Source organism: Mesorhizobium sp. M1338 (assembly GCF_040318045.1).
Lineage (GTDB): Bacteria > Pseudomonadota > Alphaproteobacteria > Rhizobiales > Rhizobiaceae > Mesorhizobium.
Genome location: NZ_JAMYLL010000009.1, coordinates 108,677 through 166,347 on the forward strand (window position 1 = coordinate 108,677; position 57,671 = coordinate 166,347).

Here is a 57,671-nt window from a genome sequence, read left to right on the forward strand (position 1 = left end):
ACAGCGCCAGCGCCACCGGCTCGGCCCAGACATGGGTCTTGCCGCCGAAGCCGCCGCCGATCTCCGAAGAGGTGACGCGCAGCTTGGAAGCTTCCATGCCAAGCAGCTGGGCGCAATGCTGGCGGTAGACGAAATGGCCCTGCGTGCAGACCCAAAGGTCGGCGGTGCCGTCGGAACTGACGCTCGCCACGCAGGCATGCGGCTCGATATAGCCCTGATGCGTTTGCCCGGTCTTGAACGAGCGCTCGACGATAAAGTCGGCATCGCCGAACCCCTGATGGACATCGCCATGGCCAAACTGGCTGCGCTTGGTGACGTTGGACGGCTTTACCGGCTTCTCCTCGAGGCCCTCGGTGAAGATGGCGTCGTTGATGAGGGGTGCGGAGTGCTGCATCGCCTCGTCGACATCGGTGACATGCGGCAGAATCTCGTAGTCGACCTCGATCAGCTTCAGCGCCTGCTTCGCCGTGCGGGCGTCCACGGCCGCGACCGCGGCCACCGCATGGCCGTCATAGAGCACCTTCTTGCGCGCCATGCAGTTGTCGAGGATGTCGTACATGGCGGCATCGCCATCGGTCAGGTCGGGCAGGTCGGCCGCGGTGATCACCGCCTTCACGCCGGGGAGTTTTTCCGCTCTCGACGTGTCGATCTTCTTGATCGTTGCGTGGGCATGCGGGCTCCTGAGGACGCGCCCGACCAGCTGGCCGGCCATGTTGAAGTCGGCGCCGTAGCGGGCGCGGCCCGTCACCTTGTCGACGCCGTCGGGACGGATCGGACGTGTGCCGACCGACGCGAAGTTGCGAGCCGAATAACGCGGATCGAAATTCATGGTCACGCTCCCTTCATCACGCTGGCGGCGTCCTGGACGGCGCGCACGATCTTGTCGTAGCCGGTGCAGCGGCAGAGGTTGCCGGCGAGGCCGAAGCGGATTTCCTCCTCGGACGGGTCGGGGTTCTTGGCCAGAAGGTCCTTCGCCGCAATCAGGAAGCCCGGCGTGCAGATCCCGCATTGCAGCGCCGCGTGCTCGAGGAACTTCTGCTGCAGCGGATGCAGTTTGTCGCCATGCGCCATCCCCTCGATGGTCTCGACCCGCCGTCCTTCAGCCTCCGCGCCGAGCACCAGGCATGAACACACCAGCCGATCGTCGAGGATGATGCTGCAAGCGCCGCAGTCGCCGGTGCCGCAGCCTTCCTTGGCGCCCGTCAGCCCCAGGCGATCGCGCAGGACGTCGAGCAGAGTCTCGTCCGGTTGGCAAAGGTACTCGACGCTGTCGCCGTTGATTGTCGTTGAAACCGCAACTCCAGCCATCATTTGCCTCCTGCACGTGCGTAGGCGGTCGTGGCGGCCCGCTTGGCCAGCACGCCCGCAACCTTCCGTCTGAATTCGATGGTGCCGCGCTTGTCGTCGATCGGACGGCAGGCCCCCGAGCAAACCTTGGCGAGCCGCTCCAGCGTCGCTTCGTCCAGCTTGGAGCCGATGAGGACCTCCGCGGCCTCTTCGACCAGAAGCACCGTCGCCGCCACGGCGCCCAGCGCAACGCGGGCCGATTTGACGACACCGTGCTCGTCAATCGTCAAATTCACGCCGGCACTGACTACCGCGATATCCATCTCCGTGCGTGGAATGAAACGCAGATAGGCATCGCCCGAACGCGGCGCGCGTTTGTCGAGCAGGATCGCTTCGATGATCTCGCCTTTGGCCAAGGAGGTCTTGCCCGGCCCGGTCGGCACGCTCTGCACGGGAATCGTGCGCCTGCCCGCCGGCCCGACGACCGATGCCCTGGCGCCCGCCGCAACCAGCGCCGGCACGCTGTCGGCAGCCGGCGAGGCGTTGCAGAGATTGCCGGTGATCGTGCAGCGTCCCTGTACCTGCTTCGAGCCGATCAGCTTGGCCGCTTCGACGACGCCGGGCCATGCCTTCTTCAGGGCCGCGCTCTCTCCCAGGACGGCGCAGGGGACCGCGGCACCTATGCTGAAGCCTTCAGCCGTTTCGCGGATCTCGCTTAAGGACTCGATCGCCTTGATGTCGACGATCAGGTCGGGTTCGACAAAACCGCCCTTCATCCTGACCAGGAGGTCGCTGCCTCCCGCGAGGATGGCGGCCGTGCCAGCCGAACCGGCCAATTGGCCAACGGCATCTTCGATTGAAAGCGGACGTATGTAGCGCATCGTCTCCCCTTGATTATCGCAATCTCGGCGACCGTTATAAACAGTCTCCTCATAATGGCTATCCGGTTCCTCATCCGCGGCGATTGGGCCAGAGGGCGCAAATAGACCGAACTGGCGTGCGCGCTGAGTGGCAGGAACCGGCTGGAAGAGGAACTTGGGGAAACTTCAGCCATGGATCAAGTGCGCTCATTCGCCTGGCTCCTTCATCAGCCGGTCGATGCGGAAGTGAAGACCGCCAGTTGAGCCTCGAAGGCACGCTTGAAGGCCGGCCGCGCTTCGCCACGGGCGACATGGGCGGAGCGGTTGGATAGTCGGCCAGCAAATCCGATCGGTTCGAGTCCCATCAGACGCTGAGTGCGTCCTTGAGATTCTAGCGCAGCAGCCCTTCCGCCTCGAACGTGTCCCAGCCTTCCAGCTTTGGCCGTGAAGCATCATCCTTTCCCGAATTTCCGGTGCCGCGGGCCTTGCCCTTCCGCTTTCCTGCTCGCGTCAGGGCGGCCTTACCGGCCCCGCGCCGTCTGTTTTCGGAGGCTTCCCGCGCATCTTCCTCCCTCCAGGCTGTCGCCAGGTCACGATCGAGAATGTCCTCGATGTGTCGTGGATCGAAGACATGGAAGGTTACGGCCTTGGATCGCCCGCGCATCTTCACGGTGCGCGTGCCGACGCTTTTCAGGCGGCCATCCCTAAGCCACTTGTGACGTTCGCGGGAGGAGATTGTGAGAATGTCTTCAGCCTCTCGCGGAAGCACGGGCAGTGCTTCGATCCCCTCCAGCGTCCTGGAGATGGCTGCCCCCGCGGCCTGGAACGCATCCGCGTCGGTTTGCGCCATACGCAATACAATGCGGCCCGTCTCAGCCTTGACAAACGTCCTCACCGCCCAGGGCAGACGGGCTCGAATTTCGCGTTCGATCCCCTTCAATCGTAGGGACGAGCCAAGCGTCGCCGATGGCGGTAGCGGCCACTCGGCAACCAATGACGACGGGCTTGTACTCACGCCTCGCTCGGATGTCCGATCAGGGGCGGTGAAAATCGCCGCTACGATGCCAGTCATCAACTTTCGAAAGGAACCGTTTTCGAAAGGAACCGTGTTGCTTGCCTGCAGAGTCCATGTCTCATCTTCGCTCACCAAGGGCCTCCGTGGAACGACAGTTCGCACAGAAAACAACCGAAATCATGCTCGGATAGTTCCCTTAGCTCGCGGAGGCGAAGGCCGGTGCGTTCAATCGGCAGATTCACCCGCTATTCAGGTTCGATCGCGAAGCGGCTTGGACAGCGTTGTCGAGAGTGCGCCATCGCTGACCCACGCCATCGGGTAGTGGCCATCACCCCGCGGCCAGCCATTTGCGAGACTGGGCGAAGGTCTTGAAGGCCTTGGCCTCCATCGGGCGGCCAAAAAAGTAGCCCTGCAGGATATCGCAGCCGAGCTCTTTCAGGATGCGCGCGTGCTCCATCGTCTCGACGCCTTCGGCAACCACTTCGATGCCGAGCGATTTGCCGATCTCGATGATCGACTCCACCAGGTGCCGCTGCGCCATCGAGCCGGTGATGGGCGTGATCAGCTGGCGGTCGATCTTGAGGCGGCGCGGCTGCAGCTTGAGCAGCGAGACGATCGAGGCATGGCCGGTGCCGAAATCGTCGATCTCGATATCGATGCCGAGATCCTTGATGTGTTCGATGTTCCAGTTGACCAGATCATCATTCTCGTCGAGGAAGATGGATTCCACCAGCTCGAACGATATGGTTCCCGGCTTGATGGCGAGCTTGCGCAGGCCCTCGATCAGGTCCTTGTCCTCCAGGCGCCTGGCCGAGACGTTGACCGACACGCGCGGGATATTGAGGTGGGCGCGCGACCAACGCTCGAAATTGTCCAGCGCGTGCTTGAGGACGATGCGGTCGATCAGCGTCACGACATTGAGCTCTTCGGCCACCTTCAGGTAGGCGTCGGGGGCCAGGATGCCGCGTCGCGGATGTTTCCAGCGCGACAACGCCTCGACGCCGACGATCTCGAGCGACTTGGCGTCGAACTGCGGCTGGTAGTAGGCGATGAATTCGTTCCGCTCCAGTCCGCTCAGGATCTCATCGGCGGTCTGCTTGGTCCGCACGATCTCGCTCTGCAGCTCCTCGTTGAAGAACTCGTAGCGGTTGCGCCCACGGCCTTTGGCCCGGTAAAGCGCGAGATCGGCGTTGACGAGCAACTGCTTCACGTCGACCCCGCTGTTGGCGGCAATGCCGATGCTGACCCCGAAGCGGCACGGATGGCCCCGATAATCGACAGGCTGGCGCATCTCCTCGATGATGCGGTCGGCGAGTGCCGAGAGCTCGTCGTCGTCACGCCCATGGGTCACCACGACGAACTCGTCGCCGCCGATGCGTGCAACGAAATCGGCGGAGCCGGCATTGGCCTTGATGACCTTCGAAGCCTGCACCAGCATGGCATCGCCGGCTGCGTGGCCGAGCGTGTCGTTGATTTGCTTGAAGCGGTCGAGGTCCAGATGCAACATCGCCGTGCGGCGGTCGGGTTCTTCGGTTTCGGCCAGCATCTCGTCGAGATAGCGGCGGTTGGGCAGGCCGGTGAGCGAATCGTGCAGCGCCACATGCTCGATGCGTGCCTTGGCCAGCTTCAGCTCGGCGTTCTTGGATTCCGACAACTGGCGCTCGCGAATGAGGTTCTCGTTGAGCAGCACGTCGCTGGTCACGTCCCATTCGGCGCCGATCAACTTGGGCGTGCCGCCAGTGCCCTGAACGAAGCTTGCGCGCGTGCGCACATGGCGTATGGCGCCATCGGGGCGCAAGAGCCGGTATTGTGAGGAATAGGGGCCTTTTTTCGCCGCGGCCGAATCGAAATCTTGTTTTGCACGCTCGATATCTTCGGGATGGATAGCCTGCGCCCAGTCGCCATAGCTGCGCGGCTTGCCGTCGGCGGACTTGCCGTAGATTTCGTTGACACGATCGTCCCACACCAATTCGTTGGTGGCGAGGTCGTGTTCCCATACGCCGATGCCCGAGGCATCCAGCGCCAGTTCCAGACGACCGGACAGGCGCCTCAGCTCGGCGTCGTTTTTCTGCCTTTCGCCGAACAGCCGCCCGGCAATGAGGATCGGCAGCACCACCAGCGCGCCGGCGAGCAACATCAGCGACCGCAACGTCCACTCGTTCTTCGGAGCCGCTGGCCAGCCACCCTTGGGGATGGCCGAAATTCGCCACGATCCTGAAGGCAGTTGCACATCGGCGGACACGGGGTTGCCGGCGACGACATTGTCGCCGCCGAAGAAACGTTCACCGCCGGCGCCCAGCGCATCCTTGCCGATGAGCGCGACATCGATGTCGAGATCGGGGTTGGTCAGCCCGCTCGCCGCATAGAGCCGGTCGACATCGACCACAGCCGAGACGATGCCCCAGAAGCGGGTGCCGCCGCTCGCGGTCGGCACAAAGACCGGGATGCGGCCGATGAAGCCGCGCCCGCCCTGCGCCAAGTTGACCGGGCCGGCGAGCACCAGCGCGCGCTGGTCGCGCGCCCGTAGCGCCGCCATGCGTTGCGCCTCGTTCTTGCGGTAATCGAGCCCGATCGCCTTCTCGTTGCCTTCCATCGGATACATCAGTGAGATGACGAGGTCGGGCGCGCCGGCGATGTTGTGCAACTGTGATTTCTGCCCGAACAGGTTGCGCGCAAGCGAGGCAAATCTCTGCTGGCCCATATAGGGCTCCGTAACGATGGTCGAGACAAGTCCCTGAACAAGCTGAAGATTGCCGTTTATGTTGCCTTCGAGCTTGGCGCGGATGATGCTGACCTTGGCCAGTACATCGGCACGTGCCAGTTGATCGGAGACCCTTTTGTTCTGCTGGTCGGCAACGAGGGCGCAGACCAGGAGCACGACAAAAGCGATCGCCGCCGGCAAATTGGCGGAAGAAAAAATGGCCCGTCTTACGCGGCCGAGACTGAATTCCGTTGTGGCCAATTCGACCCGAACACCTTCCTGAACAGCAGCCCCCACTCGATCCTAGTAGCAAACGCTTAAATTTGCCCTTCCAGGCTGACGGGAAGTTTCAGCATCAAACTCCGCGGGCATTTCAGCTCGCACGCTGAACCAGTGCTGATGCTGGTGCGCGATTACATGTCGCTGACCGGACTTTCCAAATTGGATTGATCGCGAAAGCCGCCGGCAACACTCAGTCCGATCTGGTCGGCGGCCAGCTGCAAAAGCTGCACACGCGAGGCGACCTCCAATTTGCGATAGATGTTGTTCATATGGATTTTCAGTGTGCCTTTGGAGATGCTGATATCGGACGCTATGCGTTCGTACGGCGTCTCCGTGGCTACCAGTCGGGTGATCTCCATCTCTCGCCTGGTCAGCCGCGACGACAGTTTCTGCCATTTTGTCCGGCGGGACGCCTCGTTGTGCATGGCCTTGCCGACAATCTCGGCCGGCAGCCAGCGGCCACCCGCGGCAACCTCGTGGAGGCATCTGAGCAGCGCCTCGACGGCGGTCTCCTTGAACACGATTCCGGCAACGCCGACCGCGACCGCGTCATAGAGCTGGGCTTGCGAGGCACCGACCGTCAAAATCACGCAAAGCGTTGCAAGGCCCTGCCTGCCGATTTCCGCGGCGATGTCGAGACCGCTCAGTCCCGGCATGCTGATGTCGAGCACGGCGACATCAGGCACGTCGCGCCGGATCATGGCCATGGCGACGGTGCCGTCCTGCGCCGAACCGACGACCCGGAAACCGGGATCGCGGGCAATCAGGTCGGTCAGGCCGTGCAACAGCAGTGGATGGTCGTCGGCGACGAAAACCGTAGTGACCATCTTCATCTCGCCAGCAGCCGGCCTTCGGTGCCACGGCTCCATGCCGAAAAAATGTTATCGATGGGCGGCGACCAGCGTTTGTGCCCGATCATGACGTCTTCTCCCCTCTGCGTGTGTCCACGACGCGCGTTCTTGCCGGAAGCGAAAATTGCAACCCAGCCCGCATCCCCGAAACGTGAGCCATCCTGACAGAAGCAGCGCGGCCACGCAAAACATTAGCAAATGCTTAGTTAATCTGGAAGCGGCCCCTCTAGCAAGACGCATTGAAAAAGACACCGGTCAAGAGCACTGATGCTAGTCTTCATCTTAAAAAAACTACCATCATATTCAGAAAAAGTTTTCAATTTGGCTCGTGAAGCTCAATCTCGGAAAATAATTGGGCCGGAGACACAATGTTATTCTCGCGTGGAAGAAGCACTTTTTCGAAATTAACGCTGCCTTGCTGTCTATAACCGAAGGTATATGGACGGCCGCATTGCAACCTGCGAAATATGGTTTGGGAAATATTAACGTCTGGGCGATCGTTGGGGATCGTGTAGGGGTTGGGGGCTTTGGGTGTGGGCGTTGCAGTCAGTCCGACGGCGGACCGGTTCCGTCATGCGGGAACAACTGTGTCCGGCGAATGGGAGGCAGTCTCTCCGCCGGTCTTTTTCTGTTCAAAGCTTTGTCACGAAACGATTGCTCGCCGGCCTGGCCGCGTTTTGCGGACAGCCGAATGCTTTGCGCTGCAACAGGTTTGGGTAGTCAGCCGCCTTGCGCGGCTAACAAGGGAACGCGCCTGCGGGCGTAGGAGGAGTTAGAAAATGGCCGATACCGTGATCGATCTGACCGATGGAACCACCTCGTGGACATTGACCGACGGCACCATTCTTACGGCCGAGCCGCAAGGTGAGGCCGGTACGGGCAACTACGACACGTTCCTTGTGCTTGGCGCGAAAGGCACGGAAAGTGGCTTCAACACCGACGGCAATCCGCTCCCGCTGGATGACAAGCAGCCGGCGCACACGAACGCACTTCTGCTGACCGACATGCAGGTGGTGACCGACGCAGATGGCCACGACTATTACGTCTTCAAACTCGACGCCAACGAGCCGAACAGCACAACTGGAGGGGTATTGTCCCTCACCTCGTTGCAGATCTATTCGGCCTCGGATCCGAATATCACCAGCCTCCCGACGCTTCAGGGCCAGCAACTGCTTTATAATATGGATGGGAACGTCACCGACGGCGACGTTACCGTTCAGTTGAATGCCGGCAGCAACGCGCCGGCCGGCAGTGGCCAAGGCGATCTGTTCGTTTACATCCCCACCAGCTTCTTCACCAGCGCAACCGGCGGTTATGTCTATCTGTATTCGACCTTCGGCAATACCAGCGACGCCAATGCGGGCGGTGGATTTGAGGAGTGGGGGGTTATCACCTCGGCCGGCGACAATCAGGCGCCAACAATTGCCGTTGAAAAGACGGCCAATCCGACATCGATCAACGAAGGTGTCGCCACCCAGGTCACCTACACCTATGCGGTGACGAACACGAGCCCGGCCGGTGCGGCCGACCCGCTGACGCTGACTTCGCTGGTCGACGACAATGCGACGCCGGGAAGTCCGGGCGACGACATCAACCTGCTCGACGGCTTCGTGGCCAACAGCACACACGGCACCCACTATGTGTCCGGCGATACCGACAATGACTACCTTGTCGACAGCAACGAGACCTGGACGTTCAACGCGACCGTCAACATCGCCGCGCACGATGCTGGAAGCAGCATCGTCAACACGGTGGTGGTGCATGCCCATGACGACGACAGCACCAATGATGTGTCCGCCAGCGACACGGCGACGGTGACAGTGACGGATGTCGCGCCGGCGATTGCTATCGAAAAGACTGTCGACACGACCGAGATCGACGAAGGCGAGGCGAAGACCGTCACCTACACCTACAAGGTGACGAACACGAGCGCCGCCGGTGCGTTCGATCCGCTGACGCTGACCTCGCTGATCGACGACAATGCGACGCCGAATGACACCAGCGACGACATCAACCTGCTGAACACGAGCCATACCGGTGACAGCAACAACGATGGGCTGCTCGACTTCGGCGAGACCTGGGTCTTCACGGCCGCCGTCAACATTGCAGCCCACAATGCCGGCTCCATCACCAACACGGTGGTGGTGAATGCCAATGACGACGAAGGCACCGGCGCGCCGCCCGCCAGCGACGACGCAACCGTGACGGTGAAGGATGTCGCGCCGTCGATTGCCATCGATAAAACCGTCGACACGACCGAGATCGACGAAGGCGAGGTGAAGACCGTCACCTACACCTACAAGGTGACGAACACGAGCGCCGCCGGTGCGTTCGATCCGCTGACGCTGACCTCGCTGATCGACGACAATGCGACGCCGAATGACACCAGCGACGACATCAACCTGCTGAACACGAGCCATACCGGTGACAGCAACAACGATGGGCTGCTCGACTTCGGCGAGACCTGGGTCTTCACGGCCGCCGTCAACATTGCAGCCCACAATGCCGGCTCCATCACCAACACGGTGGTGGTGAATGCCAATGACGACGAAGGCACCGGCGCGCCGCCCGCCAGCGACGACGCAACCGTGACGGTGAAGGATGTCGCGCCGTCGATTGCCATCGAAAAGACCGTCGATGCCAATCATGATGGCATCTTCAATTCTTCCGAAACCGTTCAGTCGGGGGCGCAGAACGCCACCTATCACTACGAGATAACCAACACGAGCCCGGCCGGGGCACTTGATCCGTTGACGCTGACCTCGCTCGTCGATGACAACGGCACGGCAAATACCGGCGACGACATCGACCTGCTCAATGGCTTCGTGGCCAACAGCTCGCACGGCACCCACTATGTATCCGGCGATACCAATGGCGACTACCTAGTCGACATCGGCGAGACCTGGCTCTTCACCGCGACCAGCGCCTTCAACCTGCTTCCAAATGCGGATTCCAGGACCAACACCGTCGAAGTCGCCGCTCATGACGATGACAGTCTGGACGAGGTCACGGCCCAGGATACCGCAACCGTATCGTCGTTCGCCGGCCCCGGGGTGCGCACGCCCGGGTTCTGGAGTAATCTCGGCAAGTCGTTCTGGGACGGGATTGACGGCGTCGGCAAAATTGGTCCGAACTTTGCATTGGCCGAACTGCGCTACGCCGTCGATTCGGATCACAGCGGCACAGTGGATTCAAAAGCCGGCCTTCTGATCGGTGATTACAACAAGGATGGACTGACTACCGGGAATGAAGACACATTCTTCATCTCCTATGCCGACGCCCTCAAGGTGATCGACGCATCCTCCAAGGACTTGCAGGATACGCGCTTTGTGCTTGCCCGCGATGCAGTAGCCACCTGGCTCAACTATCTGGCCGGGAATCCGATCGGTGACGCAACTGATCCCAACAGCCCGCACAAATATCTCGACCAGGCGATCGACTGGCTGCAGGTGACGAATGGTGGGAATTCTTCCGATCACTTCGAGGATTGGGGTGGCGGAAATGCGGTGAAGGCGAGCAGCGCGGCCTGGAACGTCGGACTGGATGCTGAGTCTCTCACCGCCGGATCCGAACTTGCCGGAAACCTCATCCACCAGGAGCTTGATTTCTACAACAACACCGGCATGACGTTCGAAGGGGCGATATTGCACATCTACGCTAATGATGGCGGCTGATCAGGAAGCGCTCGGCATGACACCGCTGGTCAGATTTCTCAGGCTCATCATCGGCGCCAGCGTGTTTACGCTTGTATTGGGCGGAGTCGAGCTGACAGCGCTGGAAAGCAGCACACGCTGGGCGGTTCTTGGGGGAACGCTCGGCGTGCTGCTTTTGCTCTATGTATGGAGCTCTCCTCGCCGCGGGACCGTTGACAATCCGCGCCCCGTTCGCATGGCCGACGGCAAGCCACAACCGGGAAGGGCAAAGCGGCCGGGGGCGCGGCCCGAACGCTCCGAGCTCGCGGCTGCATTGGCCGCGTGCCGTTCAGCCCTGGCTTCGGTCGCGCTTTTCAGCGGCGTGCTCAACGTGCTGATGCTCGCCGGCTCGCTCTACATGCTCGAAGTCTACGATCGCGTGCTGCCGAGCCGCAGCATGCCGACGCTCATCGGCCTCAGCGTGCTCGTCGCCATCCTTTATGCCGGGCAGGGCGTGCTCGATTTCATCCGAGGCCGCATCCTGGTGCGCATCGGCGGCGCCCTCGACGAGGCGCTCGGCGCCCGCATCTATTCCAGCGTCCTCAAGCTGCCGCTCAAGGTCGGGCGCAACGGCGACAGCATGCAGCCGGTCCGCGACCTCGACAGTGTGCGCAATTTCCTGTCGGGCACCGGTCCGACCGCGCTGTTCGATCTGCCATGGCTGCCGCTCTATCTGGCGATCATCTTCATGTTCCACGCGCTTCTCGGGCTGACAGCCCTGGTCGGGGCGATCGTGCTGGTCCTTTTGACGATCTATGCCGAGCGGCTGACCCGCAAGCCGGTCACCTCGGGCACCCAGGCCGGAATCGTGCGCAACGGCCTGACCACGGCCGGCAACCGCAACGCGGAAATCATCGCTGCACTCGGCATGGGCGGTCGGATGGCGAAGCGATGGGAGGAGGCCAATCGCGACTATCTCGCCGAGCAGCGTAGCGTCAGCGATATCGCCGGCGGCTTCGGCGCCGTGTCCAAGGTGCTGCGCATGCTGCTGCAATCGGCGATGCTCGGCGTCGGCGCCTGGCTGGTGATCGAGCAGCAGGCGACGGCCGGTATCATCATCACCGCGTCGATCCTCAGCGGTCGCGCGCTGGCGCCCGTCGATATGGTCATCGCCAACTGGAAAGGTTTCCTGACGGCGCGACAAGGCTGGCAGCGGCTGACCAGGATTCTCGCCGCCGTGCCGGCCGACGCCGAGCCGATGGCGATGCCGAAGCCGCACCGCCACGTCTTCATGCAGAGCGTCAGCGTCGCGGCGCCGGGCACGCAGCGGCTGCTGGTACAGGACGCCAGTTTTGCGCTGGAAGCGGGACACGCCGTCGGCATCATCGGCCAGAGCGGCTCGGGCAAGTCGACCCTGGTCAGGGCGCTTGTCGGTGCCTGGCCGCCCGCCGCCGGCAGAATCCGGCTCGATGGCGCCGACCTCGACCAGTGGTCGCCGGAGGATCGTGGCCGCTTTGTCGGCTATCTGCCGCAGGACGTCGAGCTGTTTGCCGGCTCGATCGCGGAGAACATCGCGCGTTTCGAGCCCGACGCCGATCCCGCCTTGATCATAGCCGCCGCCAAAGTGGCCGGCGCGCATGATCTCATCGTCGGTTTCCGAGACGGTTACGAGACGCAGCTCGGCGAACTCGGCGAGGCGGTTTCGGCGGGCCAACGCCAGCGCATCGCGCTGGCCCGCGCGCTCTATCGCGATCCTTTCCTGGTGGTGCTCGATGAACCCAATTCCAACCTCGACGCCGAAGGCGAGCAGGCGCTGTTCCAGGCGATTGTCTCTGTGCGGCAGCGCGGCGGCATCGTCGCGCTCGTGGCGCACCGGCCTAGCGCGCTCGTCACGGTCGACTTCGTCCTTGCCATGAACCAGGGCCGCGTCCAGGCGTTCGGCCTCAAGGAAGACGTCCTCAACAAGCTGTTTCCGCGGCCACAACCGACGGTGGCCGCCGTGCCGCACCTCAGGCTCGCCACCGAAGAGCCGGCGACGCGGCCTGGCGTGGCCGCGGCTGGTGAATGAGGCTCCACGATGCTTAGCCCCTCCCACCAATCCATTCGACGCTACATGCGTTTCGGCCTCATTGCTGTCGCGCTGCTGGTCGGCGGCGTCGGCGGCTGGGCCTCGCTGACCCGGATTTCGGGAGCGGTCATCGCGTCGGGGGTCCTCGTCGTCGATTCCCACGTCAAGGATGTGCAGCATTCGACCGGCGGCATCGTCGGCGAGATCGCGGCGCGTGACGGTGATCGCGTCAAGCGCGGTGCGCTGCTTGTGCGCCTCGACCCGACCATGCCGGCGGCCAATCTCGCCGTCGTCACCAAGGCCCTCGACCAGCTGTCGGCGCGTGAGGCGCGTCTGGAAGCCGAACGCCAGGGCGCCGACGCCATCGCCTTTCCGCAGGACCTTCTCGACCGACGCGGCGATCCGGCGATCGCCGAGATCATTGCCGGCGAGGAACAGGTTTTCGGGACGCGGCGGGCGGCTCGTTCCGGTCAGAAGAGCCAGTTGCAGGAGCGCATCCTCCAGCTGCAGAAGGAGATCGGCGGCGACACCGCCCAGGCTGATGCCAAGACGCAGGAAATCGCGCTTGTCGAGGAGGAACTGGCCAGCATTCGCGCGCTATGGAAAAAGCGGCTGATCTCCATCGACCGCCTGACCGCCATGGAGCGCGAGTCGGCGCGGCTCGACGGCGAGCGCGGCCAGTTGACGGCCGCCCTGGCGCAGGCCCAAGGCAGGATCGCCGAGATCAATTTGCAGATCATCCAGATCGACCTCGAGCTCAGCACCGACGTCAACAAGGATTTGCGCGAGATCGACGGCAAGGTCGGCGAACTGACGGAGCGCAAGATCGCCGCCGAGGACCAGCTCAGGCGTATCGACATTCGCGCGCCGCAGGACGGCGTCGTGCAGCAGTCCATCGCCCATACGATCGGCGGCGTCATCACGCCTGGCCAGACGATCATGCAGATCGTGCCCGACAGCGACAGCCTGACTGTCGAGGCCAAGATAGCGCCGAGCGATATCGACCAGCTCTGGATCGGCCAGCCGGCGGCGCTGCGCTTCTCGGCCTTCAACCAGCGCACCACGCCGCAAATCAACGGCACGGTCGAACGGACCTCGCCGGATACGACAACGGACCAGCGCACCGGCATCAGCTACTACACCGTCCGCATCGCGACCACGAGCTCCGAGGTGGCGCGCCTCGGCGAGGTCAAGCTGGTTCCAGGCATGCCGGTCGAATCCTTCATCAAGACCGCCGACCGGACCGTGATCTCCTACCTCGTCAAGCCGCTGCAGGACCAGATCAGCCGCGCCTTCAGGGAATGAGAAGACGCTCGGCAACGCCAACCCTTTGATCTTTACCCTAAAGATCCGCCTCGGCGAAGATCCGCGACGCCCAATCGAGGAAGACGCGCAGGCGTGGCGAGAGCTGTCTGTTTTGCGGGTAAAGCGCCGACAGCGGCGTGGGTGAGGGCGGGTAGTCGGCCAGCACCTCGACCAGCCTCCCATCGGCAAGGTCCTTCTCGAAGCGATAGCGCGGCGCCTGGATGAGGCCGAGCCCAAGCCGGGCCAGATCGGCGGCGGTGTCGGAATTGTTGGCCGTCACGCGGCCCGGCAGCCGGACCTCGCGGGTCTTGCCGCCGACGGTGAACTCGAACGGAAGGGTCTCGCCGGTGCGCGACGAGACGAAGCCCACCGCCTGGTGACCGTCGAGCGTATCGGGGGAGGCGGGCGTGCCGTGGCGCTCGAGATAGGCGGGGCTGGCGCAGGTGATCTCGCGGATGACAGCCAGGCGGCGCATGATCATGCCGCTGTCGGGCGGCTCGCCGACGCGTATCACGCAGTCCACCCCCTCGCGCACGAGATCGACCAGCCGGTCGCTCTGGCCGATCTGCAGGTCGATCCTGACATACCGGGCAAGGAATTCCGGCAGGCGCGGCAACAGGAACGTGCGGGTGAGCAACGTGCTGGCGTCGATGCGCAGCAGGCCAAAGGGCTCGGCGTTGCGGAAGGCGGCCTCGGCATCCTCGATCTCGGCCAGGATCGACAGGCAGCGCCGATAGTAGGCCTCGCCGTCCTGCGTCGCGTTCACCTGCCTGGTCGTGCGTTCCAGGAGGCGGGCGCCGAGATGCTCTTCCAGCCGCCGGATCGCTTCCGTCGCGGTTGAACGCGACAGGCCGAGATCGGCCGCGGCAGCGGTGAAGCTGCGCCGCTCCAGAACGCGGACGAAGAGCCGCATCGTGTCCAGCCGATCCATGGCCTTTGTTCGCAGTTTCCGAATAGTGATGTCAACAGGCGGCTGATTATCCGGAAAGTGGCTTGGCCTATATCCGTGTGATCAAGCGGAGACACTTCCATGACAAATGATCAAACCAGAACGGCGATCGTGACCGGCGCCTCCAAGGGCATCGGTGCCGCGATCGCGCAGCGGCTCGCCCGCGACGGCGTTGCCGTCGTCGTCAACTATGCACGGGGACGCGCGGAGGCCGAGGAGCTTGTGCGCGCCATCGAAGCCGGCGGCGGCAAGGCGATCGCCGTACAGGCCGATATCGCCGATCCGGCCGGCATAGCGGCGCTGTTCGACGCTGGCGAGAAGGCGTTCGGCGGCATCGACATCCTCGTCAACAATGCCGGCGTCATGAAGACGTCGCCGATCGCGCAGACCGATGACGCCTCGTTCGACACGCAGGTCGCGATCAATCTCGGCGGCGTGTTCCGTGGCATGCGGGAAGGCGCGCGCCGGCTTCGCGACGGCGGCCGCATCGTCAATTTTTCCAGCAGCGTCGTCGGTCTCTACCAGCCGGGCTACGGCGTCTACGCCGCCACCAAGGCAGGCGTCGAGGCAATGACCCACATCCTGGCCAAGGAGCTTGGCGCGCGCCGTGTCACCGTCAACGCGGTGGCGCCCGGACCGATCGAGACGGCACTGTTCACGGACGGCAAGAGCGAGGCGCAGATCGAGGCCATCGGCAAGATGATCCCGCTCGGCCGGCTCGGCCAGCCCGACGATATTGCCGGGTTGGTTTCATTCCTGGCCGGGCCGGACAGCGGCTGGGTCAACGGACAAATCATCCGCGCCAATGGCGGCGTGATCTGAGGAAAGACAATCTTGATCACCGGCGCTTCAGCGGCTTCGGCGAATTGCTCCATCCCAAAGCCTGAAACCCACCTCACACAGCAAGGAAACCACCATGCCATTCGCCAACATCAAGATACCGCAGGCCGCGCTTTCCAAGGCGCAGAAGGAAGACCTCATCCATCGCACGACCGCCATGTTCGTCGACTTTTTCGGCGAGGGCGTACGTCCTTACACGATGGTGCTGGTGGAGGAAGTCGCGGACGGCGGCTATGGCCGGGCCGACGAAGTGTTTGTCGTGCCGGAAGTTTTTCGCGCAAAGGAATAGCTGCGGATCAGACCTTGGAGAGGGGTCATTTCACAAACGACCCCTAGCTGCCTCAGCCGTCTTTCGTCGCCCCAATCCAATCGGTCCCCACTTCGGCGAACAGCCAGTCGCGGAACGCCCTGATCTTCTTCTGGCGCAGCGAGCCGTCGCGGTAGACGACGTAGTAGCGCGAGGCGGATTTCAGCGCGAGGTCGAAGGGACGCACCAGCCGCCCCGCCGCCAGATCGGCCGAGACCAGCGCGCTTCGGCCGAGCAGCACGCCTTCGCCATGCACCGCGGCCTCGACGGCGAAGGTGGCGGAATCGAAGCGCACGCCGCGCTTGGGGTCGACGTCGCCGACGCCGGCATGTTGCAGCCATGTCGCCCAGTCGATGCGAAAGGCGTCATGGATCAGTTTGTGATGCCTGAGATCCCCGGGCAGGCGCAACGGATGTTCGCCTTGCAGCAGCTCCGGGCTGCAGACAGGGAAGACCTCTTCAGGCGGCGCGGAAATCGATGTCGCCGGCCGGCAAGGGGTCGCCAAGAGCAAGGATGGTCGCAACCTCAGGGGTCCTCGACCTCGTCGAGCGCCGCATCTCCCCATGCGGCGCTGTCGTGTGGGAGCTTGCCCGAAATTGTGGCGGAGGTCGACAATTTGGCGATTAGTCCTGTCCTGCGTTGTCGAAGGACGGCGTGGCTCTAGGTGAAATCATTCTCATTTCCCCACGTCGGCGCTGCCTCTCACCTGCCTGCCGGCATCCTCTCCCCGTAAACGGGGCGAGGGACGCTCGCGCCTCGGCTTTCGCCAATCGTCAATGGTTGACCTCACCAGCCATCCGCCCGATAGGTCCGCTCCAAGCATACCACCCGAGAAACCCCGATGCCTTCAGACACCAACCTCCACGACGCGCCCGCCCCGGACACCACCTGGCAGGCCGAAATCCGCGCCGGCGTCCGCCATGTGCGCGATCTCGCCTCCCTGCCGCTGTCGCCCTCCGAGCGCGCGGCGGCCCAAGCCGCGGCGGCGAACCACAAGGTGCGCGTTCCCAAAGCCTATCTCGACCTGATCGACTGGAACGACCCGGCCGATCCGATCCGGGCGCAGGTCATCCCGTCGCCGGACGAACTTGTCGAACAGGAGGGTGAACTCGACGATCCGATCGCCGACCATGAATTCAGCCCGGTGCCGCGGCTGACGCATCGCCATGCCGACCGGGTGCTGTTGTTCCCAACCTATCAATGCGCGGTCTATTGCCGGTTCTGCTTTCGCAAGGAATCGCTGACCTCGATCGGCCGCGGCTATACGCGCGAGGCGCTGGAGCCGGCGTTGGCCTATATCGCCGATCACTCCGAAATCCGCGAGGTGATCCTGACCGGCGGCGATCCGCTGTCGCTGCCCGATAAGGCGCTGGCCGAAATCTTCGCGCGCATCGAGGCGATCCCGCATGTGCGGCTGCTGCGCCTCCACACGCGCGTGCCGGTGGCGCTGCCCTCGCGCATCACGCCGGGGCTGGTCGCGGCTTTGCAGGGCCGGCTCATGGTCACAATCGTCACCCATTTCAACCATCCTCGGGAGATCACGCCCGCGACCGAGACAGCTTGCCGGACGATGCGCCAGGCGGGCTTCGTGCTACTCAACCAGAGCGTTCTGCTCAAGGGCGTCAACGATACGGTCGAGGTGCTGGAGGAGCTCTGCCGCGAGCTGATGTATCGCCTCGGCGTCAAGCCCTACTATCTGCACCACGGCGACCTTGCGCGTGGCATGGCGCACCGGCGCACGACGATCGCGCAGGGCCAGGCGCTGGCCAGCGCGCTGCGGGCGCGGCTGTCGGGCATCTGCAACCCAGTCTATGTGCTCGACCTGCCGGAAGGTGGCGGCAAGGTGCCGATCGGGCCTTGCTATGTCGAGGGACGGGACGGGGAGGGCTGGCGGCTGCGCGGGCTGGATGGGGCGGTGAGGGAGTATACGGAGATCGTTGGCGCGCAGGAGGCTTCGAAGTTTCCGACTGCCGGCTCGTGACGCCAGGAAGCTTTCCACCGGATAATCCTACTGCGTCATAGCGACCGTTCATAATGGCCAGCGTCTGCGCTGCCCCTCACCTGCCTGCCGGCATCCTCTCCCCGTGTATAGTGACGGAGAGAGGGTACTGCTATCGGCGATTTTGCCAATCTCCAGCGTTGCGGGAAGAACGCCGGCGTTGCGGTCAGCCGCTGCGTGATCATGTCCGTGGGGCGCGGGCGTCGCCCTAGCGTTTTTCTGGAACCAGCCTTGAGGTCCCGCATTCTATAAGCAGCAGCTTAAGGAGTGTGTCGTGAGGGCGGTGTTGGGACTGGTCTGCGGCTTCGTGCTGACCCTTGCGATCTTCGCTAGCGGACTGGGATTCGCCGTCTGGCTGCTTGCCGCGAAGCCGCCGCGCCAGGCATCTGCCACCGTCAGCGTGGCGGAGCTGTGGACCAAAAAAGCGCGGCCGGTGAACAAGGCGGCGCAGAGCCTCGAGCGCTTGCCGGCCGAGCAGTCCGCGTCCCCCGATATCGCCGCCAAGCCCCGGGAAACGGCATCTGACCCCACCGTCACCGGCGCCATCGCGCCCGGCGCGGCGGAACTGCCGCCTCCGCATCTCGCCTGGTGCGCCAGCCGCTATCGTTCCTACCGGCCGGACGACAACAGCTACCTGTCCTATAGCGGGCAGCAGCGCCCCTGCATCTCGCCTTATCTCGACGTCGCCGACCGCGCCGCCCAGCCCGCCTCCGGCTATGGCGCCGGCGCCGGGTTGGGCGTCTACGCAGCCGACGACGGCGGCGCCGAGCTTTCCGCCGACCATGTCGACTATTGCTTCAGCCGCTACCGTTCCTACCGCCCGGAAGACAACAGCTACCAACCATACTCCGGCGGACCGAGACGGCAATGCCAATAGCGTGGCGAGCCCGCGCGCCGCAGAGCATGGCGCGATCCCGTCACGAATTTTTTGGATCGTTCGGGTTGGCGCGGCGTTTATCCCTGACCCAAGGAGGACCCTAGACATGGACGACGACCGGAACGACAGGATTCGTGAGCGCGCATACCAGATCTGGGAACGAGAAGGCAGGATGCATGGCGACCCCGAGCGGCACTGGCATCAGGCCGAGGCGGAGATCGACAGGGAGGCCGCGCTGCCGCTGAAGGCGGGCGATGCGCAAACCGGCGAGATCGCCAGCACCGACGTGCTGGAGGTCGAGGCGCTGGCGGTGCGCACCGGCATATCGGGCGACGAGGCGCAGGCGCTGATCGACCGGCTGGGCCACGACCGCGCCGCCGTCGAACAAGCCGCGCGCACCCTCAAGACCAAAAGGCGGCGGAGCCCTGATGAGGGACAAGCGAAATGATCCGAAAACTGAAAGACGGAAAATACCGCCTCTATTCACGCAAGAAGGACGAAAAGACCGGCAAGCGGCGGAACCTCGGCACGTTCGATACGCGGGAGGCTGCGGAGAAGCATGAGAAGGAGGTGCAGTATTTCAAGCGGCATTGAGGGGTGCCCATTCAATCATCCGCGCGAGATCTTCACGTACCGAACAGCCGCACCCAGCCCCGCGAGGTCCAACTCGCGGCGTGAGGCTGGAGCGCACGATGCACCGCTGACCAAATTGTCATGCCGCGCGGCGTCGGCATGACAATTTTCGCCACTTCGCTGGCCTCTTGCAGGTTTCCCCACTCTTTGGCTTCAGTGTTTCTCAAACGATCTTGACGCGCCGCGTCACCTGGCCATTGCTCTCCCAGTATGTGTGCTTCTTGGCAATCAAGGGATCGTCCATTGCCGGTTGAACCTGTCCCGTGGTGCTGACCGCGCGCGAGGTCACCGTGTGTTCTCCCGGCGACGGGTTTGCCCAAGGCAGGGACCAGATTTTCCAGGCGTGTTCGGCCTCCTCGCTGTGGTCGATGGTCGCTGGCTCCCAGGGCGCTTGATCGATTTGCACCTCGACCCGGTCGATCGGTGCCCCCCAGGCCGCGCCGATGATGGCGTAGTCCGAGCCTTTCCGGGTGACCTTCGCGGGTGCCGACTTTAGAAGCGCCCGGCCCACCGAGGTCTCGGCCCACACGGTCTCGCCATTGTGGTCTTCCTCGCGGATGGTGACATAGTCGCGGGCCATCAGAAGGTTCATGAACCTTGTGTCGCGAACCTCGATGCGCTTCAGCCATTTGACGTTGGCGATCCCGTACCAGCCCGGAGCAATGAGCCGCAGCGGGGAACCGTTGGGCGCCGGCAAGGCGGCGCCGTTCATTTCATAGCAGAGAAGATTGTCGGGGCTCATCGCGTCGGCGAGCGACATGCTGCGAGCGAAATTCTGCTTCATCTTCACGTCGCGTATCGGGATCTCGCTTTCGTCGGTACCGAAAAAGACGACCTCGATGCCCTTCTCCAGAACGCCGGCTTCCTCGAGGATCGGCGCCAGCGGCGTCCCTGCCCAGCGGGCATTGCCGATGCCGCCGGTGAAAAAGGGAAACCCGTGATTGCCCGAGCATTCCACCGTGAAAACCACCTCCTTGCGCGGCCGCGCCTTGATGTCGGCGAGCGACAGCTTCAGGGGCTTCTTGACCAGGCCCTCGATCTCCATGGACCATGTCTTCTCGTCGATCGTCGGTCGATTGAAATGCGAGATGCTGAAGAACTTGTCGTTTGGCGTTATCCAGCTATCCAGATCCTCCCAGACAAGCTGCGTCTTGATACCTTCCGGATTGGGGTTTTCGGTCGGCTGATCCAGCCACGGAACGACTTCCTCGCCCGCCTGTGCTGGAAAAGCGTAGGCGCGACGCGAAAGAGCAGCGATTGCGACAAGAGCCGCGCTTCCCCCGACAAGAAGTTCCCTGCGTTGAATGCCATGCATGTTGTTTACCTCCCAGTTGATCCGGAACAGGCTGCAACGTGCGATAGGCCGTAGCCTGATCACGGATAGGCGACACAATAAAAACCATGCCCAGCCGGAAGTATCCGGATAGGTCAGACAATCACCGACGCACCTCAAGCAGTGTTGGGCGAAACTCTAGCATGCGTTTCGCAACCCAAGAGTGCGCCTTTGAAAAGGACGTGTCCACAACTTGGACGGGACATGACAATTTTGTGGCAGACAGGTTTCCTGTCGTGCCATTGCTGCTCAAATCGCGACAGGCCGGCCCTTCGGTGGGGCGCGCGAGGGCGGAGGCGCTGAAGTTGCGCCGCCGGGATCGCCGGGTGGCGAGTTCCGACGTGCTGGAGGTCGAGGTGTTGGCGATGCGCACCGGCATATTGGGCGATGAGGCGCAGGCGCTGGTCGACAGGCTGGGCGGCGCGGACGTGGAGCAGGCCGCGCGCAGCCTCAAGGGCAAGCGGAAATCCCGATCGGGGAGAGCAAGATGATCCGGAAACTGAAAGGCGGATAATGCCGGCTGAATTCACGCCAGAAGGACGAGAAGACCGGGAAAAGGCGGAATTTGGGGACGTTTGATACGCGCGAGGCGGCCGAGAATCATGAGCGGGAGGTGCAGTATTTCAAGCGGCATTGAGGGACGTGCACTCAGCCTGCCGCATCAAGCTTACAGAATTGTATGTGCCTGAGGCTATGTCGCGGCAATTAGGTCAGGAAACCGACTTGGCCTTAAGCCGGGGTTTCGTGTAGTGCGAAAAAATGACCTCTCTTCCAGCGGGCCACGTATTCGTTAAACCGAGATCTACCAACCTCGCTCATAAGTCGAGCGAGTATTCCGTTCGAATCCTGATTGCGAAACCTGGTAAGATTTTCCAGCAGCAAGCCAGTTGCAGATGTCTCCGGCAGGTCGATTTTGGAACGACTCCAAATTGACTTAAGGAACTGTGCCGAAACACCAATGTGAGATTCAAAATCGGCATCTTTGGTTCCGAGATAAGCAGCTAGTTTTTCGTATAGCGTACCTGAAATAGTACCCGCCACCGGCAGCAAGGCTTCTAACGAAAACGGCTCAACCGATACAAATCCGTGCCGTCGCTCTGCCAATTTGGCAGAGAGTTCCGAATATCTACCCATATCAATCAATCCTCGTCGCTGGGCATACATGAAGACCGGCTGCAACCATGCTGTTGGAGTCTTGAAATACTCGTATGCCAATGTACGGTAAGCTAGGTCGTCCGACAAAAGGATCATCCCATTTTCAGCTGCAACCGCCGCGCTTCCAACAAGATCGATTCCTAGTTGCGCTAGGCGCTCTTCAATCGCCGCTGGCAAATTTGAAGGGAGGCGTACCGCTGCGACCCGCATTTCATTCCGGATTACAGTTTCGCGTTCTTCCAATAGGCTCCGCCGTTGTTCAATAGTCTCCGGCGTATTCTCAATTAGGTAGAATTCTCCCTTGTAGAAAGTCGCCGACCCAGTTTTTCGCCCAGTATCTGGTAAATAATCTTCTTTCAGTTCTCCTATGTCATCGACTGAGGTTCTTGCAATCACCAATTCCCCAAAGACAGATTTGAGAACGTCAATAGCGTTAATATCAACGGCGGTCCAAAAAGTGAGGGTGTCGAGCACTACGCCGCGGGACTCGCTTTCAGCAATCCAGCGAAGGGCGCTCTCCCGCTCCGGTGATGTACCTCTGCAACATTTAATCTCGCCGCCGGTTGCTCTTACCGTTTCCATGAATGCGATGACGCTCCCACCCCCCGCCTCAGCCATCAACTGTACGGGAAGCAACCCCTTTTTGTAGGCTTCGAGCGTTCGATCGCGATGCTCTCCGTGCTTGCGCGTCACGTCCAGAAATTGGGACACGTCACCGTCACGAGCCGTGATCGTCCAAAACCCAGGGTGATCCGGGAAACGCTCGTTGAATTGCGCGGTGATATCGTGAAACACATGAAGGTAGCGGCTTTTGATCTGGGAGACCCGCCATACTTGGTCTCCTGCGGGGTGACTAACGGTTATCTCGTCGCCGACAGCTTTCCCTAATGTCTGCTGCGCATAGCGATGAGAGAGCCCATAAATTCGCTCTATCGGTCGATCTGGGCCTTCTTCAATCAGAAATGAGTTAACTTGCTGGTCGGGACCGGTTATCTCCACCCAGTTACCATCACCTACCCTGTCCGGAGAGTTCAATACTTCAGCTGACTCTGCAATAAGAATTAAACCTGCGTAGTGAAGATTAGTCGACGGATCGTCGCGCCCTTCTTTTAACGCCCTGTATCCGAATTTTATCGCCTCGGTAGGTCTGCCCATCCTAAGTATTATCTGCGCAACGCGCATTTTGTCGAGGGGGGAGCCTTCAAGTGCTTCCGTTGATATAGATGCTATAAGGTCAGATAGTGAATGGTAGCTGCCTGTTTTCCGCCCAATAGTTTGTGCTAGCAGTATCAACGCGCGGCAATCCTTGGGTTTTAGATCCAAGAAGGAGCGAAAGCGTGTCTCTGCTTCATCCAAGTCTCCGCTGTGGTAGTGATATATTCCTTCAAGGCATAGGTGCCGCTTTCCATTCCTGAGTGAAGGTTCTAACGACTCGAAGAACTTGCCTCCGCTTGCACGCGACGGAATTGCATAGGCATGTGCGTTAGCCAACATCCAAAGTTCAGAGTTGTCTTGGCTTAAGTCGACGCGGCCGTCGAGCATTCTGATAACGATACCGTAGAGTTCCTTCCCCATGGCGTAGTGCGCAACCATCGCTCGAGAAGAGAAATCGGCGCTGTCGTTTGCCACACTGATGGCGTTCTGGAATGCTTGGTTTTCCAAGCCCTCTGCGTCGAGATCTCGTGCTAAGCCCGCGGCAACGATACTGGCTCTCGGATTGCTTTCCGTTTCCCTCACTAAGTCCGTAGCCATTGTCCTCGCGGCGGCACTATCGACGTTCTTTGCGTGCGCACACTTGATTAGCGCTGCTATGACATCCCTTTCGGTCTCAGGCAGAGTCTCGGTTTCGGCAGGCGTCACGCTGCGAAGGAAAGCCCAGTCGGATCTGCGTGCCGCAATCTGAGTTGCCAGCAGGAGCGAATTCCCGGATCGCTCTAGCTTTGGGAATGAGACATCGAGGAGATTGGTGTCATTTACCTCGAAGCCAATCTGCGCTCCCAAGGCCAGCAAGTTCTGATCGGCGGGCGCAATCCTTAGCGCCTCTAGAATGACCATTCTGGCCTTCTCCATGGCCCCCATTGTGTGCAAAGACACGAGATAGTTGGCTATGTACGCTAGGTGGTCCCGTCTTGCCGGAACATCATGTTGTCGAATGCTCTCATACTGCTCTTCGAGTACTTTGGACGCGGCAGTTGCCTCTGCGCGCTCATCGTCGCTCAGTCGAACCCAATCTCGGACTTTTCTAGTTAGTCTATCTACGGTGGCATCAGCTGAGTTAAGTCTTAATTGTCGACTTTCAGGAAAACGGGTCGAAGATGCATGAGCCACTTCCCACCATTCCGGCACGTCCTCACGGTACCTCAGATAGTCGATGTAGCTGATGGCAACTTGCTCGGTAGAGCGCAGTTCTTCCGGCAGCAGATCAAGTGGTGAGCCCTTCAATGACCGATCCCTGCAAGCTTGGATCAGGTAGGCTCCTATCAATTCAGAGGCAGGAAATTTGTTCAGCGACGAGCTTGCGAGTTCAAATGCCTCCGGAAATTGCCCTTTAAGCGACAGCGCGAGAATCTTGTTCGCAAGCGACTTTTCATTCTCAGGCCAGAAGTCAGCGGCAATCAAAAGATCATCTGCGCCCTTTTGTTCATCGCCCAGCTGGACATGGCAATGCCCTATATTGGCTTTGACTCGAAACCGAATTCGTCCGGCCGTTTGTTCTTCTAAGTCAACCCAGAGGCCTTCCAATAATTTCAATGCGCTACGCGGATTGCCTTCATCGATCATCTGTCGATATCGATCAATCTCGCGATCAAGCGGTGCTTCGAGTGCTGTATCTGTAGCAGAGGGATCAGCCGGCAGCCGGGCCAATACTGCATCGATGTGGATGCTTAGGTGTTCAAAGCCTTGACGCATTTCTCGATTGCCGGCTTCTACAGCATCCCTGGTCCCTTCCGCGAAGAGGCTCACAGTCGGGTCGAAAGCGCGCATACCACGGTCCGAGTTGGCGATGCGCTCTTCAAGCGTTCGCCATCCCCAAACGCGAATGATTAGGTTCCGGCCGAGTTTAGCCTGTTCCTGCGTGAGCGTGGTGGCAAGGCGGTCGAGTCGGCCATCATTCGGTCCGGTATGAGTGACAAAATACTCCGAAATGTCGAACCCGCTGCCCAACACTTTGCGGACTTCTGCACGCAGCGTTTTCTCGTCCAGCGGCCGATTTCGGTCGATGCACTTACACTGGATTCCGACTAGCCGCCCCGCGTCGCCGTTTCGATATCCTGTTAGGTCTAATCCATATTGCTTTTGGCCGCCTCGTCCGAACCTATGGATTCCCTCATCCTGTAGGATGTCAGACCAGAGGATTACTGAAGCGCGTTCGAATGCCTCCCAATCCGCTGGAGGCTGAATCTGCGTTTGAGATAGGGCCATTGATCTGTTCTTGCAGTAAATTTCAGTCGCTGTTCAAGCACAAATTCCGAATTCCCCTGTTTTATAAAAATACACCGCCGCAGCGAAATAGTTAGATCACTGCAGAGCACGCGAAAGTCGTGAAAAGGGCGCTGCTCGCGCAGCCATCCTACCCCCCTCATTAACCATTCGTTAACCATTCCCTCGCTAGCGTTTACCTCTCAGTAAGGATTCGCAGCCAGTGACCTTTGCCGCCCCCCTCGAGGCCAAATCCATTCGCTTTCGTGCCCGCTCGTTCGTCGCTTTCACATTGACTCCTGAAGATCCCTTGGCGGCCTGGCTGGAGGGGCTGGATCACTGGATCGGCAACTCGCCCGGCTATTTTTCCGGGCGGCCGGTGGTGCTTGATCTCAACGCCTTGAAGCCCGATGTCGACGCGATCGAATCGCTGGTCGACGTGCTTGGCCATCGCGGCATCCGCATCTACGCCATCGAGCTCGACGGCCACACCGCACTCGAGCCTAACCTGCCGCCGGTGCTGGTCGGCGCCAAGGAGGCGACGACGGATGGCCTGCTGCCCGGCCGCAAGGCGCGGGAGGATGTCTCCGGAGAGGGCAAGGCCGAAGGCAGGGCGTCTGAAGCCGGCCCGGACAAGGACAAGGTCGGCAAGGCTGGCGCAAGCAAGGTGGACGAAAGCGAGCCTCAGGTTGCGCAGGAGGTTTCGGGTACGCTGATGATCAAGGCGCCGATCCGCTCCGGCCAGGCGATCGTGCATCCGCATGGCGATGTCATCGTGCTGGGTTCGGTCGCGTCCGGGTCGGAGATCATCGCGGCGGGCTCGATCCATGTCTACGGCACGCTGCGCGGGCGCGCTTCGGCGGGCGCGCTAGGCAACAAGGGCGCGCGCATCTTCTGCCGCAAGAACGAGGCCGAGCTTCTGGCGGTCGACGGCTGGTACGTGACCGCCGAGGAGATGGAAGGGGTTTCGCGCGGCAAGCCGGTGCAGGCGTTTCTCGACGGCGAGAGCCTGCGGGTTTCGACGCTGAGCTGACATTCGATAATGGGGCGGCCCACGGCCGCCCGGCAAGAACAACAAATGAACAACAACGGAGGCTTTTCAATGGGCAAGGTAGTGGTGGTCACCTCGGGCAAGGGGGGCGTCGGCAAGACGACCTCGACGGCGGCCCTTGGTGCCGCGGTCGCCAAGACCGGCAAGAAGGTGGCGCTTGTCGATTTCGACGTCGGCCTGCGCAACCTCGACTTGATCATGGGCGCCGAGCGGCGCGTGGTGTTCGACCTCGTCAACGTCATCCAGGGCACGGCGAAGCTTTCGCAGGCGCTGATCCGCGACAAGCGGGTCGACACGCTGTTCCTGCTGCCGGCCTCGCAGACGCGCGACAAGGATGCGCTGACCGAGGAGGGCGTCGGCGAAGTCATCGACAAGCTGCGCTCGGTGTTCGACTACGTGTTCTGCGACAGCCCGGCCGGCATCGAGCGCGGCGCGCAGCTCGCCATGCGCTTCGCGGACGAGGCGGTCATCGTCACCAATCCGGAAGTGTCGTCGGTGCGCGATTCCGATCGCATCATCGGCCTGCTCGACGCCCGCACCATGAAGGCCGAGCAGGGCGAGCATATCGCCAAGCACGTGCTGGTCACGCGTTACGACGCCGCCCGCGCTGCGCGCGGCGAAATGCTGTCGATCGACGATGTGCTGGAAATCCTGTCGGTGCCGCTGCTCGGCATCATTCCCGAGAGCCAGGATGTGCTGCGCGCCTCCAACCTCGGTTCGCCGGTGACGCTTTCGGAACCGCTGAACACCGCTGCCCGCGCCTATCTCGACGCCGCAAGGCGGCTCGAGGGTGAGGAATTGCCTGTTATCGTGCCCTTCGAACGCAAGGGCTTCCTCGATCGTCTTTTGGGAAGGAGGGCGGCATGAACCTGCTCGACATCTTCAAGCGGCGCTCCAGCGCGCCGGTGGCGCGCGAGCGGCTGCAAGTGCTGCTCGCCTATGAGCGCCGCAACCGCAGCCAGCCCGATCTCGTTTCCATCCTGCGCGAGGAGATCATGGCCGTCATCGCCAGGCACGTGCAGATCGACCAGGACTACCTCCAGGTCTCGATGGACCGCGGCGAGACCATGTCGACGCTGGAAATCGACATCCAGATACCCAACAAGAGCGCCGTGCCGCTGGCGATGGCTGGGTGACTTTTTACCCTCCCCCTTGTGGGGGTCCGAAGGACGGGCGAGACCCGCGGCTCGCCCCGGCAAGTCGATCCGCAACGCGGATCGGGGTGGGGGCGGCGCCATCACCCCCACCCGGACCTTCGGTCCGACCTCCCCACAAGGGGGAGGTAGGGAGCCCAGTTTTTTGCGCAGTTCCATGCCGCATCTCCATAAGAGAGCGCTATCCGCCGGCGAGCAGGGCGCGTCTTCACCCTCCCCCTTGGGGGGAGGGTCGCTGCGAAGCAGCGGGGTGGGGGTTAGCGCGGCGCTGCAGGCTTTTCCGCGGCCGCGGCAGGGCTCCTGGCAGCATCCCCACCCCAAATGTCCCAAATTAACTTCGTGCCAACGGGGGGCTTCCCCTACGCAATCGGCGGATGTAAGGATATATTAGCAATTCGTTAAGTTTCCAGTCGAGGTGTGCGTAAGGGGAGTTCGGTCATGAACTTCAGAGGCCTGATCAAGCGTGCTGAAGAGGTAGATAAAGCAGTTCAGGACCTGCAGGTCGAATTGGCCGATCAGGACCTGCAGATCGAATTGGCGGACGCGCTGGATGCAAGTCTGGACGCCGAAGACCTGGCTTCGCCAAAGAGCGATGATGTCCCCGATCCCGCCGCGGGTACCGACGACCCGCCACCCGAGGCCAATGCGGCCAATGGGGATAGTGCGAAGAACGCGGACAGTGCGGATACGGACAGTTCCGAAAGCGCGCCACGACTGACGCCCCATACCCAGACCCGACTGGCCGCATTGAGTGCCTTTGAAGGGCTCTTCCATGACGCCAGGGATTATCTGGAGGAGATCAACGACAGACTGTCGGAGATCGGGACCTCACACCATCTGACGCGCGAATTCCTCAACATCCTCCACAACGACATTCTTCGCGCCAACGAGCTGGAGCTTACAAATGCCGGCCTGGCCGCTGAACAAAAAACGCTGGCGGAAAAGCTGCACGACGCGGTGAGAAAGCTGCGCGAGCGTGAAGGCGCTTTCGAAGTGCTGCAACAGCGCGAGACAAGCCTGGTTCAAGACAGGGAGGCGCTTCGCGCGGCGCTTGCCGCGACAAGGCTGGAACTTGTGGAGACAGCCAATGCGAACGCAAAACGCGAGGCGGAGTTCGGCGACATCGCCAAGCGGCTGACCGGCAGAACGGTCGAGGCCAACAGGCGCTTGCGCGAGAGCAAGATGCTGCGGGAAAAGCATGTCAACCTGTCGATCGAGCTCGACAAGGCGCTGAAGCGGGAATCCCAGGCGCGCCACAGGCTCGACGAGCTCTCGACGATCCATGCCAGCGAAGCAGCGCGGCTTGCGGAACTGCTGGCCGCGCTCGGCAAGAGCGAGAAGGAGGAAATGCGGCTCCAGAAGGCGCTTGAGGCCGCACAGGCGAAGCTGTCGGAAACAACCGAAGCGGCCCGCATGATGGAAGGCGACAGGGAAGCCGAGCTGGCTCGCGGTCAGGCGGAAATACGCGGGTTGGGTTCGGAGATCCAGAATTTGCAGTCGCGACTAGAGCAAGCCTCGAGCGAGAACAGCGAGGCCGCCAGCGAGATCGCCAGGCTCAAGAGTGAATTGAACGACACCCTTGCCGAAAAGAAAATCGCCGACGAAAGATTGTCCGCTCTCAGCCATGAGAACGAAAACGACAGGATGAATCTTTCGAAAGTGAACGCCAATCTTTCGCAGCTTGCGCTGCAACAGGCATCGGAACAGATACAGTTCGACGTCCAGAGGCAGGAGTGCGAGGACCTCAAAGCCGAAATCGTGTCACTCAATGCCCGGATCAAGGAGTTGCTGCCCTACGAGCGGCTCCACAAGGCCACCAGCGGTAGACAGCGCGAGGGCGGCGGCGTGGTCGAGATCGCCGGAGTGATGGCGGAGAAAGCACGTACAACGGGCAGGCGGCGCATCCGCAGGAACCTCCGCGCCACGACATAGCTCAATTCGTCATTCCAGCGTCTCCGCGACGTCGCTTCGCTCCCGCTCCGCCGGGCCGGCACCTCACCCGGAGAGTAAACCAATGGGGCGCCGGGCAATCGCGGCCCGGACCCTTGTCAGTCGAGCGGCTCGTGCTGGTAAAGCTCGTCCATTGTGAGCGATGCCAGGGCGCCGAAAGGCGCCTGCTTCTTCACCCGGCCGCCGCTGAGGATAACCACGTCGTCGCAGAACGAGATGGTGCTGTGATGGTGGCTGATGACGATGGTCGTGCGGCGGCCGGCTCTCGACTTCAGGGTCTCGACGATGGCCGCTTCCGACAGTCCGTCCACCGCATTGGTGGCTTCGTCCAGGATGAGGAGATCGGGATCGCGCACCAGGGCCCTGGCCAATGCGATCCGCTGCCTCTGTCCCGCCGACAAATTGACACCCCTGTAGCCAACCAGTGTCTCGTAACCCTGAGGCAGCCGTTCGATGAATTCATGCGCTTCGGCCAGTCTCGCGGCGCCCTCGGCGTCGCTGGCCGTGGCCGCATCCTGCCCGTAGGTTATGTTTTCAAAAATGGTGCCATCGACCAGTTCCAGCTCCTGGCTGGCCAGTGCGATGTGCCGGCGCCACTGGCTGGCATCGATCCGGTCGAGGGGTGATCCATCGATTAGGATCCTGCCGGTGTCCGGTTCCACGAAGCGGCACAACAGATTGACGATCGTCGTCTTGCCGGCGCCCGAGCGGCCGATCAGCGCCGTCGAGCGGCCGCTGCCGATTTCGAACGTCGCCGAATGCAGCACCACTTCACGCCGGTCCGTGCCGGAATAGGTGAACGTCACATCATCGAACTTGATGCCCTGGCGCAGACCGTGGAACGGCCCGTCGCCTCGCGGCGGTTGCGGCTTGCCTGTGGGATCCAGCATCCATGTCACCTCTTCGAGCGATCCGCTCAGGCCTTGCAACTGGCTCCACGACCCTTGCAGGGCCCGCATATGCGGCTGCAGCCTGTAGAGCAGTATGACGAACGCGATGATCAGCGGAAAACTCACTTGCGCCAGCCAGGCGCCGATCACCACCGCCAGGAACAGCATGGCGTGGAGAACCTCCGTCAGCGGCGGCAACGCTCCCTGGCGCACAAGCAGGGCGAAAGAGGCGCGGCGAACCGCATCGGACGCCGTATCGAATATCGCCTTCTCCCGGCTCTCCTGTCCGAAGATGCGGATCAGGCGTCCGGCATGAACCAGATGGAGCATCTGCGAGGCGAGGTGGCTGTTGCGCGAAGCGACGCTGCGGCTGGGCTCTTTGAGATTGGCCGAGAGGATGGCGTGCGCGATCTGGACGAGCGCCAGTCCGAGCGTGACCAAAAGCGTCATGCGCCAGGAAAGCAGCAGCAGGAAAGCCAGCAGGATGATGGCGGCCGATGCGCTGACGATGGCCGACAGCATGATCTGGATCGCATCGGACGCCCGCCAGGATTCGTTGGAGATGATGTTGAGCAGCCGTCCGGGACTCTGCCGCAGGAAGAACGGGTAGCCGACCCGCAAGAGCTGCTCCGACAAGGCGCCGCGGATCGAATGACTTGCCTTGCCTGAGATGAAGGTCGTCAGCAGCGTGTTGGCGAAGGCGAAAACGTTCTTCAGGACGATCGAGCCGAGGATGGCTATCGAAATGGCGACAAGCCGGTCGCGCTCGCTCAAGCCCGATCCGACGTGCTGGAGGACAGCGGAGAAACCGGCCATTCCCGCCGCATCCCCGTGTCCCATGATGATGCCCAGCAACGGGATGATCAGGCCGATGCCGAACCCTTCGAGGACGGCGCTGACCAGACCGAGAGCCACCACGGCCGGAAGCAGGCGCAGTTGCCGCTTTCCGAACGCCCGGAACAGCATCGGCAGGCTTGGCGGTAGCAATGGCATTATAGCGTTTCACCTCGCCTGGGCGTTGGCTTGCTGATCTTGCCGCAGCGGCTCGGCCCGCGGCCTTCTCGCCAGCAGGAGAATCGCGAATTTGGCCGCCCCGAGCAAATTCATGACGACGATCGGCCAGTGCGGCAGGTTGAGTTCATGATCGAACGCAGGCCCACCCGCCAATTCCCGGAAAGCCCCTCTTACGGCCCAGTAGAAATGGCGAAGCAGCCAGGGCGCATGGCGAACATGTTTCAGGCAGAGCCCGCCATTGCCCAGGCTGTAGTCGCGGTGAAGCTTTTCGATGGATCCGCGATCCCGTCGGCCGTGATGATGGAGCACCGTCATGTCCGGGACATACTCGACCGCGAAGCCAAGCAACACCGCCCGCACGAGGTAATCGGTGTCCTCGGCCGAGCGCAATGGTCCGCCGGCGCCGAAGCGTTCGTCGAAATAACCGATGCGGGCCGCGACATCGCGGTGCATCGTCATGTTGCAGCCCACCACAAAGCCGCCGGGATGAACATCTGGTGTCAGCCGCTCGCGCACCCGCGACCGCTTGATGGTGAACGGCAAATCCCTGGGATCGCCAAGCTCGACACGGCCTCCCCGGATGAGCCATCGTTCCCCGGACGCATAATGTCGCTCCAGATCGCGCAAATAGTCGCGATGGACCGTGCAATCATCATCGACGAAGACCAGCACATGGCCGCGCGCGCGCCTCAGCCCGGCGTTGCGGGCAGCCGCCAATCCCGGGCGCGGCTCGCAAATGGCCGTGAATGGAATGTCCGACAGTTCGGCGATGCTGGCCAGGCGTTCGGCCGTGCGGTCGCTGGATCCGTTGTCGACGACCACGAGTTCGGCCGCGAAGCCGGCATGTTCACGGCACGCGGCCTGCACCGACTTGATGCAGGCCTCCAGCACGGCGACACGGTTGCGCGTACAGATGATGAAGCTGACTTCCGGCGCCGAGCGTTCCGGGCGGGGCCCCGCCGGAGCAAGGCCAAGCGCCGTCGAACGATCGCGCTGCAGGGGTTCGTGGGCTTTGACGATCATCCCTCAGCCCGCCTGATAAGGTGCCAGAACCGCCGCGGCGGGTGCGGATTTGAAGAAGTATGCCATGGCGTCCGCTTGCCTGCTGGCCGACAGCGAGGCGAGGCTGAGCCATGGCGCCCAGGCGCCGGGCCGCAGCGCATATTGCTCGCGGCGCCGGATGACGTTCCACTTCGCGGTCCGCGTCAGCAATTCATGCGTCAGCGGCGGCTGCCTTTCATCGGCTACGAGCTGGTAGAGAAAATAGAACAGGTTGAGCGCGCCAGCCTCGAAGCTTGGCCGCGTCGCGGCGGGCAGGGAGCAAATCTCCTCCTCCAGCTGGACGATGAAGTTGGCCGCACGGGTCACCGTGTCGCGGGTGACGGCATCGCCAATGTCGCGCAGGTCCCGCGTGGCTTCCGCCAGGCCCTGGCGCTCGAGGTTCTCGGCCACGATCCGCAAATGCGTCCTGCGCATCTCGTTGATGTGCCGGCTGGTCACGCTTTCCTGATGGACGCGGTAGATGAGCAGGTTCTCGGGCATCATGGCCGCCGGGTAACGGCCGGCCAGCCGCCTGAAAAGATCGAAATCCTCGGCGTGCCTGTAGGTCTGGTCGTAGTGGAGAACGCCGTCGTTGACGATCTTCCTGTTGTAGACCACCGTCGGGTGCATGAAGATCGTGAAGAACATCGCCAATATAGGGATGCGGCCGAACCGGAACACCGGATCGGGCTTGCCCGTGGCGATGCGGCCGCGGATCAACATATCGACGCCGGCGCCGCAGAAGCCGAGTTCGGGCCGCCGCTCAAACAGCGCCACCTGGCGCGACAAGCGCCAGGGATAGGCGACGTCGTCGGCGTCCATCCGCGCGACCAACTCGCCCCGGGCGACCGCCAGCCCTTCGTTGAGCGTCGCGACGAGGCCACGGTTTTCGCGCGAGATGATCGAGATGCGGCTGTCGGCCTCCCGGTATCGCTCGAGGATCTCGAGCGAATTGTCGGTCGACCCGTCATCGATCGCGATGATTTCCAAGCGGCCATAATCCTGCCGCAGGATGCTTCCCAGTGCGGCAGCGAGATAGGGCCCCGCATTGTAGACCGGCAGCAGAACGGAGACGAGCGGCGCCGCGGTCATCGTGTCACATCCGTTCGCTGGAGGTCGAGCGATGGCGTGCGGCCATCGGGCGATCCGCTGGGCGCCCTCGCCAGCCAACCGCCATGGCCGGCCTGCGCGGCACGGGCCCGCGCGACATAGGGGAAGTGGCGCTTCAGGCTGTTGAGCGGCCTTTCGAAGACCACCCAGGAAATCGAGGCCACGACGATCGTGGCGGCGCTTGCAACCAGGAACCGCCCTGGCCCTTGCTCCGAGACATCGAGCGGAATCCAGGGCTGCGACTTGACGGCGAGCGACAGCAATATCGGATGATAGAGATAAACGCCGTAGCTGATGCGGCCAAGCGCAAGCAGCGGCGGCAGGTCAAGAAGCTTGCCGATTGCGCCGCCAAGGCCGCTCGAACAAGCGGCAACGATGGCCATCAGCGGCACCAGGGGCAGGACTTCCCGCAGCAGCCAGCGGGCCCATTCCAGCATCGGATCGGCGGGCGCCGGGACAAACCACTCGATCATCAGGAATGCGGCCGCGAAGGCAGGCCAGCCCAGCCGCACCCATTGCGGCAGGGCCGCGCCCCTGGACCGCCAGCAGGCAAGCAGTGCACCCGACGCCAGCGCATCCATGGATGCCGGCGGCAGCAGGTCGCGCGCCAGCGCCGGGGTGGCGGTGACCGGCCAATAGAAGCGATAGGCCAGCGACAGCGCGATGACGCCGATGCAGATCGCTTCGAAGCGGCGGCGTGGGGCCAAAAGGACGACCAGCGGCCAGGCAAGATAGAACTGCTCCTCGATGCTCAGGCTCCAGGAATGGCCCAGCACCCAAGGGTTCCAGTCATTGTGCAGCGCATACCAGAAATTCGACAGATAAAGCGCATGCCAGACCAGCGACCCCCTGGACTGGTCCAGGTCGACCAGCCAGACGAAACCCAGGACGGCAAAATAGGGCGGGAATATCCGCAGCGCCCGCCTGATGTAGAAGGATCGCAGCGCAGGGCCGGTCTCGAACTCGGCGGCCGAACGCGCTTCCAGGAGCAGGCGCGTGATCAGGAAGCCGCTCAGCACGAAGAACAGCCGCACGCCGATATGACCCCAGAAGGAAGATCCCCCCGCCGCGAAGAAATGGGAGTACATCACCATCGTCACGGCGACGGCCCTCAGTGCATCCAGTTGGATGTCGCGGGCGTTTCCCATCAGCGGCTTCCGCCGGCGCGATGTCCGCGATGAAGCTGTCTGCTGGTCGGCTTGAGCGGCAGCGTGCCGGCGTCGCCAATCCCGGGCTTTGCAAGTCCGGCCCGGCCGGGCTCGACGTACAGACAACTCAAGTTGGCCAAGCTGGCGGTTCCTCCACGGCCTATGTCCAGTCGCGAAAAGTCCCCCGGGAAATGGATCGGCTATGGCATTGTGCAGCGCAACACAAAAAATTTACCCATCTGAAATACTCCGGTGAGCAGGGCACTAAATTATCGACAAAACGGCCAGATTTCCGCCTTTTGGCGGCTTTCTGCGGAAATTCAGCCTTGTTTGCGCGCTGCAGCATAGTTGCCGTTTTCATCGGTGCCTGTACGGCCCGACCGCCGGATTTCAGCGACGATGGCTCGCCTGCCCGTGTAATGACGGACGGGGCATAACGGGCCGGGCCGAACGATCCGCTGTCCTGCCCCATCAGGACGCCGGCGCTGCCTCACGACAGGCGGGCCGGTTCCCCGTATTTCCTGTTCCGCTAGGCGAGTTTGCGCCGGGCGGCAGGGAGGACGAACCAAATGACATCGACGTCAATTGCTCGTCGCGAAGCGGCGCCCTTGCCTGTCGCGGCGCTGATGGGCGCCATGGTGTCGATCCAGATCGGCGCCACCTTCGCCAAGGGTCTGTTCCCGCTGATCGGCGCGCAAGGCACGACGACGCTGCGGCTCGTCGTCGGCGCGCTGATGCTGATCGCGGTGCTGCGGCCCTGGCAGGTGCGACCGTCGCGCGCCACCATGCCGTGGCTGGTCGCCTATGGGGTGACGCTGTGCGCGCTCAACCTCCTGTTCTACGCCGCACTTGCCACCATTCCGCTCGGCATCGCGGTGGCGCTGGAGTTTTCCGGTCCGCTTCTGGTGGCGACCTTGACCTCGCGGCGCGCCAGCGACTTTGCCTGGATCGCGCTGGCGGTGGCCGGCATCGTGCTGTTGTCGCCTTTCGTCCGTTCGCTCCAGCCGCTCGATCCGACCGGGGTGATGCTGGCGCTGGCGGCCGGCGGCTTCTGGGCGCTCTACATCGTGCTGGCCCAGAAGGCCGGCGCGGAACTGGGTTCGCGCACCACCGCGTATGGGATGGCCATCGCTGCCGTTCTGGTGCTGCCTTTCGGCGTGGCGCAAGCAGGGACCGCGCTGCTGGCGCCGTCGATCCTGGTCAGTGCCTTGCTCGTCGGCCTGTTTTCGAGCGCGCTGCCGTTCTGGCTGGAGATGGTGGCGCTGACCCGGATGCCGGCCCGCATCTACGGCACGCTGACCTGCCTGGAGCCGGGGCTGGGCGCGCTGGCCGGCTTCCTGTTCCTGCACGAGAGCCTGACCACCACGCAATGCGCCGGGATCGCCGCGGTCATTGCCGCCGCCTTCGGCGCAGCGCTGACATCGCGGCCGCCGGTGCCGTCGCCGGAGTAGGGCGGACGCGGGATCATGCCGCAAGCCGATTCCGCCGCCCTTCCTGATCAGCATTCGAGCGTTGCCTCTATCCGGTCAGCGCTCTTCGCTGTTGTTGGCGTCAGAACCTCAAGCTAAGATCGACCTTCGCACCCTGGTCGACCGCGCCGCCACCGAATTGCCCGGAATAGGACAGGCCGAGCGTGGCGTTGGGAGCGAGACGCAGGTCGACACCGGCCTCCACAAGGGCGGCATCCTTGGCGATCGGCACGCCGGCGATGGTGAAGAGATCGCCAGCGACGAAGGCAAAGGTCGAGCTTGGCGTGACATCACCAAAGGCGTGACGCCAGCCGAGCATGCCGCGTGCGGTGGCGTTCATGCCGCCAAGCGCAAGATCGGTGGAGCCGCGCAAGCCCAGCGTGGTGAAGGTGGCGTCGGTGGTCGAGCCGGCACTGGTCAGCGCCGCCGCGCCGCCCGTTTCGGTGAAGCCATCGGTGTGCACGCTGACATAGGCGAGATTGGCGAATGGCTCGAGCTTGAAGCGCCCGGCATCGGCCTTGTAGGCGAGTTCGCCAAAGACCTGCGCGGTGCCGGCGTCGTAGTCGGCCGACAGCGCGTCCGTGAAACCGTTGAAAGCGACGGCGCGTTTTGTCGAGAGGCTGCTCCAGCTGTAGGCGGCACCGGTGCGGAAGGCGATCGCGCCCCAATTGGTGCCGCCGTAGAGACCGAGATGGTAGCTGTCGCTCTTGCCCGATGAATTGCGATCATCGGCGTCAAAACTCGAATGGCTGTAGCCGCCGAGCAGACCGACGCGCCAGCCGCCGACCAACGTATCGGCGCCGGCCAACAGGCCGCCGGTCGAGCGGTCGAAGGCGGCGGCGTTGCCGTCGGAGTCCGTATTGCCCCAGGAACCAAAAGCCTGGCCCCAGATGGCGAAACGATCGGTGTCGGCGGCGACCATTTCTGGTCCACCTTCGCCATAGGCCATGACCGGCAATGCGGCCGCGCCAGCATCGCCGAAGGCGGCGCTGATGCGGTTGCTGGCGGCGTCGCGGACGAAGCGACTGTCCTCGACCAGCATGCCCTTGGCCGAGGCATGGATTTCGCCCGAGAGCTGGTCGAAGGCGTCCTGAGCAGCCGCCTCCGTGGGCAGTTGCATGATGGCGTCATAGAGCGCATTGCCGCTGCCCAGGCCTTCAGCGCCGCCGCCTGTGGCGATCTGGTTGGGCGTCAGCCCGACCGAGGCGAAGGTCTTTTGGACGACATCGAGATAGACGTGATTGGCGTCGTAGCTGTCGACCAGGCCGAGGAAAGCCGCCCCAGTGTCGCCGGTAACCGTGTAGGTCCCGGTGACGCCGCTATCGGCTTGCAACACGGTATAGTGCGTGCCCGCCACATAAGGCGCGCCGTCGAGTTTGACCACGTCGATCAGCGCGCCGCTGTCGATCGTTGCTGCACCCGTCGCATGCAGGAAATCGGAGGTACCGGTCGAGGTGAGTTCGATCTGGTAGATCGAGCCCGCTGCATGGTCGATGTCGCCGGCGACGTTGAGCGTGCCGATCGAATTGCCCGGCGCGATGATGCCGCCCGCTTGCGCCACGATGCCGCCCACCGTGCCGTTGCCGCCCAGCGTGCCGCCCGAGACCGTCACTAGCGAATTGGCCAGCGAGCCGTTCACGGCCAGCCGTCCGCCGCTCACGTTGGTGGCGCCGGTGAAGCCGCTCGAATCGGCGGTCAGGTTGGTATTGCCGGCGATCTGGTTGATCGTGCCCAGTCCGCCGATGATGGCGCCGAAGGCGTAGTTTGCGCCGGTATGATTGAAATTGAGCGCGCCGGTGCCGGCGCCGAACTGCAACGCGGCGGGATCGAAGATGCCGGCGCCCGTCGCCGCGGAGCCTGCCGCGCCGCCGATGTTGAGGTTGCCGGTCGAGCCTGCCTGACTGGCGATCACGGTAAGGCCGTCCACAATAGCGGTGCCGCCGTTGGAGAGCGTCACCGAAGCCGTACCATCAAAACCGATCAGCAGGTCGCCATGCATCTCCCACAGCGAATCCGTGCCGTCGACCGTTGCCTGGCCGGTGGCATCCGCACCGATCGCCATGTAGGCAAAGCCGCCGGAGGCTACGCCGCCATTGGTGACGGTAAGAGTGCCGCTTCCTTGATCGCCAAGGTACAGGCCGTTCTTGTTGGTCCATTTCGAACCCGCGCCGTCGACGGTAACCGCACCAATGGCTGTCGTTGCCCCGCCGACAACGACCGCATCGGCATCTGCTGAACCGCCGTTGGTGATGGAAAGTGTCGCGTGACCGCCGGCGCCCACGGCAAGAACGTCATCGGTGCTCCAGGAGGATCCCGGCCCGTCCACCGTCGCGGTCGCCGTTGCGGTATCGACTTCGCCGAGGCTCGCGGCTTGGTTGGTGAGCTTGCCGCCGTTCAGGATGTTCAGTGCACCGGTGCCCTGGTAGCCGACGAACAGGTCGTCACTCCTGACCGCGCCGCCGTTGGTGATCGACAGGGTGCCCGTGCCCTGAACGCCGACGAGCAGCTCCGCGCTGTTGGTCCAGGCCGAATTGTCGACTATGGCCTCGCCGATTGAGCCCGAGACCGCGCCGATATAGCCGATATTATTGCTGACCGCGCCGCCGTTGGTGATCGCTAGCGTGCCCGTGCCTTTATAACCTACGAAGAGGTTGGAGCTGTTGGTCCAGGTCGAGCCGGCACCGTCGACGAACACCGTGCTGGTGGAACCAGCAGCGTAGGCCATGTAACCCTCGACATTGCTGACCGTGCCGCCGTTCGAGATCGTCAGATTGCCGTTGCCATTGTTGCCGACTGTGAGATCGCCGCTGTTGGTCCAGGTCGAGCTACTATCGACGACTACCTTGCTGGTGGAGCCAGCACCATAGGCCACATGACCGTCGGCATTGCTGACCGCGCCGCCGTTCGAGATCGTCAGCGTGCCCGTGCCGGAGTTGCCGACATAGAGATTCCCGCTGTTCGTCCACTTCGATACCGCACCGTCGACCGCCACCATGCCGGTCGAGCCCGCCGAGTGGCCAACATAGCCCGAGGCATTGCTGACTGCGCCGTCGTTGGTGATCGCAAGGGTGCCCGTGCCCAAATCGCCGATAGCCAGGTTGGAGCTGTTGGTCCAGGTCGAGCCGGCACCGTCGACTGACACCATGCCGGTCGAGCCCGCCTTCGCGCCAATAGCCGCCCAGCTATTGCTGACAGTGCCGCCGTGGGTGATCGCCAGGGTGCCGGTGCCGAAATCGCCGACAAGCAGGTTGGAGCTGTTGGTCCAGGTCGAGCCGCCATCGACGAACACCTTGCCGGTCGAGCCCGCAGATTTGCCAACATAACCCGTGACATTGCTGACGGCGCCGCCTTTGGTGATCCTTAGAGTGCCGGTGCCGTTGTCGCCGACGGTGAGATTGCCGCTGTTTGTCCAGGTCGAGCCTGTGCCGTCGACGAACACCTTGCCGGTCGAGCCGGCTTCGTAGCCAACGTAGCCCCAGCTATTTTTGACCTTGCCGCCGTTCGAGACCGTCAGAGTGCCCGTGCCGAAACCGCCGACGAACAGGTCAGAGCTGTTGGTCCAAGCCGAATTATCGACCGTCACCGTGCCGATCGAGCCCGAGAATGTGCCGACAAGGCCCGAGGCATTTTTGACCGTGCCGCCGTTCGAGATCGTAAGCGTGCCCGTGCCCTGATCGCCGACAAAGAGGTTGGAACTGTTTGTCCAGGTCGAGCCGGCGCCGTCCACGAACACGTTGCCGGTCGAGCCGGCCGAACTGCCAACATGGGCCCAGCTATTGCCGACTGCGCCGCCATTGGTGATCGCCAGAGATCCGGTACCGTAGCCGCCGACAATCAGTGGCCCGCTGTTGGTCCAGGTCGAGCTCGCGCCGTCGACCGTCACCGTGCCGGTCGAGCCCGCCGATTTGCCAACATAACCCGCGACATTGCTGACCGCGCCGCCTTTGGTGATCGCCAGAGTGCCGGTGCCGTTGTCGCCGACAGTCAATCCCCCGCTGTTGGTCCAGGTCGAGCCCGCGCCATCGACCGTCGCCGTGCCGGTCGAGCCTCCGTTGTAGCCCAAATATGCGTCGGCGCTTGTTACTTTGCCGCCCGCGGTGATGATCATCGTGCCGGCGCCAGAATTGCCTACATAGAGATTCGAGCTGTTGTTCCAGGAGCCGGCACCGGTGACGTTGACCATACCATTGGAACCCGACGCATAACCGAGGTAGCCACCGGTGTTGCTGACCGTGCCGGCGTTCGAGACCGTCAGCGTCCCAGTGCCCCCATATCCAATTGCAAGGTTGGCGAAAGTGCTCCACGAGGAGCCGGCGCCCGTAACCGTTGCCGATGCATTGGCGGTTGCTGAATATGCCAATGTACCGTCTTGACTGGTGAGAGTGCCGGCATTCGAAATGGTGAGATCACCGGTTGAAGAAAAGCCATCTGCTATGGTGAGACCCGCGGCAAAAGCATTTCCGGCGTTGATGACGGTCGGGTTTGTGGTGGTTGTGTTGATAGTGACATTATCGGCCGCTGTCGGCACCGACACAGGGCTCCAGTTTCCGGCGGTAAACCAGTTCGTGGAAACAGTGCCGGTCCAGGTCTCGGCCGCTTTGGCGGCGATTGGCTGGCCAAGACCGACCAGCGCCGTTGACGTCAGCGCCAGATACTTCAACGCCTTCGCCTTGCGGCTTCCAAATGTGTTCCGCAGCATTCAATCCCCTGACATGACAGTCGTTTCACCCTGAGGCTGACATGTCATTGGAGCCCAGCTGTTGTCTTGGGCAGGACCGCACTGGAATTGGACTGGAGTGAGGTGCCGTACTTTTTCCGTGCACTGTGGCAGTTTGGCGCCATCGATCGCCGCGGATCTCGGCTTTCGACGAGAGGGAATCGGAAATCAAGTGTCCAGCTTCCGGGTATCCGGATTACTATCTGGCGCCCGTTGGCGTGTAGCCGAATCGGCGGCGAAAGCAGCGGTTGAAATACGACACATCGCTGAAGCCACTGATCATGGCAATTTCGCTGACGCGCATCTCGCCATTCTGTCTCTGCGAGAGCATCCTGTGGGCCGTCTGCAGGCGCAGTTCGAGAACGCGCTCGGAAAAGCTGATGCCCGTCTCCTGCAGGAGATCGTGAACATAGCGCGCCGACAGGCCGAGTTCCTGCGCGACGCCTTGCGCCGAGATGCCGGGGTTGGCGAAATTATCGGCGATCTTCGCCAGCACCGCCTGCAGCCTGGCCGCTGGCAACCCGCGTAAGCCGGCCAGTTCGGCAGGCTCGCCTTTGGCGCCTGTCACCAGGCCGATCAAATCGACGATCGTTTCCGTCGCGTGCGCTATCAGATCGGGCGAGACGAGAGGGCGGCCGGTTTCAAGAAGTTGACAATAACGCTTGAGAAAATCGAGAGCTTCGTTCTCGGCGCCGATCTTCAACGCCAGCCTGTCATCGATCCGCGGGAAGGCCTGTGCGAGGACAGCACGGGGGACCACCACGTTTGTCCACACATTGCTGTCGGCGCCGGCCATTTTCAGCGCTTCCGATGCCGTGACCAGCACCGCTTCTTCCTGCCCGACACTATAGTCGCGGCCGACCTGCGCGCCGGTCAACGGCGTGTCGGATTTGTTTATCAGCAGGAGATAACCATCGTTGCCGTCATCAGCGATATTGCTTGCCTTCCTCGTTGCATGCTTGATTGTTCCGGACATCTGGCCAAGAACCAGCGATCCGACAGCCGTGGCTTCGATCGCAGCTTCGAAAGGCAGCTTTTCCGATATGCCGTATTCGACCGACCATATCTCCGCGACGTGGATGTCTTGCCAGAGGGAAAATCGATCGCGATCACTGAGATGCGAGGGCAGTTGAGCCGATGAAAACACCGTTTTTCGTGGCAATGGTGTACCCATATACATTCGCGTTCTCTAATATAGCGAGCGCGATGCTTTCCATTTCAAGAATAACCAGAGACAATAGCCGCCTAGTGTCATCTGATCGAATTTACATCCTTAATCGGGTTGAACCACGCGTGGCGTCACCCAAAAGTATGACTTCGCGAAATCCTCCGAAGCGAGATCGGGGCGTGCAGGAGGCTTGGTGCAGAGGCTTAGCGGCGAAGTACTTTCCTCGATTGTCGGCGATATCTACGATTGCGTTTTGAATCCGGACGGCTGGGCCGGGGTAATGACCCGGATCACAGAGGCGGTCGACGCCGCCTACACCACCATCGCGCTTGCCAGCACTGCCGGCAATCACGGCCGCTTCGCGGCTCAATCGCCCTGGGATCCCGTGCAAATGCGCATGCTCCAGGAGGATTATGATTTTGACGCAATTCCCGGACTGAAGGCCGCGATCGTCGGCGACATCGACACGCCCGTTGCGACGTTGTCTCTTATGAGCGAAGCCGAACTCCAGCAGACGCCATTTTTCCAGAATTGGGCCAGACCGCAGGGATTGCGCGAGGCCTGCATCACCAAATTCGTTCATACGCCGGACCGGATCGGGCTCATGGGTTGCACCACGCGGGCCAGCAGGGAGATCATCTCAGTCGAAGAACAGCGTTTCCTGGCATTGCTCTCGCCGCATCTGCGCCGTGCTTCCCTGATTGGAGATCTGCTCGATCAGGCCCGCGTTACCGCCGACCTTTATCGCCAAGCGCTCGACCGTCTCGCCGTGCCTGTCGTTCTTACCGGCGCCAACGGAGCAATCCTCCATGCCAATCGGGCGGCCGATCGAATGTTTTCGGCGCAAGGTCCCGTTCTTTCCAGGAAGGGCCTGCTTCAGGCGCAGAATCCGGTGACGGCCCGCGCCCTGCTGGAGGCAATCGCCGGTGCCGCGAGCGAGGACGCTTCGCTCGGCTCCCGCGGCATAGGCCTGCCCATTTCGGCCCCGGGTCAGCCGCCCGCCGTCGCCTATGTATTGCCCCTGACCGAGGGAACCGCGCGCGCGGCTTTCCGGCCGGCATATGCCGCTGTCTTCGTGTCGACGACGACGTCTTCTTCTCCACTTCCTGAAGCTGTCCTCACCGCGCTGTTCGACCTGACGCCCGCGGAGGCGCGGGTCCTGCTGCGCATCGGCAGCGGATTGTCCGCGTCGAAGAGCGCGCTGGCGCTCGGCATCGGCGAAAACACCTTGAAGACCCACCTCAACCGAATCTTCGCCAAAACCAGCACGAGACGCCAAGCCGATCTCGTCAAGCTCGTTTCGGACATAGGCACGCCGCTTGCACCTCAGTGATGGCGCCCAACTCGACGTTGCGCAATGGCTGCAGGTTGACGATAATTCGGCGCAACGCGCACCCCCTTTGCGTGCCGGCCAATCACTGTGGCAACCCTCACCGCCGCCAGGGCGGTTCCGGCGCGAAGCGCTTGCCGATCCAGTCGGCGAAGGCGCGGGTCTTGGCGGCTTGTCCCTTGGCTGAGGGCGTGACGACATAGATCGCGCCTTCGTCGGCCAGCGTCCAGTCCTCCAGGATTGGCACCAGCCGTCCGTCGGCGAGCTCGCGGCCGACCAGCCAGTCGGTGCTCATCATCAGGCCGACGCCTTGCACGGCGGCCTCGACAAGCACCTCGGCATCATCGGTGACCAACGGCCCGGATACCTCGACGCGCACGCTTCGGCCCTCGCGGTCGGTCATCTCCCAGGCCGGAAAGGTCTGGAAGCCGCTGAAGCCCAGGCAGGAATGTTCGAGCAGCGCCCGCGGTGTCTCCGGCCTGCCCCTTCGGGCGAGATAGGAGGGGGCGGCGCAGAGCAGCCGCCGCCGCGTCGCCACCTTGCGCGCCACCAGGCGCGAATCCTCCAGCGCGCCGAGCCGCACGGCGACGTCGAAATTCTCGGCGACCAGATCGGCGAAGCGGTTGGAGAATTCGGCCTCGATGCGGACATCGGGAAATTCGGCAAGGAATTGCGGCAGCAGCGGCCCGATCCACATGCGCCCGAACGTGCCGGGCAGCGCCAGTCTGAGCAGGCCGCGCGGGCCGCCGCCGGCATGTGCAGACGCGGCAGCCTCGGCCTCGTCCACGGAGGCGAGGATGGCGCGCACCCGCACCATGAATTCGGCACCTGCTTCGGTCAGCGACACGCTGCGCGTCGTGCGATGGAGCAGCCTGACGCCCAGCCGCTCCTCCAGCGATTGCAGCCGCCGCGACAGGATGGTCGCGTCGCGCCCGACACGCGCCGCCGCCCTGGTGAAGGAGCGCGCCTCGGCGATGGCCGCGAAGGCCGCCATTTCGGCAAGGGTCATCGGCTCGTGAGATTGCTGCATAAGTCACATTACTGAAATGTAAAAGGCAAGGATTATCCAAACATATCGCAGCAGATAGCTTCACTCAACCCATCAATCGTCCCACCGGAGTGAAACCATGAAAGCCATCGAACTGAGCCAACCCAGGCTGGACGCCTTCCGCGCCGCCACCATTGCCACCCCCGAACCGCAGCGCGGCGAGGTGCTGATCCGCCAGCGTGCGGCGAGCCTCAATTTCGTCGATGTCGCGGTGGCGAGCGGCAATTATCCTGGACCGAGCTTTCCGCTCATCCCCGTCGCCGACGGCGCCGGCGAGATCGTCGCGCTGGGCGAGGGGGTTACGGGATTCGCCGTCGGCGATCGCGTCGTCGCCCATGCCAAGCCGCGCTGGATCGGTGGCCGGCCGCGGCCTTACGAGATGACGCAGATGCGCGGCATCTCGCTGCCGGGGTCGTTGGCCGAATATGTCGCGCTGCCGGCCAATTCGGTCGTGCCGGTGCCGGCGCATCTCTCCTTCGAGGCGGCGTCGACGCTGCCGATCGCCGGCACCACCGCCTGGAACGCCATCCGTGCCGCCGATGTCGGGCCGGGCTCGGTCGTCGTGCTGCTCGGCACCGGCGGTGTCTCGATCTTCACCCTGCAGCTTGCGAAAGCCGCCGGCGCCACCGTCATCATCACCTCGTCGTCGGACGAGAAACTGGAGCGGGCGAAGGCACTGGGCGCCGATCATCTCATCAACTACCGCGCGACGCCCGACTGGGACGGAAAGGTGCTGGAGCTGACGGGCGGCCTCGGCGCCGACCTCGTCGTCGAGACCGGCGGCACCGCCACCTTTGCCCGCGCCATCAACGCCACCGCGCCCGGCGGCACGCTGTTCACCATCGGTTTCGTTACCGGCGCCGAGGCCACGATCAACCTGCTGCCGATCATCATCAAGGCTCTGAAGGTGTTCGGCAACAACACCGGATCGGTGTCCGACCTTCGCGACGCCGCCCGCGCCATCGGCGCGGCCAGGATCGAGCCGGTCGTCGACAAGGTGTTTTCGCAGAACGAAGCGGTCGAAGCCTACACACACATGGCCGCCGGCGGCCTGCACTTCGGCAAGCTGGTGTTCGGGTTGGAGTGGTAGGGGACCGATGAGAGCGTGATCTCCCCCCTCGAGGGGGAGATTACTCGCTTCATCCTCAGATCAGCTTCTCCAGCGTGATCGGCAAATCCCGAACCCGCTTGCCCGTCGCATGAAACACCGCGTTGGCGATCGCGGGGGCAACGCCGACAATCGCCAGTTCCCCGACGCCTTTGCCGCCGAGCACCGAGGAATGCAGGTCGGGGATGCCGACCGAGATCACCTCGATATCCGGGATGTCGGCATTGGTCGGCACCAGATAATCGGCGAGGTTGTTGTTGACGATGCGGCCATGGCGGCGGTCGACGATGCCTTCTTCGAGCAGCGCCTGGCCGATGCCCATGATGATGCCGCCCTTCCACTGACTTTCGGCGAGCTTCGGGTTGTAGAGCCGGCCGGAATCCAGCGCCGACACCACGCGCGATACCCGCACCGTGCCGAAATCCTCATCGACGCGCACCTCGATGAAATGCGCGCACCAGGAGTGGCGGGAATAGTCGCCCTCGGTGTGCGGCAGCGCCATGGCGATGGTGGTGTAGTTCTTGTAGCGATCCTCTGGCGTCGAATTGGCCGGCATGGTGTCGCCGGTGGCCTCGATGTGGTCGCGGCCGACGCTTTTGAGCAACTCGGAGATCGAGACATCAGGGCCGTCGCCGCGTGGCGATGAAATACGGCCATTGGCGACAACCAAAGTGTTGGCCTGCAGGGCGTGGAAGGGTGAGCGTGGATCGCTGATCGCCAGCCCGATCAGCTGGTCGAGCGCCGAGGTCGCCGCCTTGTAGACAGCACCGGTCATCACGCCGGCCAGCCGCGAGCCGCCGGCGACGCCGGCGCGGGGGAAGCGCGAGTCGCCGAGCTTCACCACGACATTGTCGGCCGGCACGCCGACCGTCTCGGCTGCGGTCTGCACCAGGATGGTGTAGGTGCCCTGGCCCATGTCGATCGAGGAGCTTTCGACCTCGACCGAGCCGTCGGCCAGGATGCGCACGATCGCCTCGCCATAGGCGCGCCGCACGGGATAGGTGCCCGCCGCTACTCCCCAGCCGATCAGCTGATTGCCGTCGCGCATGGAGCGCGGTTCGGGCGTACGCCTGGACCAGCCGAAGCGTTCCGCGCCGGTGGCAAAAGCCTCGCGCAACTGCCTGGTCGACCAGGCTTTTTTCGCTTCCGGATCCTGCTCGGCATAGTTCCTGAGCCGGATCTCCAGCGGATCGATGCCGACTTCGTAAGCAAGCTCGTCGATGGCGCTTTCGATGCCGAAGGCAGAGGGGTTTTCGCCCGGCGCGCGCATGGCGCCAGGCACCACCGAATTCACCCGCACGACATTCTGCCTGGACGAGAAATTCGGCGTCGCGTACATGATCGAAGTGACCGATCCGAGCGGCTCGACCCACATGCCGTCGACGGATGTTTCATTGACGCCGCGATGCACGATCGACTGGATCTTTCCTTGCCGGTCGGCACCGATCGTCACCGTCTGTCGCGTCGCGGCGCGGCCGCCATAGCCGGTGAAGGTCTGCGGCCGCGTCATCACCAGCCGCACCGGCCGGCCGAGCATTTTGGCGGCAGACGCCGCCACCGCGCCATGGCTAAGCGCCAGCGCCTTGGAGCCGAAGCCGCCGCCAATATAGGGCGAGACCAGGCGCACATTTTCGAACGGCACGCCGAACCATTCGGCATAGGTGCGCGCCATGCCGTCCAGCCACTGGCTCGGCTCCCATACGGTGAGGTGATCGCCTTCCCAGCGGGCGATCAGGCCATGCGGCTCCATCGGCGCCTGGTATTCGCGCGGCGTGTTATAGGCAGCGCAGATGCGCACCGGGGCCGAGGCGAAAGCGGCCTGCGCGTCGCCCCATTCCTTGGTCATGGCGTCGATCGGGATGCCGTCGCCGGCCTTGGCGTCGCTGAGGTCGACGATGGCGGGCGTCTCGTCATAGCTGACCTTGAGGAGGGCTGCCGCGGCGAGCGCCTGCTCGAAGGTTTCGGCGACGACAGCGGCGACATGCTGTCCGGAGAAAGTGATGTCGCGCACCAGCGGGCAATAGGGCTTGTCGGGCGGCGGCGTGCCGAACCAGTCCGATGCGGGTTTCAGGCTGATGATGGTGTCCGGCGTCAGCACTTGCAGCACGCCGGGTGCTGCTTGCGCCTCCTCGGTGTCGATCGCGCGCACCTTGCCCGACGCAATCGTGCTTTCGACCAGCACGGCGTAGGCGAGGCCTTCAAGCTGCTGCTCGACGGCGTATTTGGCTGCGCCGGTGATCTTGGCCGGGCCGTCGACGCGCGACAGCCGGCCGCCGACGACTTGCGCCAGCGCGCCGTCGGATGCATCACCACGTCTGATGTTGTGAACGGTCATGCCGTCTCTCCCATTTTGAGGATGGCGCGCGCGACAACGCGCGGCGCCAGTTCAATCTTGTAGTGGTTGGCACCATGGTCGACGGCGCCTTCGATCGCGAGCAGGCTGGCGGCGCGGACAGCATCTGGTTCCAGCACCTTGCCCTTCAGCGCGTCCTCCACGGCTCGCGCCCGCCACGGTTTGGTCGCGACGCCGCCAAGCGCCACGCGCAGGTCACGGATGGTGCGCCCATCGGCCTCGAACTCGATGCCGACGGCAGCACTGGCCGCGGCGAATTCATAGGATTGCCGATCGCGGATCTTGAGATAGGTCGAGCGCCGAGCCGCGGCCGAGCCTGGGATCTCGATGGCAGTGATCATCTCGCCCGGTTCGATCGCGTGTTCCCTGTCTGGCGTTGTGCCGGGCAGCAGGAAAAAATCGTCCACCGGGACCAGGCGATCGCCGAGATGCACGATCGCATCGAAGGCGACCAGCGCCACTGCGAGGTCACCCGGATACATGGCGATGCAGGCTTCGCTGGTGCCGAGCACCGCATGGCCCCGTGTGACACCGCCGATGGCCGAACAGCCGCTGCCGGGTTCCCGCTTGTTGCAGGCGGGGAAATTCGCCGGATCGCGGAAATAAGGACAGCGCGTGCGCTGCATCAGATTGCCGCCGATGGTCGCCATGTTGCGGATCTGTGCGGAAGCCGCCTGCCACAGCGCTTCCGAGACGGCGGGGAAGCGGCTCTTGATGCCGGCATGGTCGGCGACGTGGCTCATCTTGGCAAGCGCGCCGATGGTGGCGCCACGCTCGTTCAGTTCAATGCCGTTCAGCCCCTCGAGATGGCTGATGTCGACCAGCGTCTCGGGCTCGGCGACGCCGCATTTGGCGAGGTCGATGAGCGTGGTGCCGCCGGCGAACAGCATGGCGCCGGGCAGGGCGGCTGCCTGTCTTGCCGCATCGGCCGAGCCGGCGCGCAGATAGGAAAAATCCCTCATGATGCGACCTCCAACGCAGCCTGGCGAACGGCGGCGACGATGTGCGGATAAGCGCCGCAGCGGCAGAGATTGCCGGCCATGTATTCGCGGATCTCGTCATCCGAGCCGGCATGGCCCTCGCGGATGCAGGCCACCGCCGACATGATCTGGCCCGGCGTGCAATAGCCGCACTGGAAGGCGTCCTGTTCGAGGAAGGCAGCCTGCACGGGATGCGGTTCGCCCTCGCGTGCAAGCCCCTCTATGGTGGTGACGGTGCGGCCTTCGACTTGCGCGGCCAGCGTCAGGCAGGCAAGCACGCGCTCGCCGTCGACATGCACGGTGCAGGCGCCGCACTGGCCGTGGTCGCAGCCCTTCTTGGTGCCGGTCAGGCCGAGCCGGTCGCGCAAGGCATCGAGCAGCGTGACGCGCGGCTCGAGTTGCAACTCGTGATGATGGCCATTGATATCGAGGTGGACGGGAATTGTTGTCTTGGTCATGGGCGTCTGGCTCCAGTTGCTTGACGCGGATGGGAAGGAATGGGCAGGCGATGGCTAATCTCCCCCCTTGAGGGGGAGATGCCCGGCAGGGCAGCGGGGGTCGGTTCGACCGGGTGCAACCTCCTGCGGCGAATGAAGGTTAGCGCTCTATGTGAGGCGACCCCCTCTGTCGCCTTCGGCGTTATCTCCCCCTCGAGAGGGGAGATAACGCTCTTCGCGGCCTTCGCCAGTCTCCAGTGACCTTGCAGCTTCGAAAGACGTGACATATCCGTTCCCCTGATTATATGATAAAGGTACTCCACTAAATCGGAGGCGCCTCCGTTTATTACGTGGGGGTTGACCCGACCGGGTTCAAGGCCCCTGACATGCTGTGGAGAAAAAATTGGTCACCGAGCCGTCCGCCATTGCTGAACAGAAGGCCCAGGCCGCAGAGGCAAAGCCGCTGCGCGTCGATGCGCAGCGCAACCGCGACCGGCTGATCGAGGTGGCGGCATCCGTCTTTGCGGAGCGCGGTATCGATGCCTCGCTGGAAGAGATCGCGCGTCAGGCCGGGGTCGGCATCGGCACGCTCTACCGGCATTTTCCGACACGCGAGCATCTGGTCGAAGTGGTTTACCGGCGCGAGGTGGAGGCGCTGTGCGCGGCCGCCGGTGAGCTCGCCGAAAAACACCCGTCCGATGTCGCGCTGGAACAGTGGATGCAGCGCTTCGTCGATTACATCGCCACCAAGCGCGGCCTGGCGACCAGCCTTCGCATCCTGCTCAACACCAATTCGACGCTGTTCTCCGACACGTCCGGCCGGGTGTCGCAGGCCCTGCGGCAGCTGGTCGAAGCCGCGGTGGCCGACGGAACCATCCGCGGCGACGTCGACGCGTCCGATGTGCTGCACGCACTATCGGGGATCTACTCGGCGCCGGACACACCGGAATGGCGCGACCGTTCGCGCCGGCTGGTCAAGCTCTTGATGGACGGGTTGCGGTTCGGGGCTGTAAAGGCACGGTGAGGGCGGCCGGATTCCGGCCGCCGACAACCAGACCTGTCCATGATTTGAGGGGGCATCCGATGTATGTAGGCCGTTCCTACAAGGTGATCGATTTCGCGCTCTGGTCGCGGCGCAGCGTCATCTACATGGCGGTGGTGAGCGGGCTGGCTGTTGCTGCTTACCGTCTACCGGGGATGGCCGGCTTCTCGGTGCCATGGTCGGTGGTGCTCGTGCTCGGCACCACCGTGTCGCTCGTTGCCGGGTTCAAGAATTCACAAGTGTTCACCCGCAGCAGTGACGCGCTGCAGGCCTTTACGCAAATCACGGCGAGCAGCCGGTTGTGGTCCAATTTCTGCAGGGACTTCATCGATGCGCCGACGGCAAGGCAACTCATCTACCGCCATATCGCCTGGATGACGGCATTGAGGTTCGCCCTGCGGCGGCCGATGCCGTGGGAATCCATGGCGCGGGCCGCCAATGTCGAATACCGGCGGCGCTATCGCATCCATGAGGATGCGAGTTCGGTCGCCGAGGAACTGCGTCCGCTGCTGGCCGAACAGGCCGAGGACGTGCTCAAGTCGCCTCAGCCGGCGATAGCCCTGCTCGAAATGCAGTCGGTCCAGGTCAATGCGTTGTTCAAGGACGCAAAAATCCCTCCGCAGGTCTATGTCGAGCTTATCAAGCTGATCCGCGATTTCCATGATCAGCAGGCGCGCTGCGATCGTATCAAGAACAATCCCTATCCAAGGCAATACGCCATCGTCAGCTCCATGTTCGTCATGATCTTTTGCACCCTGTTGCCGTTCGGGGTGGTTCCGGTCTTTGCCGACATGGGCAAACTGGGAGGCATGCTCGGCCCGATCGCGATCTGGCTGACGATCCCGTTCAGCACGCTCCTGGGCTGGGCCTATATGTCGCTCGACCAGGTCGGCGAAAGCAGCGCCAATCCCTTCGAGGGCAATGCCAACGACGTTCCGATCTCGCAGATATGCCGCGACATCGAGATCGAACTGCGCAGCGGGCTTGGGGAGGCCGACCTTCCCAAGCCCTTGCTGCCGGTCAATGACATCGCGACCTGAAGCGCTTCGTTGCGGCAATCTATGTGATGCGCAACCCCGACAAGCTCAGGCACCTGCATTGAAACCCGGCGCCCAAAAAGCGCGTCGGTTTTGGAACGACTAGCCCTTCGCTTCGACCAGGATCACCAGCGACTCCGGTACCACGCCATCATGGGCCATCGCGTCGGCCGCCGCCTTGCTCTGCATCAAAGCGGCCATCTTATCCAGGTCCGGAACGTCCATCATCACGGCCACTTGTTTCGGGTTCTGCGGATCGACGAACGTGCGGATATTGGTGATCCCAAGCGAGCCGAAAAGCTCCTTACGCTTGGGTGAACTGAGCCAGTGCTTGCTGTCTTTCGTGATGTTGTGATGGCCGATAACGGTTGGCATGGCGTCCTCCCTGGTTTTACGCAATTCCCACAGGAAAGCGCTATGCGCTTGTCCGGGAAATCCGCTTCGCGCTTTCCCGGGAATTGCTTCAGATGACGCCGGCGGTCGATATCGCCCGCCTGATGCCGCGATCCACCTGTGCCAGCCAGTGAGCGCCGTTTCCCTTGGACTGTCAATTAGCTTCTGCTGATAGATAGTGGTTGTCTTGTCGTCCCGTCGTCGGGGCGGCGCGCTGGGCCTATCGGACCTGCCGGCCGGAAATCACCCGCAACCAGGGCGCCAGATGGAAGGCGCTCATCAGGAGATACATCGCGGCCATTCCAGTGAGCGGCGAGGCGCTCGTGCCCATGCACAGCATGGCCGCGTCGGCACCCTGAAGACAGGAGAGCAGCGCCATCAGCGCGAAGATGGGTGCCGCGGCGAGGCACAGCCAGTCGGCGATGCTGTGCATGGTGCCTTCAGGGATCGTGCTCCTGGCACCTGTGTGAATATCACTCATGGTCCGTTTTCCTTAATTATCATGCCAGCGCCGGGGCGCCGCATGTGGCGGGGGCGCGCGACCTTCCAGGACTTGGGGTTCCTCGCCCTCCCGCCAAGGCGGGGGAGAGGTGGCCGCGAAGCGGACGGAGAGGGGGCTTTCGTAGGGCGCAGTCCCCTCTCCGTCTCCGGCTTCGCCGAGCCAACTCTCCCCACTTCGTGGGGCGAGGAACCCAAGCTGGATAGGCCTTACTGGTCCTTGTCGCGGAACGCCGCTTCGCCGGCCGCCGACACTTCTTCCCATGTCTTGTCTGGCCCGGCATCGTAGTTGTCGTGCCAGTTCCACCATGAGTAGAGCGGGGTCTGCGGATAGCCTTCGGGCGAATCCTCCCAGATCTCCTGGCGGCCAAGCGGCGTCGCGTCGAGATAGCTCCATACCGTGCCCATCGCCTCGTCACCGCGGCTGTTGATGAAGTAGGTGCGGAAGATGCGGTCGCCGTCGCGGATGAAGACGTTGTGGCCGTGCCATTCGTCGACACCGAAGTCTTTGTCGAAGCTATCCGTAATGGTGTACCAGGGCATCTCCCAGCCCATCCGCTGCTTCAGCCGCGCAATGTCGGCCTGCGGGGCGCGCGAGGCGTAGGCAAGCGTGGTGTTGCGGGCATTGAGATGGGCGAGGTGGCCGACCTGGTCGGCGCCGAGCGAACAACCGCGGCAAGCATGTTCGGGCCAGCCGAACACGCCGGGCTCGAAGAAGGCGCGGTAGACGATCAACTGCCGGCGGCCTTCGAACAGATCGAGCAGGCTGGCCTTGCCATTCGGCCCCTCGAACACATAGGCCTTGTCGACTTCCATCCAGGGCATCCGCCGGCGCTCGGCGGCCAATGCATCCTTGGCGCGCAGCGTGGCCTTCTCCTTCACCAGCATCTGTTCGCGGGCGGCTTCCCAGTCCTGTCTTGAAACGATCGGCGGGGTCTTCATTGCGGTGTGCGTGGTCATTGGTCGTCTCCTTTGCCAGTCTGTTGTCGCGCCGTTGCGACGTGTGATTGTTTGCTGTGAGCGAGAATAGGGCGGTCAAGCGCGGGGGTGGGAGTTACAAGTGTGACGGGATTTGAAAGGGCCGGCCCGCCGCAGCAGGGGTGGCGCATCCGCTCGGTGCGCCCGGCCGTGTCATTCGTCGCGTGGTGGTCGGAGTCAGGCATGTCAATTATCCCTTATGAGATGCTTAATATTGATACCTGAGATGCTCTCAGGCTGGCGAATGCCGATATTGGCGTCAACGGCGGCCACGGCGCCGATACGGCTTGCTGGTTGGCGGCCATGACTTAAGTTAGGGCGCTGAGCGCTGGGGTGGGAGTTACAAATGTGACGGGATTTGAATGGACTCGCTGATCACCGCGGCGGCACTGGCACTGGCCGGGGGCGATCCGCTCGGCGCGCTGGATCGTGTCGCCTTGCGCGAAGATCCGCCGGCGCTGGCGCTGCGTGGCATCTCGATGGCGCAACTCGGCGATCTCGGTCGCGCCAAGGCGCTGCTGCGTCGGGCCGCGCGCGGCTTTGGCCCGAAAGAGGCGGTGGCGCGCGCCAGATGCGTCGTCGCCGAGGCCGAGATCGCGCTGGTCTCGCGTGACCTCGGCTGGCCCGCCAAGGCCTTGGATGCGGCGCGGGCGACGCTGGAAAAGCATGGCGACCGGCTGAACGCCGCGCATGCCGGCCACCTCAAGGTGCGGCGCCTGCTTTTGATCGGCCGTCTCGACGAGGCCGAAGACGTGCTGGCCGGGCTCGATCCGATGCCGCTTCCGCCGGCCTCGAGGGCCGCGCACGAGCTCGCCGTCGCCGGCATCGCGATGCGGCGCCTCAAGACGAGGTCGGCGCGCAGGGCGTTGGAGTGGGCACGCCATGCCGCCCGCCGGGCCGGCATTCCAGGCCTGATCGCGGAGGTCGAAAACGCATTCCTGGCTCTGGACACGCCGGCGGCGCGGCTGATCGCGGGTGGTGAGCAGCGCCCCTTGCTGCTCGAGGACGTCGAGGCGCTGCAGGCGTCGCCGGCACTGGTGATCGATAGCTTCCGCCATGTCGTGCGCCAGCAGGAAGCAGCCGTCTCGCTGGCAACGCGCCCGGTGCTGTTTGCGCTGGCGCGCACACTCGCCGAAGCGTGGCCTGGTGATGTATCGAGAGCGCGGCTGATCGCGGAAGCTTTCGGCGGCAGGCACGCCGATGAATCGCATCGGGCGCGGCTGCGGGTCGAGATTGGCCGGCTGCGCACCGAGTTGCGGGGGCTGGCGGACATAGGCGCGACCAGTCAAGGCTTCGCGCTGGCGCCGAGCCAGGCGCGCGAGGTGGTGGTGCTGGCGCGGCCGATCGAGGAGCGGCACGCGGCGGTGCTGGCCTTCCTCGCCGATGGTGAATCCTGGGCGAGCTCGGCGCTGGCGCTGGCGCTTGGCACCGGCCAGCGCAGCGTGCAGCGGGCGCTGGAGCAGCTTGGCGAGGCCGGCAAGGTGCAGTTTTTCGGGCACGGCCGGGCGCGCCGCTGGATGACGCCGCCGGTGGCCGGATTCACGACGACCTTGTTACTCCCGTCCCCGCTGCCGAGTAGTTAGTAAGGCATATCGGACCATCTCAGTGAGGATCAAGACATGAGACATTCAGCGGCCGAAGTCCTGCGCGAGTACGGACCCTTTCCGGGGGTGGAGAGGGTGCATGGAGTGAGCTTTGACGGCAACAACGTCTGGTTTGCCTCGGGCGAGAAGCTGAATGCCTTCGATCCGGAAAGCGGGCGGGCGCTGCGTTCGATCGACGTCGCCGCGCATGCCGGCACCGCCTATGACGGCCAGCATTTCTTCCAGCTTGCCAACGACCTGATACAGAAGATCGACCCGGATACCGGGGAGGTGCTGGCCACCATTCCGGCACCCGGCGGCGGCGGCGACTCCGGGCTGACCTGGGCCGAAGGGACGCTTTGGGTGGGGCAATACCGCGAGCGCAAGATCCACCAGATCGACCCCGAGACCGGAGCAATCCTGCGCACCATCGAATCCAACCGCTTCGTCACCGGGGTGACATGGGTCGACGGCGAGCTGTGGCACGCCACCTGGGAAGCCGACCAGAGCGATTTGCGCCGCGTCGACCCGCAGTCAGGCAAGGTTCTGGAAAAGCTCGACATGCCGGCCGGCATAGGGGTATCGGGGCTTGAATCCGATGGCGGCGACCGCCTCTTCTGCGGCAGCACCTCCGCCGGCGTGGTGCGGGCGGTGCGCCGGCCGCGGTGAGGCCGAATCTTCCGACCAAGGATCAGGACGGCGGATCGCTCGCGGCAAATTTATCTGCGGCCGTCTGGCCGTCGCCCCCTGTCGAACCTAGATAGGCGTGCACCGGGCGAACCGCCTGGACCATCCTTGCAAGGAATCCCCACCATGTCTGAACAGCCCACCATGCCTGAGAAGATTGCGTTGAACGACGGCTCCGCCATTCCCCAACTCGGCCTTGGCGTGTGGCAGGTCGATCAGGACATCACGGCGCAAGTGGTGGGTTGGGGGATCGAGGCCGGCTATCGTCTGATCGACACCGCCGAAGGCTACCGGAACGAGGAGGGGGTCGGAGAGGCGATCCGCGACGCCGACGTGCCGCGCGGCGAGCTGTTCATCACGTCCAAGCTGCGCAACGGCGCGCACCAGCGCGATGCGGCGCTGCGCGCCTTTGACGAGACGATGGACAAGCTCGGCATCGATCAGATCGACCTGTTCCTGATCCACTGGCCGGTGCCCAGCCAGGACAAGTATGTCGAGGCCTGGAAGACGCTGGTGGAGCTCAGGCAGGCCGGCCGCATCAAGTCGATCGGCGTTTCGAATTTCAACCAGGACCATCTGGAGCGGATCATCGGCGAAACCGGCGTGACGCCTGTCGTCAACCAGATCGAGCTGCATCCCCAGTTCCAGCAGCGCGGCCTCAGGGATTTTCATGCCGCCCACGACATCCGCATCGAAAGCTGGAGCCCGCTGGGCAGCGGCCGGCTGCTCGGCGATCCGACCCTCGCGGGCATCGCCAAGAAGCATGGCAAGTCGGTGGCCCAGACGATCATCCGCTGGCATGTTCAGGAGGGGCTGATCGTCATTCCAAAATCGATCCGCCAGGATCGCATCGCCGCCAATTTCGATGTCTTCGATTTCGAGCTGGATGCCCAGGATCTGCAGACGATCCGGGGCATGGATTCAACCACCGGCCGCACCGGGCCGAACCCTGCCACGGCCGCTTTTTTGTTCTGAGGGGCAAGCTAGAGACGCTGACCGTGGAGCTGCCAATCTCCCGCAAAGGAGGAGATCAGACTTCATCCCGGCTTTCGCCAATCGCCAGCCGGCACTCCATCCCGCTGGATGGACTGGGCTCCGGCCAGATAGCGATCGTTGTCGAAGGGTTCGGCTTGATTGCTTTGCAAGTCCCAGAGCTGTCGATGGGTCGCCGGCAGATCGCCCAGATAGACATGCAGCGCGCCCGACCGTACGTTGCCCGTGTTGGCGACCGAATGCACGGTATTTGGGGACAAGTGCACGACGGTGGGCGCGGTGGAATCCTGCCTTTGCGGCGCATCGAGCTTGCTGGTCGCATCGGGATAGATGAAGTTGGTTTCGCCACCTTTGTAGATGCCGATCAACGCATCCATCAGGTGGTTGTGCGGCGGGTATCGCAGGCCGGGCGACAGGGTGATGTGATAGATCGTCAAATTCGGGCTTGCATGGAGCAGCACCTCGTCGTCCTCTTCTTCATGGACGAGCACCCCCAAGGCGTGAAGGCGGTTCGTGTGCTCGCCCAACGCCGCCCTTATTCGTGCGAGGGGGTCGGGACTTCCGGCGGCGTTGACGATATCATCGACAACCGCGTAGAGAGGCGAGTCTACGGGAATAGCCATTGCCAGTTATCCCTTTTGAGATGATCAAGTGATCGATCTGAGATGCTCAGGCTAATCAATGTCGATGGCGTCGTCAACCGAATCGCCAGAACGGAACAAGCATGACGCCTCGCGATTTCACAGCCGCATCGCCGAGACCGGCCCTGTCCGCGGGCGCGGCGCCGTCGACCGCAGACCTGTTGCGTAGCGAGCAGGCCTACGAGCAGGTGAAGAGCGACATCGTCGCCTGCGTGCTGCGCCCCGGTGAAACGCTGACGGAAAAGCAGATTGGCGATCGGTACCAGATCCGGAAGGCGACGATCCGCGCGGCTCTGACCCGGCTGATGCAGGAAGGGCTGGTCAGGAGCGAGCCGCG

The 57,671-nt window shown here is 63.1% G+C and carries 46 protein-coding genes and 2 pseudogenes (2 of these 48 running past the window's edge); 23 read left to right on the plus strand and 25 right to left on the minus strand.

Features of this window, described 5'->3' with window-relative positions; genetic code table 11:
• From NKH19_RS11945 to NKH19_RS11975, 7 genes and pseudogenes are all read right to left on the minus strand, one after another.
• Positions 1-829, minus strand: the 5' portion of a protein-coding gene (locus NKH19_RS11945; RefSeq protein WP_352872813.1) for a xanthine dehydrogenase family protein molybdopterin-binding subunit. 1,433 nt of this gene lie to the left of the window's left edge; 829 of the gene's 2,262 nt are visible here — the first part of the coding sequence; it begins with the start codon at positions 827-829; its stop codon lies off the left edge, out of view.
• 2 nt (positions 830-831) lie between these two features.
• A complete protein-coding gene (locus tag NKH19_RS11950) occupies positions 832-1,308 on the minus strand; it encodes a (2Fe-2S)-binding protein (protein WP_352872827.1) in 477 nt (158 codons plus the stop codon).
• A complete protein-coding gene (locus NKH19_RS11955; RefSeq protein WP_352872811.1) occupies positions 1,308-2,168 on the minus strand; it encodes an FAD binding domain-containing protein in 861 nt (286 codons plus the stop codon). The genes NKH19_RS11950 and NKH19_RS11955 overlap by 1 nt, the downstream gene beginning before the upstream one ends.
• Positions 2,169-2,374: 206 nt before the next feature.
• Positions 2,375-2,473: pseudogene (locus tag NKH19_RS11960) on the minus strand (glutathione S-transferase family protein); the annotation flags it as partial.
• A gap of 65 nt (positions 2,474-2,538) precedes the next feature.
• Complete coding sequence (locus NKH19_RS11965; RefSeq protein WP_352982149.1) at positions 2,539-3,219, minus strand: hypothetical protein; 681 nt, start codon at positions 3,217-3,219, stop codon at positions 2,539-2,541.
• A gap of 271 nt (positions 3,220-3,490) precedes the next feature.
• Positions 3,491-6,124, minus strand: coding sequence for a bifunctional diguanylate cyclase/phosphodiesterase (locus NKH19_RS11970; protein WP_352872809.1), 2,634 nt, complete (start codon positions 6,122-6,124; stop codon positions 3,491-3,493).
• Between the two features lie 152 nt (positions 6,125-6,276).
• Complete coding sequence (locus NKH19_RS11975) at positions 6,277-6,972, minus strand: response regulator (protein ID WP_352872808.1); 696 nt, start codon at positions 6,970-6,972, stop codon at positions 6,277-6,279.
• A gap of 803 nt (positions 6,973-7,775) precedes the next feature.
• Here NKH19_RS11975 and NKH19_RS11980 point away from each other — a divergent pair.
• The 3 genes from NKH19_RS11980 to NKH19_RS11990 all read left to right on the plus strand — a co-directional run bounded on the left by NKH19_RS11980 (position 7,776) and on the right by NKH19_RS11990 (position 14,001).
• Positions 7,776-10,670: a beta strand repeat-containing protein gene (locus NKH19_RS11980; RefSeq protein ID WP_352872807.1), complete on the plus strand. Its 2,895-nt coding sequence runs from the start codon at positions 7,776-7,778 to the stop codon at positions 10,668-10,670.
• A 214-nt stretch (positions 10,671-10,884) separates the two neighbouring features.
• Positions 10,885-12,696, plus strand: coding sequence for a type I secretion system permease/ATPase (locus NKH19_RS11985; RefSeq protein WP_352872826.1), 1,812 nt, complete (start codon positions 10,885-10,887; stop codon positions 12,694-12,696).
• Between the two features lie 45 nt (positions 12,697-12,741).
• Positions 12,742-14,001, plus strand: coding sequence for an HlyD family type I secretion periplasmic adaptor subunit (locus NKH19_RS11990; protein WP_352872806.1), 1,260 nt, complete (start codon positions 12,742-12,744; stop codon positions 13,999-14,001).
• Between the two features lie 37 nt (positions 14,002-14,038).
• Here NKH19_RS11990 and NKH19_RS11995 read toward each other — a convergent pair whose 3' ends face one another.
• On the minus strand, positions 14,039-14,932 hold the full coding sequence (locus NKH19_RS11995) for a LysR family transcriptional regulator (protein WP_352872805.1): 894 nt from the start codon (positions 14,930-14,932) through the stop codon (positions 14,039-14,041).
• Between the two features lie 99 nt (positions 14,933-15,031).
• Between NKH19_RS11995 and NKH19_RS12000 the strand changes: the two genes are divergently transcribed.
• Positions 15,032-15,772 carry an SDR family oxidoreductase gene (locus tag NKH19_RS12000; RefSeq protein ID WP_352872804.1) on the plus strand — a complete coding sequence of 247 codons (741 nt, stop codon included), beginning with the start codon at positions 15,032-15,034 and terminating at the stop codon, positions 15,770-15,772.
• Positions 15,773-15,866: 94 nt separating this feature from the next.
• Positions 15,867-16,079 carry a tautomerase family protein gene (locus NKH19_RS12005; RefSeq protein ID WP_352872803.1) on the plus strand — a complete coding sequence of 71 codons (213 nt, stop codon included), beginning with the start codon at positions 15,867-15,869 and terminating at the stop codon, positions 16,077-16,079.
• 52 nt (positions 16,080-16,131) lie between these two features.
• Here the strand turns inward: NKH19_RS12005 and NKH19_RS12010 are convergent.
• Positions 16,132-16,557 (minus strand): annotated as a pseudogene (locus NKH19_RS12010) (LysR substrate-binding domain-containing protein); the annotation flags it as partial.
• A 381-nt stretch (positions 16,558-16,938) separates the two neighbouring features.
• Between NKH19_RS12010 and NKH19_RS12015 the strand changes: the two are divergent.
• The 4 genes from NKH19_RS12015 to NKH19_RS12030 all read left to right on the plus strand — a co-directional run bounded on the left by NKH19_RS12015 (position 16,939) and on the right by NKH19_RS12030 (position 19,567).
• Positions 16,939-18,078 carry a KamA family radical SAM protein gene (locus NKH19_RS12015; protein ID WP_352872802.1) on the plus strand — a complete coding sequence of 380 codons (1,140 nt, stop codon included), beginning with the start codon at positions 16,939-16,941 and terminating at the stop codon, positions 18,076-18,078.
• A 292-nt stretch (positions 18,079-18,370) separates the two neighbouring features.
• Positions 18,371-18,973, plus strand: coding sequence for a BA14K family protein (locus NKH19_RS12020; RefSeq protein WP_352872801.1), 603 nt, complete (start codon positions 18,371-18,373; stop codon positions 18,971-18,973).
• Between the two features lie 106 nt (positions 18,974-19,079).
• The gene (locus tag NKH19_RS12025) at positions 19,080-19,421 is read left to right on the plus strand and encodes a DUF2934 domain-containing protein (RefSeq protein WP_352872800.1); all 342 of its coding nucleotides are present in this window, start codon (positions 19,080-19,082) and stop codon (positions 19,419-19,421) included.
• Positions 19,418-19,567, plus strand: coding sequence for a hypothetical protein (locus NKH19_RS12030; RefSeq protein WP_010910556.1), 150 nt, complete (start codon positions 19,418-19,420; stop codon positions 19,565-19,567). Before NKH19_RS12025 ends, NKH19_RS12030 begins: the two co-directional genes overlap by 4 nt.
• Positions 19,568-19,769: 202 nt before the next feature.
• Here NKH19_RS12030 and NKH19_RS12035 read toward each other — a convergent pair whose 3' ends face one another.
• Complete coding sequence (locus NKH19_RS12035; protein ID WP_352872799.1) at positions 19,770-20,921, minus strand: sulfite oxidase; 1,152 nt, start codon at positions 20,919-20,921, stop codon at positions 19,770-19,772.
• A gap of 233 nt (positions 20,922-21,154) precedes the next feature.
• Between NKH19_RS12035 and NKH19_RS12040 the strand changes: the two genes are divergently transcribed.
• Positions 21,155-21,430 (plus strand): hypothetical protein, encoded by a 276-nt coding sequence (locus tag NKH19_RS12040; protein ID WP_352872798.1) that lies wholly within the window; start codon positions 21,155-21,157, stop codon positions 21,428-21,430.
• A 238-nt stretch (positions 21,431-21,668) separates the two neighbouring features.
• Here the strand turns inward: NKH19_RS12040 and NKH19_RS12045 are convergent, their stop codons facing one another.
• Positions 21,669-25,517 carry a tetratricopeptide repeat protein gene (locus NKH19_RS12045; protein WP_352872797.1) on the minus strand — a complete coding sequence of 1,283 codons (3,849 nt, stop codon included), beginning with the start codon at positions 25,515-25,517 and terminating at the stop codon, positions 21,669-21,671.
• A 220-nt stretch (positions 25,518-25,737) separates the two neighbouring features.
• Here NKH19_RS12045 and minC point away from each other — a divergent pair, with 220 nt between their 5' ends.
• The 4 genes from minC (at position 25,738) to NKH19_RS12065 (ending at position 29,651) form a co-directional block, all read left to right on the plus strand.
• Complete coding sequence (minC, locus tag NKH19_RS12050; RefSeq protein WP_352872796.1) at positions 25,738-26,547, plus strand: septum site-determining protein MinC; 810 nt, start codon at positions 25,738-25,740, stop codon at positions 26,545-26,547.
• A gap of 69 nt (positions 26,548-26,616) precedes the next feature.
• Complete coding sequence (gene minD, locus NKH19_RS12055; protein WP_352872825.1) at positions 26,617-27,432, plus strand: septum site-determining protein MinD; 816 nt, start codon at positions 26,617-26,619, stop codon at positions 27,430-27,432.
• Positions 27,429-27,701, plus strand: coding sequence for a cell division topological specificity factor MinE (gene minE, locus NKH19_RS12060; RefSeq protein ID WP_352872795.1), 273 nt, complete (start codon positions 27,429-27,431; stop codon positions 27,699-27,701). The genes minD and minE overlap by 4 nt, the downstream gene beginning before the upstream one ends.
• A gap of 456 nt (positions 27,702-28,157) precedes the next feature.
• A complete protein-coding gene (locus NKH19_RS12065) occupies positions 28,158-29,651 on the plus strand; it encodes a coiled-coil domain-containing protein (protein WP_352872516.1) in 1,494 nt (497 codons plus the stop codon).
• 116 nt (positions 29,652-29,767) lie between these two features.
• Here the strand turns inward: NKH19_RS12065 and NKH19_RS12070 are convergent, their stop codons facing one another.
• The 4 genes from NKH19_RS12070 to NKH19_RS12085 are packed head-to-tail and all read right to left on the minus strand — an operon-like array spanning position 29,768 to position 34,872.
• Complete coding sequence (locus NKH19_RS12070; RefSeq protein ID WP_352872515.1) at positions 29,768-31,552, minus strand: ABC transporter ATP-binding protein; 1,785 nt, start codon at positions 31,550-31,552, stop codon at positions 29,768-29,770.
• A gap of 9 nt (positions 31,553-31,561) precedes the next feature.
• Positions 31,562-32,596 (minus strand): glycosyltransferase family 2 protein, encoded by a 1,035-nt coding sequence (locus NKH19_RS12075; RefSeq protein WP_352872514.1) that lies wholly within the window; start codon positions 32,594-32,596, stop codon positions 31,562-31,564.
• Positions 32,597-32,599: 3 nt separating this feature from the next.
• Positions 32,600-33,706 carry a glycosyltransferase family 2 protein gene (locus NKH19_RS12080; RefSeq protein ID WP_352872513.1) on the minus strand — a complete coding sequence of 369 codons (1,107 nt, stop codon included), beginning with the start codon at positions 33,704-33,706 and terminating at the stop codon, positions 32,600-32,602.
• Positions 33,703-34,872 (minus strand): acyltransferase family protein, encoded by a 1,170-nt coding sequence (locus tag NKH19_RS12085; protein WP_352872511.1) that lies wholly within the window; start codon positions 34,870-34,872, stop codon positions 33,703-33,705. The genes NKH19_RS12080 and NKH19_RS12085 overlap by 4 nt, the downstream gene beginning before the upstream one ends.
• 569 nt (positions 34,873-35,441) lie before the next feature.
• Between NKH19_RS12085 and NKH19_RS12090 the strand changes: the two genes are divergently transcribed.
• Positions 35,442-36,323, plus strand: coding sequence for an EamA family transporter (locus NKH19_RS12090; protein WP_352872510.1), 882 nt, complete (start codon positions 35,442-35,444; stop codon positions 36,321-36,323).
• Positions 36,324-36,423: 100 nt separating this feature from the next.
• Here NKH19_RS12090 and NKH19_RS12095 read toward each other — a convergent pair whose 3' ends face one another.
• Both NKH19_RS12095 and NKH19_RS12100 read right to left on the minus strand, forming a co-directional pair.
• Positions 36,424-41,040 carry an autotransporter outer membrane beta-barrel domain-containing protein gene (locus NKH19_RS12095; RefSeq protein ID WP_352872509.1) on the minus strand — a complete coding sequence of 1,539 codons (4,617 nt, stop codon included), beginning with the start codon at positions 41,038-41,040 and terminating at the stop codon, positions 36,424-36,426.
• A gap of 217 nt (positions 41,041-41,257) precedes the next feature.
• Positions 41,258-42,205 carry an AraC family transcriptional regulator gene (locus NKH19_RS12100; protein ID WP_352872508.1) on the minus strand — a complete coding sequence of 316 codons (948 nt, stop codon included), beginning with the start codon at positions 42,203-42,205 and terminating at the stop codon, positions 41,258-41,260.
• A 301-nt stretch (positions 42,206-42,506) separates the two neighbouring features.
• Here NKH19_RS12100 and NKH19_RS12105 point away from each other — a divergent pair, with 301 nt between their 5' ends.
• A complete protein-coding gene (locus tag NKH19_RS12105) occupies positions 42,507-43,559 on the plus strand; it encodes a helix-turn-helix transcriptional regulator (protein WP_352872507.1) in 1,053 nt (350 codons plus the stop codon).
• A gap of 97 nt (positions 43,560-43,656) precedes the next feature.
• On the opposite strand, the gene NKH19_RS12110 is transcribed toward NKH19_RS12105, so the two are convergent.
• Positions 43,657-44,586, minus strand: a complete 930-nt coding sequence (locus NKH19_RS12110; protein ID WP_352872506.1) for a LysR family transcriptional regulator — start codon at positions 44,584-44,586, stop codon at positions 43,657-43,659.
• Positions 44,587-44,683: 97 nt separating this feature from the next.
• Here NKH19_RS12110 and NKH19_RS12115 point away from each other — a divergent pair, with 97 nt between their 5' ends.
• Positions 44,684-45,694, plus strand: a complete 1,011-nt coding sequence (locus tag NKH19_RS12115) for a zinc-dependent alcohol dehydrogenase family protein (protein ID WP_352872504.1) — start codon at positions 44,684-44,686, stop codon at positions 45,692-45,694.
• Positions 45,695-45,749: 55 nt separating this feature from the next.
• On the opposite strand, the gene NKH19_RS12120 is transcribed toward NKH19_RS12115, so the two are convergent.
• Genes NKH19_RS12120 through NKH19_RS12130 form a run of 3 tightly spaced genes read right to left on the minus strand, consistent with a single transcriptional unit; the run spans position 45,750 to position 49,503 of the window.
• Positions 45,750-48,047, minus strand: coding sequence for a xanthine dehydrogenase family protein molybdopterin-binding subunit (locus NKH19_RS12120; protein WP_352872502.1), 2,298 nt, complete (start codon positions 48,045-48,047; stop codon positions 45,750-45,752).
• Positions 48,044-49,027, minus strand: a complete 984-nt coding sequence (locus tag NKH19_RS12125) for an FAD binding domain-containing protein (RefSeq protein WP_352872500.1) — start codon at positions 49,025-49,027, stop codon at positions 48,044-48,046. The genes NKH19_RS12120 and NKH19_RS12125 overlap by 4 nt, the downstream gene beginning before the upstream one ends.
• Positions 49,024-49,503 carry a (2Fe-2S)-binding protein gene (locus NKH19_RS12130; RefSeq protein ID WP_023760152.1) on the minus strand — a complete coding sequence of 160 codons (480 nt, stop codon included), beginning with the start codon at positions 49,501-49,503 and terminating at the stop codon, positions 49,024-49,026. The genes NKH19_RS12125 and NKH19_RS12130 overlap by 4 nt, the downstream gene beginning before the upstream one ends.
• Positions 49,504-49,885: 382 nt before the next feature.
• On the opposite strand from NKH19_RS12130, the gene NKH19_RS12135 reads away from it, so the two are divergent.
• Entirely contained in the window at positions 49,886-50,506 is a 621-nt protein-coding gene (locus tag NKH19_RS12135; RefSeq protein WP_352872498.1) for a TetR/AcrR family transcriptional regulator, read from the plus strand.
• Between the two features lie 59 nt (positions 50,507-50,565).
• Positions 50,566-51,564, plus strand: coding sequence for a bestrophin family protein (locus NKH19_RS12140; protein WP_352872496.1), 999 nt, complete (start codon positions 50,566-50,568; stop codon positions 51,562-51,564).
• Between the two features lie 99 nt (positions 51,565-51,663).
• On the opposite strand, the gene NKH19_RS12145 is transcribed toward NKH19_RS12140, so the two are convergent.
• From NKH19_RS12145 to NKH19_RS12155, 3 genes are all read right to left on the minus strand, one after another.
• Entirely contained in the window at positions 51,664-51,936 is a 273-nt protein-coding gene (locus NKH19_RS12145) for a hypothetical protein (RefSeq protein WP_352872494.1), read from the minus strand.
• Positions 51,937-52,174: 238 nt separating this feature from the next.
• Positions 52,175-52,435 carry a hypothetical protein gene (locus tag NKH19_RS12150; RefSeq protein WP_352872492.1) on the minus strand — a complete coding sequence of 87 codons (261 nt, stop codon included), beginning with the start codon at positions 52,433-52,435 and terminating at the stop codon, positions 52,175-52,177.
• A 227-nt stretch (positions 52,436-52,662) separates the two neighbouring features.
• Complete coding sequence (locus tag NKH19_RS12155) at positions 52,663-53,412, minus strand: DUF899 domain-containing protein (RefSeq protein WP_352872490.1); 750 nt, start codon at positions 53,410-53,412, stop codon at positions 52,663-52,665.
• Between the two features lie 380 nt (positions 53,413-53,792).
• Between NKH19_RS12155 and NKH19_RS12160 the strand changes: the two genes are divergently transcribed.
• The 3 genes from NKH19_RS12160 (at position 53,793) to NKH19_RS12170 (ending at position 56,675) form a co-directional block, all read left to right on the plus strand.
• Complete coding sequence (locus NKH19_RS12160) at positions 53,793-55,013, plus strand: helix-turn-helix domain-containing protein (RefSeq protein ID WP_352872488.1); 1,221 nt, start codon at positions 53,793-53,795, stop codon at positions 55,011-55,013.
• Between the two features lie 36 nt (positions 55,014-55,049).
• Positions 55,050-55,682, plus strand: a complete 633-nt coding sequence (locus NKH19_RS12165; RefSeq protein WP_352872486.1) for a Vgb family protein — start codon at positions 55,050-55,052, stop codon at positions 55,680-55,682.
• Positions 55,683-55,826: 144 nt separating this feature from the next.
• The gene (locus NKH19_RS12170; protein WP_352872484.1) at positions 55,827-56,675 is read left to right on the plus strand and encodes an aldo/keto reductase; all 849 of its coding nucleotides are present in this window, start codon (positions 55,827-55,829) and stop codon (positions 56,673-56,675) included.
• A gap of 62 nt (positions 56,676-56,737) precedes the next feature.
• Here NKH19_RS12170 and NKH19_RS12175 read toward each other — a convergent pair whose 3' ends face one another.
• The gene (locus NKH19_RS12175) at positions 56,738-57,316 is read right to left on the minus strand and encodes an autotransporter (protein WP_352872483.1); all 579 of its coding nucleotides are present in this window, start codon (positions 57,314-57,316) and stop codon (positions 56,738-56,740) included.
• A gap of 101 nt (positions 57,317-57,417) precedes the next feature.
• Between NKH19_RS12175 and NKH19_RS12180 the strand changes: the two genes are divergently transcribed.
• Positions 57,418-57,671, plus strand: partial view of a GntR family transcriptional regulator gene (locus tag NKH19_RS12180; RefSeq protein WP_352872481.1) — the 5' portion only. The gene runs 493 nt beyond the window's last position; 254 of the gene's 747 nt are visible here — the first part of the coding sequence; its start codon is at positions 57,418-57,420; the stop codon falls past the right edge of the window.

Bases quoted from the DNA above. Each gene is read 5' to 3' on its own strand.
- NKH19_RS12070 (WP_352872515.1), bottom strand. From the start codon at position 31,552: ATGCCATTGCTACCGCCAAGCCTGCCGATGCTGTTCCGGGCGTTCGGA.
- NKH19_RS12065 (WP_352872516.1), top strand. From the start codon at position 28,158: ATGAACTTCAGAGGCCTGATCAAGCGTGCTGAAGAGGTAGATAAAGCA.
- NKH19_RS12160 (WP_352872488.1), top strand. From the start codon at position 53,793: ATGGACTCGCTGATCACCGCGGCGGCACTGGCACTGGCCGGGGGCGAT.
- NKH19_RS12175 (WP_352872483.1), bottom strand. From the start codon at position 57,316: ATGGCTATTCCCGTAGACTCGCCTCTCTACGCGGTTGTCGATGATATC.
- NKH19_RS11975 (WP_352872808.1), bottom strand. From the start codon at position 6,972: ATGGTCACTACGGTTTTCGTCGCCGACGACCATCCACTGCTGTTGCAC.
- NKH19_RS12110 (WP_352872506.1), bottom strand. From the start codon at position 44,586: ATGCAGCAATCTCACGAGCCGATGACCCTTGCCGAAATGGCGGCCTTC.
- NKH19_RS12080 (WP_352872513.1), bottom strand. From the start codon at position 33,706: ATGACCGCGGCGCCGCTCGTCTCCGTTCTGCTGCCGGTCTACAATGCG.
- NKH19_RS12105 (WP_352872507.1), top strand. From the start codon at position 42,507: ATGACCCGGATCACAGAGGCGGTCGACGCCGCCTACACCACCATCGCG.
- NKH19_RS12165 (WP_352872486.1), top strand. From the start codon at position 55,050: ATGAGACATTCAGCGGCCGAAGTCCTGCGCGAGTACGGACCCTTTCCG.
- NKH19_RS12115 (WP_352872504.1), top strand. From the start codon at position 44,684: ATGAAAGCCATCGAACTGAGCCAACCCAGGCTGGACGCCTTCCGCGCC.
- NKH19_RS12085 (WP_352872511.1), bottom strand. From the start codon at position 34,872: ATGGGAAACGCCCGCGACATCCAACTGGATGCACTGAGGGCCGTCGCC.
- minE (WP_352872795.1), top strand. From the start codon at position 27,429: ATGAACCTGCTCGACATCTTCAAGCGGCGCTCCAGCGCGCCGGTGGCG.
- NKH19_RS11985 (WP_352872826.1), top strand. From the start codon at position 10,885: ATGGCCGACGGCAAGCCACAACCGGGAAGGGCAAAGCGGCCGGGGGCG.
- NKH19_RS12145 (WP_352872494.1), bottom strand. From the start codon at position 51,936: ATGCCAACCGTTATCGGCCATCACAACATCACGAAAGACAGCAAGCAC.
- NKH19_RS12095 (WP_352872509.1), bottom strand. From the start codon at position 41,040: ATGCTGCGGAACACATTTGGAAGCCGCAAGGCGAAGGCGTTGAAGTAT.
- NKH19_RS12025 (WP_352872800.1), top strand. From the start codon at position 19,080: ATGGACGACGACCGGAACGACAGGATTCGTGAGCGCGCATACCAGATC.
- NKH19_RS11980 (WP_352872807.1), top strand. From the start codon at position 7,776: ATGGCCGATACCGTGATCGATCTGACCGATGGAACCACCTCGTGGACA.
- NKH19_RS12075 (WP_352872514.1), bottom strand. From the start codon at position 32,596: ATGATCGTCAAAGCCCACGAACCCCTGCAGCGCGATCGTTCGACGGCG.
- NKH19_RS12130 (WP_023760152.1), bottom strand. From the start codon at position 49,503: ATGACCAAGACAACAATTCCCGTCCACCTCGATATCAATGGCCATCAT.
- NKH19_RS12150 (WP_352872492.1), bottom strand. From the start codon at position 52,435: ATGAGTGATATTCACACAGGTGCCAGGAGCACGATCCCTGAAGGCACC.
- NKH19_RS12030 (WP_010910556.1), top strand. From the start codon at position 19,418: ATGATCCGAAAACTGAAAGACGGAAAATACCGCCTCTATTCACGCAAG.
- NKH19_RS12005 (WP_352872803.1), top strand. From the start codon at position 15,867: ATGCCATTCGCCAACATCAAGATACCGCAGGCCGCGCTTTCCAAGGCG.
- NKH19_RS12170 (WP_352872484.1), top strand. From the start codon at position 55,827: ATGTCTGAACAGCCCACCATGCCTGAGAAGATTGCGTTGAACGACGGC.
- NKH19_RS11955 (WP_352872811.1), bottom strand. From the start codon at position 2,168: ATGCGCTACATACGTCCGCTTTCAATCGAAGATGCCGTTGGCCAATTG.
- minD (WP_352872825.1), top strand. From the start codon at position 26,617: ATGGGCAAGGTAGTGGTGGTCACCTCGGGCAAGGGGGGCGTCGGCAAG.
- NKH19_RS11965 (WP_352982149.1), bottom strand. From the start codon at position 3,219: ATGACTGGCATCGTAGCGGCGATTTTCACCGCCCCTGATCGGACATCC.
- NKH19_RS11995 (WP_352872805.1), bottom strand. From the start codon at position 14,932: ATGGATCGGCTGGACACGATGCGGCTCTTCGTCCGCGTTCTGGAGCGG.
- NKH19_RS12015 (WP_352872802.1), top strand. From the start codon at position 16,939: ATGCCTTCAGACACCAACCTCCACGACGCGCCCGCCCCGGACACCACC.
- NKH19_RS11990 (WP_352872806.1), top strand. From the start codon at position 12,742: ATGCGTTTCGGCCTCATTGCTGTCGCGCTGCTGGTCGGCGGCGTCGGC.
- NKH19_RS12125 (WP_352872500.1), bottom strand. From the start codon at position 49,027: ATGAGGGATTTTTCCTATCTGCGCGCCGGCTCGGCCGATGCGGCAAGA.
- NKH19_RS12155 (WP_352872490.1), bottom strand. From the start codon at position 53,412: ATGACCACGCACACCGCAATGAAGACCCCGCCGATCGTTTCAAGACAG.
- NKH19_RS12035 (WP_352872799.1), bottom strand. From the start codon at position 20,921: ATGCATGGCATTCAACGCAGGGAACTTCTTGTCGGGGGAAGCGCGGCT.
- NKH19_RS12090 (WP_352872510.1), top strand. From the start codon at position 35,442: ATGACATCGACGTCAATTGCTCGTCGCGAAGCGGCGCCCTTGCCTGTC.
- NKH19_RS12000 (WP_352872804.1), top strand. From the start codon at position 15,032: ATGACAAATGATCAAACCAGAACGGCGATCGTGACCGGCGCCTCCAAG.
- NKH19_RS12045 (WP_352872797.1), bottom strand. From the start codon at position 25,517: ATGGCCCTATCTCAAACGCAGATTCAGCCTCCAGCGGATTGGGAGGCA.
- NKH19_RS12120 (WP_352872502.1), bottom strand. From the start codon at position 48,047: ATGACCGTTCACAACATCAGACGTGGTGATGCATCCGACGGCGCGCTG.
- NKH19_RS11950 (WP_352872827.1), bottom strand. From the start codon at position 1,308: ATGGCTGGAGTTGCGGTTTCAACGACAATCAACGGCGACAGCGTCGAG.
- NKH19_RS12140 (WP_352872496.1), top strand. From the start codon at position 50,566: ATGTATGTAGGCCGTTCCTACAAGGTGATCGATTTCGCGCTCTGGTCG.